The sequence below is a fragment of the Micromonospora sp. DT31 genome, from assembly GCF_049841795.1.
GTDB lineage: Bacteria > Actinomycetota > Actinomycetes > Mycobacteriales > Micromonosporaceae > Micromonospora.
In genome coordinates this window covers 347,227-402,232 of record NZ_JBNCKZ010000003.1, presented here as the reverse complement: position 1 = coordinate 402,232, position 55,006 = coordinate 347,227, and the positions used below count along the sequence as shown (strand labels likewise).

Annotated in this window: 56 protein-coding genes and 1 pseudogene (1 of these 57 cut by a window edge); 33 read left to right on the top strand and 24 right to left on the bottom strand. The window is 72.1% G+C overall.

Annotated elements, in window-relative coordinates:
* On the top strand, positions 1–163 hold the 3' portion of the coding sequence (locus ACLQ2X_RS08370) for a hypothetical protein (protein ID WP_425680384.1). It extends 392 nt beyond the left edge of the window; 163 of the gene's 555 nt are visible here — the last part of the coding sequence; its start codon lies off the left edge, out of view; its stop codon occupies positions 161–163.
* Between the two features lie 155 nt (positions 164–318).
* On the opposite strand, the gene ACLQ2X_RS08365 is transcribed toward ACLQ2X_RS08370, so the two are convergent.
* Positions 319–792, bottom strand: a complete 474-nt coding sequence (locus ACLQ2X_RS08365; protein WP_425680383.1) for a hypothetical protein — start codon at positions 790–792, stop codon at positions 319–321.
* A 111-nt stretch (positions 793–903) separates the two neighbouring features.
* Here ACLQ2X_RS08365 and ACLQ2X_RS08360 point away from each other — a divergent pair.
* A pseudogene (locus ACLQ2X_RS08360) lies at positions 904–1,355 on the top strand (NUDIX hydrolase).
* Between the two features lie 37 nt (positions 1,356–1,392).
* On the opposite strand, the gene ACLQ2X_RS08355 reads toward ACLQ2X_RS08360, so the two are convergent.
* A complete protein-coding gene (locus ACLQ2X_RS08355) occupies positions 1,393–2,088 on the bottom strand; it encodes a response regulator (RefSeq protein ID WP_425680382.1) in 696 nt (231 codons plus the stop codon).
* Positions 2,081–3,313: a sensor histidine kinase gene (locus ACLQ2X_RS08350; RefSeq protein WP_425680381.1), complete on the bottom strand. Its 1,233-nt coding sequence runs from the start codon at positions 3,311–3,313 to the stop codon at positions 2,081–2,083. Before ACLQ2X_RS08350 ends, ACLQ2X_RS08355 begins: the two co-directional genes overlap by 8 nt.
* A 131-nt stretch (positions 3,314–3,444) precedes the next feature.
* Here ACLQ2X_RS08350 and ACLQ2X_RS08345 point away from each other — a divergent pair, with 131 nt between their 5' ends.
* A complete protein-coding gene (locus ACLQ2X_RS08345) occupies positions 3,445–3,987 on the top strand; it encodes a hypothetical protein (RefSeq protein ID WP_425680380.1) in 543 nt (180 codons plus the stop codon).
* Between the two features lie 122 nt (positions 3,988–4,109).
* Here the strand turns inward: ACLQ2X_RS08345 and ACLQ2X_RS08340 are convergent, their stop codons facing one another.
* Positions 4,110–4,619, bottom strand: coding sequence for a DinB family protein (locus ACLQ2X_RS08340; protein WP_425680379.1), 510 nt, complete (start codon positions 4,617–4,619; stop codon positions 4,110–4,112).
* Positions 4,620–4,697: 78 nt separating this feature from the next.
* Entirely contained in the window at positions 4,698–5,621 is a 924-nt protein-coding gene (locus ACLQ2X_RS08335; RefSeq protein WP_425680378.1) for an AEC family transporter, read from the bottom strand.
* Positions 5,622–6,086: 465 nt separating this feature from the next.
* On the opposite strand from ACLQ2X_RS08335, the gene ACLQ2X_RS08330 reads away from it, so the two are divergent.
* The 3 genes from ACLQ2X_RS08330 (at position 6,087) to ACLQ2X_RS08320 (ending at position 8,366) form a co-directional block, all read left to right on the top strand.
* Positions 6,087–7,175 (top strand): right-handed parallel beta-helix repeat-containing protein, encoded by a 1,089-nt coding sequence (locus ACLQ2X_RS08330; RefSeq protein ID WP_425680377.1) that lies wholly within the window; start codon positions 6,087–6,089, stop codon positions 7,173–7,175.
* A 238-nt stretch (positions 7,176–7,413) separates the two neighbouring features.
* Positions 7,414–7,959 carry a PadR family transcriptional regulator gene (locus tag ACLQ2X_RS08325; RefSeq protein ID WP_425680376.1) on the top strand — a complete coding sequence of 182 codons (546 nt, stop codon included), beginning with the start codon at positions 7,414–7,416 and terminating at the stop codon, positions 7,957–7,959.
* Between the two features lie 14 nt (positions 7,960–7,973).
* Complete coding sequence (locus ACLQ2X_RS08320) at positions 7,974–8,366, top strand: hypothetical protein (RefSeq protein WP_425680375.1); 393 nt, start codon at positions 7,974–7,976, stop codon at positions 8,364–8,366.
* A 26-nt stretch (positions 8,367–8,392) separates the two neighbouring features.
* Here ACLQ2X_RS08320 and ACLQ2X_RS08315 read toward each other — a convergent pair whose 3' ends face one another.
* Positions 8,393–9,487, bottom strand: coding sequence for a GNAT family N-acetyltransferase (locus tag ACLQ2X_RS08315; RefSeq protein ID WP_425680374.1), 1,095 nt, complete (start codon positions 9,485–9,487; stop codon positions 8,393–8,395).
* Positions 9,488–9,543: 56 nt separating this feature from the next.
* Here ACLQ2X_RS08315 and ACLQ2X_RS08310 point away from each other — a divergent pair, with 56 nt between their 5' ends.
* The 3 genes from ACLQ2X_RS08310 (at position 9,544) to ACLQ2X_RS08300 (ending at position 13,053) form a co-directional block, all read left to right on the top strand.
* Entirely contained in the window at positions 9,544–9,993 is a 450-nt protein-coding gene (locus ACLQ2X_RS08310; RefSeq protein WP_425680373.1) for a MarR family winged helix-turn-helix transcriptional regulator, read from the top strand.
* 62 nt (positions 9,994–10,055) lie between these two features.
* The gene (locus ACLQ2X_RS08305; protein ID WP_425680372.1) at positions 10,056–10,805 is read left to right on the top strand and encodes a class I SAM-dependent methyltransferase; all 750 of its coding nucleotides are present in this window, start codon (positions 10,056–10,058) and stop codon (positions 10,803–10,805) included.
* Between the two features lie 139 nt (positions 10,806–10,944).
* Positions 10,945–13,053 (top strand): acyltransferase family protein, encoded by a 2,109-nt coding sequence (locus tag ACLQ2X_RS08300; RefSeq protein WP_425680371.1) that lies wholly within the window; start codon positions 10,945–10,947, stop codon positions 13,051–13,053.
* 24 nt (positions 13,054–13,077) lie between these two features.
* Here ACLQ2X_RS08300 and ACLQ2X_RS08295 read toward each other — a convergent pair whose 3' ends face one another.
* Complete coding sequence (locus tag ACLQ2X_RS08295; RefSeq protein ID WP_425680370.1) at positions 13,078–13,698, bottom strand: pyridoxamine 5'-phosphate oxidase family protein; 621 nt, start codon at positions 13,696–13,698, stop codon at positions 13,078–13,080.
* Between the two features lie 166 nt (positions 13,699–13,864).
* On the opposite strand from ACLQ2X_RS08295, the gene ACLQ2X_RS08290 reads away from it, so the two are divergent.
* From ACLQ2X_RS08290 to ACLQ2X_RS08280, 3 genes are read left to right on the top strand one after another with little or no spacing between them, the layout of a single operon-like run.
* Positions 13,865–14,371 carry a DUF2231 domain-containing protein gene (locus ACLQ2X_RS08290; protein WP_425680369.1) on the top strand — a complete coding sequence of 169 codons (507 nt, stop codon included), beginning with the start codon at positions 13,865–13,867 and terminating at the stop codon, positions 14,369–14,371.
* A complete protein-coding gene (locus tag ACLQ2X_RS08285; RefSeq protein WP_425680368.1) occupies positions 14,368–14,904 on the top strand; it encodes an Hsp20/alpha crystallin family protein in 537 nt (178 codons plus the stop codon). The genes ACLQ2X_RS08290 and ACLQ2X_RS08285 overlap by 4 nt, the downstream gene beginning before the upstream one ends.
* 7 nt (positions 14,905–14,911) lie before the next feature.
* Positions 14,912–16,033 (top strand): glycosyltransferase family 9 protein, encoded by a 1,122-nt coding sequence (locus tag ACLQ2X_RS08280; protein ID WP_425680367.1) that lies wholly within the window; start codon positions 14,912–14,914, stop codon positions 16,031–16,033.
* On the opposite strand, the gene ACLQ2X_RS08275 is transcribed toward ACLQ2X_RS08280, so the two are convergent.
* Both ACLQ2X_RS08275 and rfaE2 read right to left on the bottom strand, forming a co-directional pair.
* A complete protein-coding gene (locus tag ACLQ2X_RS08275; RefSeq protein ID WP_425680366.1) occupies positions 16,008–16,880 on the bottom strand; it encodes a glycosyltransferase in 873 nt (290 codons plus the stop codon). The two genes, ACLQ2X_RS08280 and ACLQ2X_RS08275, sit on opposite strands and share 26 nt — an antisense overlap.
* Positions 16,877–18,712, bottom strand: coding sequence for a D-glycero-beta-D-manno-heptose 1-phosphate adenylyltransferase (gene rfaE2 / locus ACLQ2X_RS08270; protein ID WP_425680365.1), 1,836 nt, complete (start codon positions 18,710–18,712; stop codon positions 16,877–16,879). The genes ACLQ2X_RS08275 and rfaE2 overlap by 4 nt, the downstream gene beginning before the upstream one ends.
* A 139-nt stretch (positions 18,713–18,851) precedes the next feature.
* On the opposite strand from rfaE2, the gene ACLQ2X_RS08265 reads away from it, so the two are divergent.
* Positions 18,852–19,409, top strand: a complete 558-nt coding sequence (locus ACLQ2X_RS08265) for a type 1 glutamine amidotransferase domain-containing protein (protein WP_425680364.1) — start codon at positions 18,852–18,854, stop codon at positions 19,407–19,409.
* 57 nt (positions 19,410–19,466) lie between these two features.
* Positions 19,467–21,134, top strand: coding sequence for an MDR family MFS transporter (locus ACLQ2X_RS08260; RefSeq protein ID WP_425680363.1), 1,668 nt, complete (start codon positions 19,467–19,469; stop codon positions 21,132–21,134).
* 38 nt (positions 21,135–21,172) lie between these two features.
* Here the strand turns inward: ACLQ2X_RS08260 and ACLQ2X_RS08255 are convergent, their stop codons facing one another.
* On the bottom strand, positions 21,173–21,664 hold the full coding sequence (locus tag ACLQ2X_RS08255; protein WP_425680362.1) for an NUDIX domain-containing protein: 492 nt from the start codon (positions 21,662–21,664) through the stop codon (positions 21,173–21,175).
* Positions 21,665–21,749: 85 nt separating this feature from the next.
* Here ACLQ2X_RS08255 and ACLQ2X_RS08250 point away from each other — a divergent pair, with 85 nt between their 5' ends.
* Positions 21,750–23,399, top strand: coding sequence for a fatty acid--CoA ligase (locus tag ACLQ2X_RS08250; protein ID WP_425680361.1), 1,650 nt, complete (start codon positions 21,750–21,752; stop codon positions 23,397–23,399).
* A gap of 183 nt (positions 23,400–23,582) precedes the next feature.
* Here the strand turns inward: ACLQ2X_RS08250 and ACLQ2X_RS08245 are convergent, their stop codons facing one another.
* From ACLQ2X_RS08245 to ACLQ2X_RS08225, 5 genes are all read right to left on the bottom strand, one after another.
* Positions 23,583–24,596, bottom strand: a complete 1,014-nt coding sequence (locus ACLQ2X_RS08245; protein ID WP_425680360.1) for an NADPH:quinone reductase — start codon at positions 24,594–24,596, stop codon at positions 23,583–23,585.
* A gap of 68 nt (positions 24,597–24,664) precedes the next feature.
* Positions 24,665–25,321, bottom strand: coding sequence for an HAD family hydrolase (locus tag ACLQ2X_RS08240; protein ID WP_425680359.1), 657 nt, complete (start codon positions 25,319–25,321; stop codon positions 24,665–24,667).
* A 31-nt stretch (positions 25,322–25,352) separates the two neighbouring features.
* Entirely contained in the window at positions 25,353–26,201 is an 849-nt protein-coding gene (locus ACLQ2X_RS08235; protein ID WP_425680408.1) for an SCO6745 family protein, read from the bottom strand.
* A 136-nt stretch (positions 26,202–26,337) separates the two neighbouring features.
* Entirely contained in the window at positions 26,338–27,054 is a 717-nt protein-coding gene (locus tag ACLQ2X_RS08230; protein ID WP_425680358.1) for an FKBP-type peptidyl-prolyl cis-trans isomerase, read from the bottom strand.
* 173 nt (positions 27,055–27,227) lie between these two features.
* Positions 27,228–28,250 carry a Ku protein gene (locus ACLQ2X_RS08225; RefSeq protein ID WP_425680357.1) on the bottom strand — a complete coding sequence of 341 codons (1,023 nt, stop codon included), beginning with the start codon at positions 28,248–28,250 and terminating at the stop codon, positions 27,228–27,230.
* A gap of 86 nt (positions 28,251–28,336) precedes the next feature.
* On the opposite strand from ACLQ2X_RS08225, the gene ligD (ACLQ2X_RS08220) reads away from it, so the two are divergent.
* Positions 28,337–29,275, top strand: coding sequence for a non-homologous end-joining DNA ligase (gene ligD / locus ACLQ2X_RS08220; protein WP_425680356.1), 939 nt, complete (start codon positions 28,337–28,339; stop codon positions 29,273–29,275).
* On the top strand, positions 29,265–30,179 hold the full coding sequence (ligD, locus tag ACLQ2X_RS08215; RefSeq protein ID WP_425680355.1) for a non-homologous end-joining DNA ligase: 915 nt from the start codon (positions 29,265–29,267) through the stop codon (positions 30,177–30,179). The genes ligD (ACLQ2X_RS08220) and ligD (ACLQ2X_RS08215) overlap by 11 nt, the downstream gene beginning before the upstream one ends.
* On the opposite strand, the gene ACLQ2X_RS08210 is transcribed toward ligD (ACLQ2X_RS08215), so the two are convergent.
* Positions 30,106–31,167 carry a hypothetical protein gene (locus tag ACLQ2X_RS08210; RefSeq protein ID WP_425680354.1) on the bottom strand — a complete coding sequence of 354 codons (1,062 nt, stop codon included), beginning with the start codon at positions 31,165–31,167 and terminating at the stop codon, positions 30,106–30,108. The genes ligD (ACLQ2X_RS08215) and ACLQ2X_RS08210 overlap by 74 nt on opposite strands.
* A gap of 114 nt (positions 31,168–31,281) precedes the next feature.
* Here ACLQ2X_RS08210 and ACLQ2X_RS08205 point away from each other — a divergent pair, with 114 nt between their 5' ends.
* From ACLQ2X_RS08205 to ACLQ2X_RS08185, 5 genes are all read left to right on the top strand, one after another.
* Positions 31,282–31,968 (top strand): TIGR03089 family protein, encoded by a 687-nt coding sequence (locus tag ACLQ2X_RS08205; RefSeq protein WP_425680353.1) that lies wholly within the window; start codon positions 31,282–31,284, stop codon positions 31,966–31,968.
* Between the two features lie 219 nt (positions 31,969–32,187).
* Positions 32,188–33,030, top strand: coding sequence for a GNAT family N-acetyltransferase (locus tag ACLQ2X_RS08200; protein ID WP_425680352.1), 843 nt, complete (start codon positions 32,188–32,190; stop codon positions 33,028–33,030).
* On the top strand, positions 33,023–33,322 hold the full coding sequence (locus ACLQ2X_RS08195; RefSeq protein WP_425680351.1) for a hypothetical protein: 300 nt from the start codon (positions 33,023–33,025) through the stop codon (positions 33,320–33,322). Before ACLQ2X_RS08200 ends, ACLQ2X_RS08195 begins: the two co-directional genes overlap by 8 nt.
* Positions 33,323–33,555: 233 nt before the next feature.
* A complete protein-coding gene (locus tag ACLQ2X_RS08190) occupies positions 33,556–34,506 on the top strand; it encodes a zinc metalloprotease (RefSeq protein WP_425680350.1) in 951 nt (316 codons plus the stop codon).
* 142 nt (positions 34,507–34,648) lie between these two features.
* Positions 34,649–35,716: a ricin-type beta-trefoil lectin domain protein gene (locus ACLQ2X_RS08185; protein ID WP_425680349.1), complete on the top strand. Its 1,068-nt coding sequence runs from the start codon at positions 34,649–34,651 to the stop codon at positions 35,714–35,716.
* A 63-nt stretch (positions 35,717–35,779) separates the two neighbouring features.
* Here the strand turns inward: ACLQ2X_RS08185 and ACLQ2X_RS08180 are convergent, their stop codons facing one another.
* A complete protein-coding gene (locus tag ACLQ2X_RS08180) occupies positions 35,780–37,459 on the bottom strand; it encodes a DNA repair helicase XPB (protein WP_425680348.1) in 1,680 nt (559 codons plus the stop codon).
* Positions 37,460–37,628: 169 nt separating this feature from the next.
* On the opposite strand from ACLQ2X_RS08180, the gene ACLQ2X_RS08175 reads away from it, so the two are divergent.
* Both ACLQ2X_RS08175 and ACLQ2X_RS08170 read left to right on the top strand, forming a co-directional pair.
* Complete coding sequence (locus tag ACLQ2X_RS08175) at positions 37,629–38,531, top strand: L,D-transpeptidase family protein (protein ID WP_425680347.1); 903 nt, start codon at positions 37,629–37,631, stop codon at positions 38,529–38,531.
* Between the two features lie 113 nt (positions 38,532–38,644).
* A complete protein-coding gene (locus ACLQ2X_RS08170) occupies positions 38,645–38,881 on the top strand; it encodes a hypothetical protein (protein WP_425680346.1) in 237 nt (78 codons plus the stop codon).
* A gap of 4 nt (positions 38,882–38,885) precedes the next feature.
* Here ACLQ2X_RS08170 and ACLQ2X_RS08165 read toward each other — a convergent pair whose 3' ends face one another.
* A complete protein-coding gene (locus ACLQ2X_RS08165; RefSeq protein ID WP_425680345.1) occupies positions 38,886–41,348 on the bottom strand; it encodes a helicase-associated domain-containing protein in 2,463 nt (820 codons plus the stop codon).
* A 37-nt stretch (positions 41,349–41,385) separates the two neighbouring features.
* Between ACLQ2X_RS08165 and ACLQ2X_RS08160 the strand changes: the two genes are divergently transcribed.
* Positions 41,386–42,009, top strand: a complete 624-nt coding sequence (locus ACLQ2X_RS08160) for an HAD family hydrolase (protein WP_425680344.1) — start codon at positions 41,386–41,388, stop codon at positions 42,007–42,009.
* Between the two features lie 28 nt (positions 42,010–42,037).
* The gene (locus tag ACLQ2X_RS08155; RefSeq protein ID WP_425680343.1) at positions 42,038–42,424 is read left to right on the top strand and encodes a cold-shock protein; all 387 of its coding nucleotides are present in this window, start codon (positions 42,038–42,040) and stop codon (positions 42,422–42,424) included.
* Here the strand turns inward: ACLQ2X_RS08155 and ACLQ2X_RS08150 are convergent.
* Positions 42,385–43,215, bottom strand: a complete 831-nt coding sequence (locus tag ACLQ2X_RS08150) for a 1,4-dihydroxy-6-naphthoate synthase (RefSeq protein WP_425680342.1) — start codon at positions 43,213–43,215, stop codon at positions 42,385–42,387. The two genes, ACLQ2X_RS08155 and ACLQ2X_RS08150, sit on opposite strands and share 40 nt — an antisense overlap.
* Positions 43,216–43,610: 395 nt before the next feature.
* Here ACLQ2X_RS08150 and ACLQ2X_RS08145 point away from each other — a divergent pair, with 395 nt between their 5' ends.
* On the top strand, positions 43,611–44,501 hold the full coding sequence (locus ACLQ2X_RS08145) for a GNAT family N-acetyltransferase (RefSeq protein WP_425680341.1): 891 nt from the start codon (positions 43,611–43,613) through the stop codon (positions 44,499–44,501).
* Here ACLQ2X_RS08145 and ACLQ2X_RS08140 read toward each other — a convergent pair.
* Together ACLQ2X_RS08140 and ACLQ2X_RS08135 are read right to left on the bottom strand one after the other, a co-directional pair.
* Positions 44,473–45,123, bottom strand: a complete 651-nt coding sequence (locus ACLQ2X_RS08140) for a futalosine hydrolase (protein WP_425680340.1) — start codon at positions 45,121–45,123, stop codon at positions 44,473–44,475. The genes ACLQ2X_RS08145 and ACLQ2X_RS08140 overlap by 29 nt on opposite strands.
* Positions 45,120–46,733 carry an MFS transporter gene (locus ACLQ2X_RS08135; RefSeq protein ID WP_425680407.1) on the bottom strand — a complete coding sequence of 538 codons (1,614 nt, stop codon included), beginning with the start codon at positions 46,731–46,733 and terminating at the stop codon, positions 45,120–45,122. The genes ACLQ2X_RS08140 and ACLQ2X_RS08135 overlap by 4 nt, the downstream gene beginning before the upstream one ends.
* Positions 46,734–46,820: 87 nt before the next feature.
* Here ACLQ2X_RS08135 and ACLQ2X_RS08130 point away from each other — a divergent pair, with 87 nt between their 5' ends.
* On the top strand, positions 46,821–47,660 hold the full coding sequence (locus tag ACLQ2X_RS08130) for a DUF3027 domain-containing protein (RefSeq protein WP_425680339.1): 840 nt from the start codon (positions 46,821–46,823) through the stop codon (positions 47,658–47,660).
* Positions 47,661–47,664: 4 nt separating this feature from the next.
* Here ACLQ2X_RS08130 and ACLQ2X_RS08125 read toward each other — a convergent pair whose 3' ends face one another.
* Positions 47,665–47,928 carry a DUF2530 domain-containing protein gene (locus tag ACLQ2X_RS08125; RefSeq protein ID WP_425680338.1) on the bottom strand — a complete coding sequence of 88 codons (264 nt, stop codon included), beginning with the start codon at positions 47,926–47,928 and terminating at the stop codon, positions 47,665–47,667.
* 91 nt (positions 47,929–48,019) lie between these two features.
* Here ACLQ2X_RS08125 and ACLQ2X_RS08120 point away from each other — a divergent pair, with 91 nt between their 5' ends.
* From ACLQ2X_RS08120 to thpR, 5 genes are all read left to right on the top strand, one after another.
* Positions 48,020–49,501 carry an NCS2 family permease gene (locus ACLQ2X_RS08120; RefSeq protein WP_425680337.1) on the top strand — a complete coding sequence of 494 codons (1,482 nt, stop codon included), beginning with the start codon at positions 48,020–48,022 and terminating at the stop codon, positions 49,499–49,501.
* A gap of 66 nt (positions 49,502–49,567) precedes the next feature.
* Positions 49,568–50,017, top strand: coding sequence for a MarR family winged helix-turn-helix transcriptional regulator (locus tag ACLQ2X_RS08115; protein ID WP_425680336.1), 450 nt, complete (start codon positions 49,568–49,570; stop codon positions 50,015–50,017).
* A 68-nt stretch (positions 50,018–50,085) separates the two neighbouring features.
* Complete coding sequence (locus ACLQ2X_RS08110; protein ID WP_425680335.1) at positions 50,086–51,372, top strand: MFS transporter; 1,287 nt, start codon at positions 50,086–50,088, stop codon at positions 51,370–51,372.
* A gap of 83 nt (positions 51,373–51,455) precedes the next feature.
* Positions 51,456–51,965, top strand: coding sequence for a hypothetical protein (locus tag ACLQ2X_RS08105; RefSeq protein WP_425680334.1), 510 nt, complete (start codon positions 51,456–51,458; stop codon positions 51,963–51,965).
* 4 nt (positions 51,966–51,969) lie between these two features.
* Complete coding sequence (gene thpR / locus ACLQ2X_RS08100) at positions 51,970–52,554, top strand: RNA 2',3'-cyclic phosphodiesterase (protein WP_425680333.1); 585 nt, start codon at positions 51,970–51,972, stop codon at positions 52,552–52,554.
* Positions 52,555–52,605: 51 nt separating this feature from the next.
* Here the strand turns inward: thpR and ACLQ2X_RS08095 are convergent, their stop codons facing one another.
* Both ACLQ2X_RS08095 and sepH read right to left on the bottom strand, forming a co-directional pair.
* Complete coding sequence (locus tag ACLQ2X_RS08095; RefSeq protein WP_425680332.1) at positions 52,606–53,592, bottom strand: aldo/keto reductase; 987 nt, start codon at positions 53,590–53,592, stop codon at positions 52,606–52,608.
* Positions 53,593–53,703: 111 nt separating this feature from the next.
* Positions 53,704–54,789 carry a septation protein SepH gene (sepH, locus tag ACLQ2X_RS08090; protein ID WP_425680331.1) on the bottom strand — a complete coding sequence of 362 codons (1,086 nt, stop codon included), beginning with the start codon at positions 54,787–54,789 and terminating at the stop codon, positions 53,704–53,706.
* Positions 54,790–55,006 lie beyond the last annotated feature (217 nt).

Here is a 55,006-nt window from a genome sequence, read left to right as displayed (position 1 = left end):
CCGTACGCAGCTGCGATTGATCGCTGGAGTTGCTTCCGACTCTGACGGCATCCCTCTGGAATCCCGGTACGGAGGGGAGAGGCGTGCAGCGATCGACGAGCGGACGAAGCGCAGAGACCTCTTCGTCGAAGCGGCTAAGGCTGCGCTGAACCCGACCGGATAGAGCGACGTCACCTGTGCGAGCAAGCCGGCGGCTGTCGGCGGATAGTCACGATGCGGCAATCAGCGCCGGAGGCGCGTCAGGCTGCGGATCAGCGCTCGGCCTCGCCGCCGTGTCCGTCGACACCCGCCGAGCGCCGCATTCCTCGGCAGCGGATGTCAGGGGGATGGGAGCGAACTGGCGGCCACCGCCTCGCGAACTGCGCGCTCGTACTGGTTCCGACGGAACACGAATGGACCGAAGGCTCCGTAGTCGCGCTGCGGACGGTAGGGCTGGGAGAAGCCGCGCCACATCACCGAGCCCTCGGTAGTGATCACCTGGGCTTCCAGAGGCCAGCAGCCGACCTCACCGCAGTCGCAACCGAGGAGGGCGATCACGCCGTTCTGGGACCGGTAGGCGGAGTCCGATCGTCCGGTGAGGTAGGCAGTCAGGTCACCGAAGTTGAAGTGATCGAGAACGATCCCAGCATACGCGCCGGGCACATCGTGGCCAGCGGCATGCTCGAAGCCCGAGACCAGGTCCACCAGGCTCACATTGTCGACGTACGGCAACAACTCGCGTGCCGGGTCGGGACCCTGGTCCCATGGACGGATCTCAAAGCGAACCTTGCGAATCAGCGGCTGAGTTGGCACAAGGCCAAGTCTGCCGCAGGCCGCCGTGTGGCCGTGCAGTCCGCACCTGGTCGAGCGCCCAACCGGCGTGGCCGCACAGCTCACCACTGACGAGCCTAGGGAGAGTCAAGCATGACCATCATCGGCAAGATCGCATGGATCCACCTTGAGAACGGTGCGATCCTCAGCTCCCGATCACGCGGCAAGGACGTCTACTGCATCTCGGGCGGCAAGCGAGAACCAGGCGAAGGCGACATCGACACCCTCGTACGCGAGATCCAGGAAGAACTCAGCGTGACCATCGCCCCCGACACCGCCTACCACGTCGGAACCTTTTATGCCCAAGCCCATGGTCACCCGACGGGACGATGGTCCGCATGACCTGCTACACCGCCGACTAGGAAGGCGTTCTGCAGCCCAACAGCGAGATCGAGGAGATGGTCTGGCTTACCCATGCCGACCGCCACCGGGTCTCCCCGGTCGACCAGATTATCTTCGATCACCTACACGAGACCGCGGCATGCGTTGAAAGACGAGGCCGTCGTGGCGTACCACGACGATCTATACGTCGCTTAGCGCGCTGACACTGCATCCTTCACCTCGCGGTCGAGACCAACAAGGTCACCTCCCGGGTATCACCAAACCGCACTCGTAGGCGCACACGACGAGTTGAGCTCGGTCACGGGCTGCCAGCTTGAACAGCAGCCGGCTCACGTGGGTCTTCACCGTGTTGAGGCTGACCGTAAAGTGATCGGCGATTTCCGCGTTCGACTGGCCCGCCGCGACCTGGACCAGCACCTCACGTTCGCGCTCGGTCAGTTCGTCGAGCCCGTCCGGCGCGGTCACCGACATGTTCCGGCCGGAGTTGCCTCGCACGAACTCCGCGACCAGCCGGGTGGTCACCCGTGGAGTCAGCAGCGCCTCTCCACCGGCGACGATCCGGATAGCGCTGAGCAGGTCCTCCGGCGGTGTGTCCTTGAGGACGAAACCGCTCGCTCCGGCGCGCAGCGCCGCGAAGACGTGCTCGTCCTCCCCGAACGTCGTGACCATCAGTACGCGGGCGTCGATGCTGTCGTCGTCGGCGATGTGCCGGGTGGCTTCGAGGCCGTCCATGACCGGCATGCGGATATCCATGAGCAGGACGTCTGGCCGCAGCGCGCGGCACTGCCGGACCGCCGTGGCACCGTCGGCGGCCTCGCCGACGACCGTGAGCCCCGGCACGGTTTCCAGAAGCACCCGGAATCCGGCTCGTACCAGCGCTTCGTCGTCCACCACCAGAACCCGGATCGGTGCAGGCCCGCCACCGGTCTCAGCCACGGCGCCGCACCCCGCTCCGGTCAGCGTGCTCCGTTGCGTCCTTGGGCGGCAGCGGGAAACAAACACAGACGGCATAGCCGCCGTCCGGACGCGGTCCCGCCGCCACGGTGCCCTCGTACAACGTGACGCGGTTCCGCATTCCGGCCAGGCCGTGCCCGGCACCCGGCCCGGCCCGGCGCGCACCGGCGATCGGAACGTCGTTGAGCACCGAGATGGTCAACCCCCGCGGCCCGCGTTCGACCTCGACGGATGTCGGCACCCGCCCTGCGTGGCGTACCACGTTCGTCAGCGCCTCCTGCACGACGCGATAGGCCGACTCTGCCACCGGTGGCGGTGCACCGGCGTCCGCGGCCAGCGCAAGCGAGATCGGATAGCCGGCGCCGCGCAGATCGTCGACCAACGACCGGATGTGGGCGAGCGTCGGTCGCTCGACGGCCGGGCCGGCTGTCAGCGGATGGCCCGCGCCCACCGGGTAGCCGGGACCATCCCGCAAGGAGTGCAGCACCGCGCGTAACTCGTCCAGAGCGCTCCGGCTGGCGGTCTCGATCGCCGACAGGGCGACCAGCGCCTCGTCCGGCCGCTGCTCGAGCACCATCCGGGCCACACCGGACCGCACCGCGATCATGCTCAGCGTGTGCGACACGATGTCGTGGACGTCGGCTGACACCCGCACTCGTTCCTCGGCGCGGACCCGACGCTCGGCCTCCCGAGCCCGCTCTTCGGCCTCGGTACGCAGCCGGCGTTCCGCCTGCCTGCGGGTACCGAATGCATATCCGATCAACCAGGCGGGAATCGCGAGAACCAGTTCGATCGCGTTCTGCCCGGTGGCCGGATGCAACTGCATCGCGATCACTTCCGCCACGGTGACCAGCCCGACCGCGGCCGCGGCGACTCGCAGCGACATGGCGCGCGGGAGCCGGTCGGCCACGGTCAGCACCGCAATGCCCAGCGCAGGGCCCGCGTTGCTCTGGAACACCGTGAAACCGACATCGGTCAGCGCCGCCACCACGAGGACCAGCGACACCGTGACGAGGACCGGCACCGGGGCCACCCGGCGCACTGACAACGGTACGGCCGCAGCGGCACCGAGCACCACGATCGCCGCCGTGGGGCCATGTCCGGACCCACGGATCAGCACCGGCAGCGTGAACAGCCCGAACGATCCGAGCGCGAGAGCGATGTCGAGCAGATCGGGCGATGGCAAATCGGTCCGGCGCAATCGCATGCGGACCACGTTAGCGAGGTGTATCGATCGCAGCGTCATGCTCCAGAATGACGATGCGACCTCCGAGTGACGTCCCGGATCATGCGGGAGCATGACGCCCGGGCCGGGAGGTCCGGCGGAGCGTAAGGGCCATGACAAACCACCGGCTGCAGTTGTCCCGTCCCGCTGTCATCACCGCGACCGTCTCCGCCATTGCCGGACTGGCCAGCGGCGTCGTGGTCTATCTCAACCGCTCCGAAAAACTTGAACAGCACGTGCCGGGTACCGAGGCGTGGCTTCCGCATCTGGCCGTCCTCGCCGTCGTGGCAATGTGGTTCGTGGTGGCATCCCGCCGGAGTCCGCTCGGCTGGAAAGTGATATTCGCGCCGCTCGGCCGCCCGATCGCGGCCCGGATCACGGCGACGTTCCGGTCCCGCCTCGGCGTGCTGAGTCTGTTGCGCTACCTGGCCGTCGCCTTCCTCGTCCTGCTCGAGGTGTACACGGCCTGGCGCATCGGCGAGCAGGTCTTCGCCGGGCTGGACCCGAACTTCACCAGCAACGCATGGGGCGGTCCGTCCTACCTCGGTGCGATGTTCTGCCACTACCTCGACGGGGCCCTGCTGTACCCGATCTGCCACGCCCTGCTCCGTTGGACCACCGTTGGCGTCACCCACGTACCCGCCGTCGGCTCGTGAGCTTTCAATGACCCAGGTCGCAATTGGTCGAGTGAACGCCTGCGCCAGCGTTCGGGTCGGTGAAACCCCCGCCGCCAGCGGATCCACGTTCGGGTGCCGTGGCATCCGGAAGGAGAGGGTCGCTAACTCACAGCCTCTCCGAGCTGCTCGCGGAGGATGTCGGCGTGACCGCAGTGGCGTGCCAGCTCTCGGATCATGTGCACGTGGATGTAGCGCAGCGACACCGTGCCCAGTCGGCGATGCGGCACGGTGTCGTCCAGCTCGAACTTCGCCGCCAGGCGTCTCGACTGCCGGCAGACGTCCTCGTACTCCGCCACGACGTCCGCGATCGTTTCGGTGGGGTCGACCTCCCAGCTGGCGTCGTCGCCGGTCGAGTTGCCGGCGATCCGTTCCCGCGGCAGCTGGTCCAGCGTGTGGAAGAACCAGTTCCGTTCCACTGCGGCGGCGTGTTTGACGAGGCCGATGAGCGTCGTCAGGGACGGCACGAGCCGTCGCCGGGCCTGCTCTTCCGACAATCCCCGAAGTGCGCCGGCAAGCTCCTCCCGATAGGCATCGAGGAAAGCCTCAAGAACGTCACGCTCCGACGCGGTGCTGACCCGTTCTTCGCTGTCGAGCGGTCGCTGCGCGGTCATAGTGGAACTTTAGGCAACCGCCACGCACGACATGGCCGGCGGGACTCGCCGTGATGCCGGACGAGTGAGCCGACGGGCCTATCCGAGCAGCGCCGCCGCCGCGGCCAGGGTGCCCAGCGACAGCGTCGTGGTCACCACCACCGCCCGGTTGGCCACGGCCTCGCCGACCCCGTACTCCTGGCCGAAGATGAACGTGTTCTGCGCTGTCGGCAGGCCCGCGTACACCACCACGGCGAGTAACTGCGGCGCGGACAGGTGCAGGGCCAGCCCGGCCGCGTACGCGATGACCGGCTGCGCGACGAGCTTCAGCGCGGAGAGCACGGCCAACTCGGCCGGCTCGACCGGCTCGGCCCGCGACGGCGTCGTGCGGTGCAGCGACGCGCCGAGCGCGAGCAGGGCGACCGGAACCGCGGCGCCCGACAGCAGGGTGAGCGACGCGCCGGCCGCCGACGGCAGGTGCAGGCCGGTGGCCGAGGACGCGACCCCGAGCAGCGACGCCAGGATCACCGGGTTGCGTACCGGCAGGGAGGCGATCCGGCGGACCCGTACCCGCCCGGCCGGGTCGCTGTGCCGATCCAGGGCGACCAGGATCACGGGCGTCACCACGAGCACCTGGAGCAGCACCACCTGCGCCAGGAACGACACGTTGCCGAGGACCTGCGTGGCGATCGGGATGCCGAGGTTCGCCGAGTTGACGTACCCGGCAGCCATGCCCCAGATCGGCCGTTCGCCGGGCTCGCGGCCGAACAGCCGGCTCGCGCCGACCCACCCGCACCCGACGACCGTGGCGGTGCTGACCCCGAAGGCGAGCAGCGAGCAGCCGGCGAAACCAGAGAGCGGCATCCGGGACAGGGTGAGGAACAGGGCGGACGGCATCGCGAGATGGAACACGAACCGGCCGAGCACCGACGCCGCCGCCTCGCCCAGCAGCCCCTTACGACAGGCCGCGTACCCGACAGCGGTAAGGATCCAGATCGGTACGAACGCCGACGCCAGGCTCATTCGGGCCTCACCGGCGGGCGGGCGTCGCGCCCGTCTCCACCTGGTCGAGGATGTCATCGACCTGCCGCGCGGTGAGCCCGGCTCCGGCACACTCCGCCGCGCTCGCGCCGGTCCTCAGACGCACCGACGCGTCCACGGTGTGGACCGAGGCGCCGGGCAACCGGGGGTTGTCCGTATGCACATCGATCGGGAAGCCACGCGCTCACCCTCGCATCCCGCCCTGGACCGGGGAAACACCCCGCCCATCCGCAGCCCTCTCGACCGCGGCCGCTCACCTGGCGCCGTGTCCCCGTCGTCACGAGGGCGGCGAGCAGCACCGGCCACACCCTGCCGAGGAGGTGGTCGGTCCCTGACGTACGTGCCTCGCCGGGACGCCACGGACAGGACGCAGAATCGTGCGGTTAGGGCACCCCCATATATCGGTGATGCTGAATAATCGTCCCCACCGATTCATGAGGAGGCGCTATGCGACATTACCCAGCAAGGCGTGGTTTCGCCGTCGTTGTCTGCCTGCTGGCCGGACTGCTGACCGCAGCACCGGCCGCTGCGGCCGACACCCCGTTCACCATCTACGTCGCCACCCATGGTGACGACGGCAACAACGGACTCACCCTCGCGGACGCGGTCGCCACCCTCGACGGCGCGGAGCAGGTGCTGGCGGCCGCCGCCCCGAGCACCGACGTGGAGATCCGGATCGCCCCCGGGGAGTACGTCGCCCCCACCACCTACTGGCATACCCTGGTCGCCGGCCACACGATCAGCTTCCTGCCGCTGGCCTACAACTACAGCGGCAGCCTCCCCCCCGACGGGCGCCCGGTGTTCCGATCCGATGGCACCCCCGGCTACTGGCTGCAGGCGGGCCTGCCCACCGGTCACCCCGGCGGCGACACGAAGCTGCGGTTCTACTACCTCGACATCACCGGTTACGGCGCGGGCGGCTTGGCGATCGTCGGCCCCACGGCCACCGTCGGTGGGCTGAAGCGTCCCGTCGGGAACGGGATGAACGCCAACACGATCTACGGTATGCGGTTTCACCACATGGGCAAGAAGTACTCCACCGACCCGGTCGGCTATGGCGGCCTCATCATGTGGAACTCCCGGAACAACACCATCCGGAACAACCACTTCGAGAATCTGGAGAACCCGGCACCTGACGCGAGGCTTATTCACGGGATCTACCTGTCCAACGGCGCCTCGGACAACCTGATCAGCAACAACGCCTTCCGGTGGATCAGTGGCGGCCCGATGCGGGTGCGCAACGACGCCAACGGCAACCTCGTCCGGGATAACCTCTTCACCCGTACCGGCGAACCCAATGTGGGGTTCTTCTCGGAATGGTCCTGCGACCGGGCCTGCGCGACCACGTACAACCAACCGCCCGAATGCGGCAGCCACGGCAACGTCTTCGAGTACAACACCCTCTACGCCGGCTACGACGGCAAGTGGCAGGCGAGCTGGTCCCGCACACCCGCCGGCGCCGACTACGTCGGGCCCGCCGGGTGCAGCAACGACGGCGAACCGTGGCTGGTGACCCGGGGCAACGTCAGGCCCTGACCGTCGGTTGCGTCCACGGAGGTGGTGTACGACTGGCTCATGAAGCTCAGGTCATCGACCTGGGCTTCGCCGGTTTTCCAAGGCCCAGCTCGTCACCGGGCGGGCCCCGTCACCTCTGGTGTCATCGACGCCGAGACGTTCCCGTCCGGCCGGTTCTGACAGCGGGTCTTGACGCCGCACCACATCACTAGTAGATATATCTACCAGATACGTCGGCGCGGATGGGAGGAGACCGACGATGGCGCGATCGAGTCAGACCGACATGGCCGTGCTCGGTGCGCTGAGCATCGAACCGATGACCGGATACGCGCTGCGGGAGGCGATCCGCGACGTGCTCGGGCACTTCTGGAACGAGAGCTTCGGGCAGATCTATCCGGCACTCGCCGCGTTGGAGCGGCTCGGGTTTGTCGAGCGGAGCGGATCGACCAAGGCCGGCTCGTCGACGTTTGCCATCACCGCATCGGGCACCCGCCATCTCCGTGAGCTGCTCGCCCAGCCGGTCCAGGCCGTGCCCGCCCGCAACGGCCTGCTGCTTCGCTTGTTCTTCGGCCGCACCCTGGGCGTCGAGGCGTGCCGCGCACTCGTCACCGCGGCCGAGGCCGACGCGCAACAGCGCCTGCTGCAGTTCGACGATCTGGCCGTCCAGATCGCCGGCGAGCCCCAGCACGCCGAGGACGCGCCCTTCTGGCAACTCACGATCTCGGCGGGCCGCCACAGCGCCCGGGCGACGATCGCCTGGGCGCAGGAATGCCTCACGGCCCTCGACAACATCGATCCCCCATGACAGGAGTGCGCCTGATGACCGCGACGACAGCGGACGGGGTCGCGGCGACCGCAGCCGCCGCCGGGATGGTCGGCATAGCGCTGTTCCAGCTAGCCATCGCGCTGGGAGCGCCACTGGGGCGAGCCTCCTGGGGCGGTACCCACGTGGGGCCGCTGCCGACAGGGTTGAGAGTCGCAAGCAGTGTGGCGGTCCTCGCCTGGACGTGCGCCGCGCTGATCGTGCTCCGTCGAGGAGGGCTGGGTCTGCTCGCGATACCCGAGACCGTAGCCCGCTGGGGCGTCTGGATCCTCTTTGGACTTCTGCTCCTCAGCGCGCTGGTCAATGTCGCTTCCTCAAGCGCCTGGGAGCGGTACTTCTGGGGGCCGTACGCGTTGATCGTCGGCGGCCTGTGCTTCCTGGCAGCCTGAAGCATCTGAGCCGCACGAGGCGCCTGTCATCCATGTGCCACGGTGCGACACGGTTGCCGGGGCTTGGTGAGGTGGACTGCCCCCTCGGGGATGTCGTCCGCGACGGTGAGGGCGTAGCCGGCGCGTTCGTACAGCTTGATGTTGCGGCTGCTGCGGTGGCCGGTGAACAGTGCGTGGTGCGTGGCGGACTCGGGGGCCTGCCGCTCGGCGTGTGCGAGCAGCCAGCTGCCGATGCCGTTGCCGGACTGGTCGGGGGCGACCATGAGCCGGCCGATCAGCCATCCGCCGTGGTGCGTCCGGGCGCGCACCGCGGCCACCAGGCGGCCGTGCCGGCGTACGCACCACACCTGCCACGTCGACAGTGATTCGCGCAGCTCGTCGAGGGTTTCCCGCAGGGGCGGCAGGTCGAGGGTCTCGTTGGCGAGCGCCTCCTGGACCCAGCAGCACCGCTGGAGCACGAGCAGTTCGGCGAGGTCGTCGGGCTGGGCGAGGGCCAGTCTGAGCCCGTCGACCGGCCCGGCCGTGTCGGTGACCCGGCCGGCGGGTTCGACGCGCAGGGGCCGCAGCGCCGAGGTCACCCGGGTCAGCTCGGCAAGCGTCCGGCGAGCGGCGTCGTCCAGCCCGGCGGACGGCGGAACCTGGCCGTCGCGGGTGCTGTCGGCGATGCGCAGGGCGACGGTGGCGCCGATCGGCACCATCTTCAAGGTGGTCACGACCTGCTTGGCCATCTGCACGGCGCGGGTGCCGGCCGAGGTGTTGCCGTAGCTGACGAACGCCACCGGCTTCCACGCCCACTCGTGGTAGAGGAAGTCGAAGGCGTTCTTCAGCGCCGCCGGCATGCCGTAGTTGTATTCGGGCGTCACCACGACGAACGCGTCGGCCGCGGCGACCCGACGACTCCAGGCCCGGGTGTGCTCGTGGGTGTAGGTGCCGCTGGCCGGGTGCTCGGGCTCGTCGAGCAGTGGCAGGCCGATGTCGGCCAGGTCGGCGGTGTCCACCGTGGCGCCGGCACGGGCCGGAAGGGTCGCCCGGACGAACCAGTCGGCGATCGCCGGGCCCAGCCGCCCGGGGCGGGTGCTCGCGATGATGACCAGGACGCGCGACGGATCATTCGATGACATGTCACAGACCTTAGGCGGCGTGTTGATGACGTGTCAACGAGGTGTAGGGTCGGCTGGTGGACGTCGCCTGGTTGAACGAGGACGAGGAACGGGCATGGCGCGCCTTCCGGCGCCTGCTGATCGCACTGCCGGCACGGCTCAACCGCGATCTCGCCCGCGACTCGGGGCTGTCGCCGGCCGACTACGAGGTGTTGAGCACACTGTCGGAAAAGCCGAACCGCCGCTGGGCGCTCAAGGACCTCGCCGCCAAGATGGAGTGGTCACGCAGCCGGCTGTCGCACCACGCCACGCGGATGCAGGTCCGGGGTCTCGTCGGCAAGGACCCCGACCCGCAGGACGCGCGCGGATGCATCCTGGTTCTGACCGACGAGGGCTTCCGGTTGCTGGAAGAAGCCGCGCCGCACCACCTCGCCTCCGTACGCGCGCGGTTCCTCGACCATCTGAGCCCGGACGAACGCGCGGTGCTGCTCGAGCTGTCGACCCGGATCGCCGACCTGCCGGATTGACGCCCTGGGGCCGACGGCTCCTGCCCCCCGCGGGGGTGCGCGAACGTCTAGGGTCAGCGACCGTGACCAATACGACAGGGCGTCTGGGGCTGGGGCACGGCAGCGCGTTCGGCGACCGGGGAGTGGCGAAACGCCTCGGTGCGCTCGGTCGGCATACGCCCCTGAGCGGCCGGCGGCTGCTGGAGATCGGCTGCGGGGACGGCACCTACACGATGCAACTGGTCGACGCCTTCACGCAGGTCGAGGCGGTCGACATCCAGCGCGAGCGTCTGGAGTTGTTCCGCGACCGGCTCGTCGCCGACCCGGTCGCGGCTCAGAAGATCAACGTGCGTGAGTTGTCGGTGACCGAGCTGGACTACCCGGACGAGAGCTTCGACCTGGTCACCGCGATCGAAGTGGTGGAGCACATCGACGACCTCGACACGGCGCTGCGGCAGGTGCATCGTGTGCTGATCCCGGGCGGCCGGTTCGCGCTCACCACACCCAACCGCTGGTTCCCGTTCGAGTCACACGGCTTCCTGATCCGCGGCAAGCGCTACCGGCCGGCGCGCGGGCCGTTCCTGCCGTGGATCGTGCCGCTGCACCGGCGGCTTGCCGACGCCCGCGCCTTCACCGTCCGTGACCTCAGTCGACGGCTGCGCCGGGCCGGGCTGGAGCCGTTGGCGGTGGAGCACCTCATGCCGCCGTTCGACCGCTCCCGCCTCGGTCAGCGGATCCGGCCGCTGACCGACGCGCTGGAGGGCACGCCGCTGAAGTTCTTCGGCATGGCCCTGGCCGTGGTCGCCGAGCGGCCCACGGCGCCACCCCGGTGAGCAGGAGCGGCGTGATTGTCCGCCCGCCGGCAGAGCCGCTATCGTTCCCTGGCCGCAGCCGTAGAGTTTGAGGACCGCCATGACCTTCCCGCCGTTGACGAAAGTCCCCGCTCGGGAAGGCGCTTCCGGTGAGGGGCCGGTGGCCGCGGTCCCCGGGCACGAACCGGCCCCGGAATCCACACCGAGCCGGTTCCGCGCGGACGTCGCCGGGCTCCGCGCCGTCGCCGTCGGGCTGGTGCTGCTCTACCACGCCGGCCTGCCGTTCGTCCCGGGTGGCTTCGTCGGCGTCGATGTCTTCTTCGTGATCTCCGGCTTCCTCATCACCGGTCAACTGCTCGGCGAGATCGGGCGCACCGGCCGGATCTCCCTGACCGGCTTCTACGCGCGGCGGGCCAAGCGGATCCTGCCCGCCGCGACCGTCGTGCTGGCGGCCACCGCCGTGGCCGTGCGGCTGTTCGTCCCCCGGGGCGAGTGGCAGGCCATCGGCGGTGACATCGCGGCTGCGGCGACATACGTGGTGAACTGGCGGTTCGCCGACCGCGCGGTCGACTACCTGGCGGAAGACGTCGCACCGTCCCCGGTCCAGCACTTCTGGTCGCTCGCCGTGGAGGAGCAGTTCTACCTGATCTGGCCGCTGCTGATCGTCCTGGCGCTGCTCGCGGCGCGGAAGCTGCGGCGGGCGAACGTGCGCCCGGTCCTCTGGGCCGGTCTCGCCGTCCTGGCGGTGCCGTCGTTCACCTGGTCGATCCTGGAGACGGCGAACTCGCCGGAGCGGGCGTTCTTCGTCTCCACCACCCGGTTGTGGGAGCTCGGGGTGGGCGCGGCCGTCGCCCTGCTGGCGACCGCCGCCGCGCGCATGCGCCGGTCGGTGGCGGTTGCGCTCGGGTGGCTCGGCCTCGTCGCGATCGTGGCGTCGGCGTTGTTGGTGAGCGCGAAGACCGCCTGGCCCGGCTACGCCGCCGCGTTGCCCACGCTCGGTGCCGCCGCGGTGATCGCGGCCGGCGCCGCCGCCGGCTCCCGGGGCCCGGTGCTGCTCCTCGGCACGCGGCCCTTCCGCTGGGTCGGTGACCTGTCGTACTCCCTGTACCTGTGGCACTGGCCGATGCTCGTGGTGGCCGCCGCGCACTGGGGTGACCTGTCGCTGACCGAGGGCGTGGTGGTGGCACTGGCCTCGGTGGTGCCCGCCTGGCTCACGTTCCGACTGGTGGAGAACCCGCTGCGGTACTCGCGGAAGATCTCCACCTCACCGCGGCTGGCGTTGAGCCTGGGCGGCAACTTCACCCTGGCCGGCATCTGCGCCGGCCTCGTCCTGGTGCTGATGGGCGCATGGGCGGCCGCCGCGACCACGACCAGGGCCCGGTACGCCCCCGGCGCGGCGCTGCTGTCGACCACGCCCGGCACCGCGCCGATCGGTCCGGTCCCGGAACGGTTCGACGTGATCACCCCGGACCCGTTGCAGATCCGGCAGGGGTTCATGGACGTGCCGGACACCAACCGGGACAAGTGTTTCCAGCAGGTCGCCGGGGCGGAGGTGCTGACCTGCACCTACGGCAACCCGAACGGGGCCACCACTGTCGCGCTGGTCGGCGACTCGAAGATGGACCAGTGGCTGCCGGCGTTCCAGGTGCTCGCCGCGCAGAACGACTGGAAGCTGGTGATCTCCGCCAAGGCGGCGTGCGCGTTCACCAGCGCCACCGTCGTGAAGGGCGACGGAACCCCCTACCCGGACTGCGTGGCGTGGAACAAGGCTCTGTTGAAAAGACTTGTCGAGGAGCGTCCCGACTACGTCGTCACCTCGCAGTCGGCGTCGACCGCCGTCGGCGGCGGTGACGGGCGAGCGTCGGTGGCCGCGATGGTCGCCGGGGTGCGTTCCTCGTGGAAGAAGCTCGACTCCGTGGGTGTGCAGGTTGTCGTCCTGGCCAACAACCCGCATCCGGGCGCGGCGGTGTCGTGCGCCGACAAGAACCGTAAACGCCTGTCCGCCTGCGCGTTCGACCGCGAGCGCCACGACCAGGACCCGGCCTACCGGATGCAGCGGCAGGCCGTGGCCGGCACACCCCGGGTAAAGATGATCGACCTGTTCGACGCCGTCTGCCCGACCGACAGGTGCCCGGTGGTGTTCGGCAACGTGCTCATCTACCGCGGCGGCTCGCACATCGGCGCGGCCTACGTCAAGACCACCGCCCCGCACCTCGCCCGGGCCCTGACGGACGTGGGCGTGCCGGTGCGCTTCGCACCGGCGAAGTAGCCGCTCCGGGGCGGAGCGTCGGGATCAGCGGTAGAGATTCTCCAGGTAGGCCGGGCCGTAGTGGCGTTCCAGGTCGGCCAGGCTGTCCGGCACGGACTCCACCTCTTTGATCAACCGCGGTCGGTTCGGCAGCACGTCCGGCTGCCAGGTCTCCGGCCGCCACAGTTCGGAGCGGAGGAACGCCTTCGCGCAGTGGTAGAAGATCTGCTCGATCGCGACCTCGACGGCCAGCACCGGCCGGTGACCCTTGACCTCCATGTCGGCGAACCACGGCGCGTCGGCGATCAGCCGGGCCCGGCCGTTGATCCGCAGCGTGTCGGTGCGCCCGGGGATCAGGAAGATCAACCCGACGTGCGGGTTGGCCAGGATGTTGCGGTAACCGTCGGCCCGCCGGTTGCCGGGCCGCTCCGGGATCGCGATGGTGGTGTCGTTGCGCACCAGCGCGAAGCCGGGCGGGTCGCCCTTCGGGGAGACGTCGCAGGTGCCGTCCGCGCCGGCGGTGGCGATCAGGCAGAACGGCGACGCCGCCAGCCACTCCCGGTCGCGTTGGTGCAGCGTACGCCGCTCCTTCGCCACGGCCCGCGACGTCGGTGCGCCGAGCAGGTCGCGCAGCTGCGCCGGATCGGTGATCTCCTGGGTCGTCACGTCTTCCTTCCCCGTCCGTTGACCTTGACGACGGTTCCGGCCCGCGAGCGGCCCGCATCCGCCAGAGTCAGTCTAGGAGCGCGTCAAGCGTCTTTGGTTTGCTCCCGGTGACGGTGGGTAGGGAACGAGACGTTTCGCGTCCGGTACGCGACGGTTGGAGGCCGAGATGGAGAGCCGACTGAAGGTGCTCGGCCATCCCCTGCATCCGATGCTGGTGATGTTCCCGGTGGCGCTCCTCGTGACCGCGGTGATCTTCGATGTGGTGGACACCGTGGGCGGGCCCGACTTCCTCGCCGAGGTCGCGTACTGGAACATCACGGTCGGCCTGGTCGGCGGCCTGCTGGCCGCGGTGGCCGGCGCGTTCGACCTGCTCGCCCTGCCGACCGGCACCCGTGCCAAGCGGGTCGGGCTCACCCACGCCGCCGCCAACGTCGCGGTGATCCTGCTCTTCGCCGCGGTCTGGGCGGTGCGGCTCAACGCCGACTCGCGGGCCGCCGGAGGCGCCCTCATCGCCATCGAGCTGGTCGCCGTGGCGATCCTCGGCATCGGCGCCTGGCTCGGCGGGGAACTGGTGGACCGGCTCGGCGTGGGCGTCGACCCGGAGCACGACCTCAACGCGTCCAGCTCACTGCGACCCTCGTCGGCCACCCAACGGATCGGAGACGTGCGATGACGGAACAGCCCGGCGGACGGGGCTGGCGGGGCCGCCAGCAGGGCTGGGACCCGATGGGCGAGCTGCAGTCCCTGCGCTCCGAGCTGAGCCGGCTCGTCGGCGGGCGCTCCGGCACGCCGGACGTGGACCTGGTCGAGGTGGCCGACGGCTGGGAGGTGGTGGTCCGGCTGCCCGGCGTGGCGCCGGAAGAGGTGGCCGTCGAGGTGGACGACCGGGAACTGTGCGTACGGGCCCGGTCGGAGGCCGAGGTCAACGCCGAGCAGGGCATCCCCGGCGGGTTCACCACACGTGGTTTCGAATACCGCGTCGACCTCCCGTCGCGGGTGGACCCGGACGGGATCGACGCGGTGATGGACCACGGCCTGCTGCGGGTACACCTGCCCCGCGCGCACCGGCCGGCACCGCGCACCATCACCGTCGGCCGCACCGGCCCGCGCACCGGCGCCGACCGTACGCCGATGCCGGCCGACCCGGCCACGGACCGGGAACTGCACCACCCGGACACCACGCCCGACCAGATCGACCGGCCGTAGGGGACGCGTGGCCACCCCGCCGGTGCTCGGCCCGGTCGGCGAACTCGTGCCGGACGTCGAACGGATCGCCGTGCTGCGCGCCAACGCGCTCGGCGACTTCATCTTCACGCTGCCGGCGCTGGACGCGCTGCGGTCGGCGTACCCGTCGGCGGAGATCGTGCTCCTCGGCGCGCCGTGGCACGCGCAGCTCTGGCGCGAGCGGCCCGGCCCGGTGGACCGGGTGCTTGTCGTGCCACCCGCGCCCGGCATCCGCGACCCCGGCCCGGACGGGTCGCCGGCCGACCCGGACGAGTTCCTGGCCACGGCCCGCGCCGAACGGTTCGACGTGGCGTTGCAGGTGCACGGCGGCGGCGCGAACTCGAACCCGTTCGTGGCTGGGCTCGGCGCCCGGGTCACCGCCGGGCTGCGGGCCGACGGCGCGCCCGCGCTGGACCGTTGGCTGCGCTACGTCTACTACCAGCACGAGGTGATCCGCTATCTGGAGGTGGCCGCGCTGGTCGGGGCACCGGCCACCACCATCACGCCCACGCTCGCGGTGACCGACGCCGACCGCGCCGAGGCCACCGCCGTGCTCGGGTCGCCCACCCGGCCCCGGGTGGCGCTGCACCCGGGCGCCACCGACACCCGGCGGCGCTGGCCGCCGCAACGCTTCGCCGAGGTCGCCCGCGAGCTGACCGCGGACGGGTACGAGGTGCTGGTCACCGGCACCCCCGCCGAGCAGGAGACGGTCGATGCGGTGGTCGCCGCCGCCGGGGTGCCGGTGCGCCCACAGGTCGGCACGCTGAGCCTCGGCGGACTCGCCGGGGCCTACGCGGACTGCGCGCTCGTAGTCTCCAACGACACCGGCCCGCTGCACCTGGCCGGCGCGGTCGGCGCACCCACGGTCGGCATCTTCTGGGTCGGCAACCTGATCAACGGGGCGTCGCCGTTGCGCGGCCGGCACCGGCCGATCGCCGCCTGGACCACCCACTGCCCGGTCTGCGGCGTCGACTGCACCCCCGGCATCTACCCGCACCGGCCGGGCGACGGGGAATGCTCGCACCGGGTGTCGTTCGTGGCCGACGTGCCGACCGCGGAGGTGGTCGAGGCGGCCCGCGAGGTGCTCACACCTCCGCCGTCGAGTCCCTGACCACGACCTCCCACGCCTCCACGTCCCGCTCGGTGACAGTGGTCGGCGACTCCAGGTGGTAGGCCCCGCTGGGCAGCACGCCCGCGCCGCCGTGGCGCTCCAGCACCGCGAGCTGCGCGGCGACGTCCTCGCCCTGGTGCCGCTCGGGCAGCCGCTCCCAGAAGTCGAACCCACCGGAGTCGACAAGCTTGGCCCGGTCGTAGAGCACGCACCCGCCGATCCAGGACACCTTGTACGCCCGCCAGGCCCCCGCCGGCAGGTCCAGCTTCCCGGTGATGTGCAGCAGGTTCGCCGCCGGGTGGATCGACGCCCGGTGCCACTGCGGCGTGCCGGGCAGGATCCGCTCCGGCACCGGCCGGCCCACCCACTCCTCGTAGTGCCGGTGGGTGTCCGGTCGTACGTCGTCGAGGTAGGAGAGCCCGTGCACCGCGTTGCCGACGAACCCGCAGCCCAACTCGTGCAGCGCGGTGAGCAGCCGGGACAGGGTGCCCGGCTCCAGCCACACGTCGTCGTCGAGGCAGAGCACGGCGTCGGCCGCCGAGCGGGACAGCAGGTACGCGCGATGCTCCGCCAGGCCGCGCCGGGGCAGCCGCCGGGTCAGCAGCACCGGATGCCCCCGGTGCCGCAGCGCCCGGACCATCGTGGCCGCCGCCGGATGCGCGTACCCGGGGTCGCCGTCGGACTGGTCGCTGACCACCACCCCGAAACCGGGTACGCCCTCCTGCGCGGCCAGCCCGGACAGCGTGACCGCGAGTTCGGCCGGCCGGTTGCGGGTGGGGATCAGCACGTCCAGTCGCCGGGGTCGGCGGAAACGCTCGGGCGTGCCCGGGTCGAGCGGTCGGGTCACGCGGGCCTGCCCTCGCCCACGGACGGGCCGACCGTCTGGGCGCGGATGCGGTCGATGATCGCCGAGGTGGAGCGGTCCGGCACGTACCCGAGGGTGTGCACCTGGCCGCCCAGCCGGCGCACCAGCGGGGCCTCCGGCACCATCTCCGGCGGGTAGTCGCCGCCCTTGACGTACACGTCCGGGCGGACCGCCTCGATCAGCCCGGTCGGCGAGTCCTCCTCGAACACCACCACGTGGTCCACGCAGGCCAGCGCCGCCAGCAGCGCGGTGCGGTCCTCGACCGGGTTCACCGGCCGGTCCGGGCCTTTGAGCCGGCGTACGCTGCCGTCGGAGTTCACCGCCACGATCAGCAGGTCGCCCAGCGCGCGGGCCTGGGTCAGGTAGCGGACGTGTCCCGGGTGCAGCACGTCGAAGCAGCCGTTGGTGAACACCACCGACCGTCCGGCCTGCCGGTGCTCGTCCACAAGCGCGGCCAGCTCCCCGGCACCGACCAGGGCCGGGTGCCCGCCCTCGTCGCCGCCGGTGCCCAGCGCGCCGAGCAGGTCCTCCCGGCGGCACACGCAGGTGCCGGTGTCGACCACCGTGATGGTGGCGGCGAGCTGGGCCAGCTGCGCCGCGGTGGCCAGGCCCGCGTCGGCCGCGAGCGCCAACGTCATGGCCGCCAGGTACGCGTCCCCGGCGCCGACCGCATGGCTGGCCGGGACCGGGGTGCTGTGGCTGCGCCGGGGTTCGCCGTCGGCGCCGCCGACCACCGCGCCCTCGGTGTCCAGGGTCACCGCGACCACGTCCGCGCCGGTGTGCGCGCGCAGCTCCGACAGGCGCGACCTGGCCAGCACCGCCCGGTCCACGCCCTCGCCGGCCGTCGCGCTCACGGTCACCCCGGTGCCGGTGACGCTGAGCCCGTCGCCGGTCAACGCCACCCGTTCCTCACCGGGCGTCGGCTCGCCGGTCGGGCCGGCGGGACCGCCGGTCGCCTCGGCGGTGGGCGCGCCGGAGGTGGGGTGCGGGCTGCCCGGGGCGCCTTCCCCGGTTCCGCCGGGCGCGGCGCCCACCATCAGCTCGGACGGGCCGTCCGCCTCGGCCGGATGGTCCAGGTGCACGTCGCCGCTGGGCACCGCGCTCCGTTCGGTGTGCGCGAAGCCGGCGGCGGCGCGGGCCAGCAGCCGGGTCGCCTCGGCGAAGCTCGGGGTGACCACCGTGGGGTTGAGCCCGCGCCAGTCGGCGAGGTCGTGGGCGTCCAACGCCACCGTGCCGAACCGGTCCCGGTTGTCCACCAGCCAGGCGCGCACCGCCGCGGGCAGCGCACCCAGGCCGTAGTCGCAGACCACAAGCGTCAACGGATGCCCGGCGGCGACCGCGCGCAGCTCCTCGGTGGCGCAGTGCAGCGCGGTCAGCATGTGGGCCACCCCGTCGCTGTCGAGCCCGTCCCCGGGGCCGCCGGAGTCCTCCCGGAGCAGGATCTGATTTCCGGCGAGCATCCGCCGCTTGACAGGTGTGGGCCGGCCCGGCTGGCTCACCGTACGGTCCCAGACCCCCGCCCGGTCCAGACAGTCGTGCAGTTCGTCGCCGGCCACGTCCGCACCGACCGGGGCCACCAGCACGGCCCGCCCGCCCAGCGCGGCGACGTTCACCGCCGTGTTGGCGGCGCCGCCAGCGGCGGAGATCCGCCGGCGGAGGGTGAGCACCGGGGCGGGTGCCTCCCGGCAGAGCCGCTCCGACTCGGCGAACCGCCACTCGTCGAGCATGGCGTCGCCGACGACCAGCACGGGACGCTCCTGCCAGGTGGCCACCACCGTGGCCAGCCGGCGATCTTCCGCTGCTGCTCCTGCCATGCCCCTCCGGGTCCCCCCGCCCCGCCCCGCCAAACCTGGGCGCCGACCCGCCGCGGGGTGCGACGGGCCACCGGGGCCTGCGGTTTCGCGGCATCGGCCGGGGGAACCGTGCAGACACACCCCGGAGAGGAGAAGCAGCATGGCAACGACACTTCAGGGCAAGCGCATCGCCTTCCTGGCCGCCGACGGCGTCGAGGAGGTCGAGTACACCAAGCCCCGGGAGGCGGTGGAGAACGCCGGCGCCCAGGTGGAGCTGGTCTCCATCGAACCCGGCTCGATCCAGGCGTTCAACCACCTCGACCAGGGCAAGCAGTACCAGGTCGACGTCACCACCAAGGAGGCCGACGCCGGGGCGTACGACGCTCTGGTGCTGCCCGGCGGGGTGGCGAACCCGGACTTCCTGCGGACCGACCCGGACGCGGTCCGGTTCGTGAAGGCGTTCTTCGACGCCGGCAAGCCGGTCGGGGTGATCTGCCACGGCCCGTGGACGCTCGTCGAGGCGGACGTGGTGCGGGGCCGGACCATCACCTCCTGGCCGAGCCTGCGCACCGACCTGACGAACGCCGGCGCCAACTGGGTCGACCAGGAGGTCGTCACCGACAACGGGCTGGTCAGCAGCCGTAATCCGGATGACCTGCCGGCGTTCTGCGCCAAGATCGTCGAGGAGTTCGCCGAGGGTCGCCACACCGCGGGCTGAGAGAAACCCAACCGCCCACCGGGGGCATGATCCGCCCCCGGTGGGATAGGTAGCGGGATGACCGCCCAGGCCGCCCGTTCCGCGTTGCCCGCCCGCCAGATCCGGCTGCTGATGGTCGGTCTGATGACCGGCATGCTGCTGGCCGCCCTCGACCAGACCATCGTCGGCACCGCGTTACCCACCATCGTGGGCGAGTTGGGCGGCATCAACCACTACTCGTGGGTCGTCACCGCGTACCTGCTGGCGTCGACCGCCTCGACGCCGCTCTACGGCAAGATGGCCGACCTGTACGGACGCCGGCCGGTCTTCCTGTTCTCGATCGGCATGTTCCTGCTCGGCTCCCTGCTGGCCGGGATGTCCCAGAACATGACCCAGCTCATCGCCACCCGGGGCGTGCAGGGCGTCGGCGCGGGTGGCCTGATGACGCTCGCGTTCATCATCATCTCGGACGTGGTGTCACCCCGGGACCGAGGGCGCTACCAGGGCCTGTTCGGCGCGGTGTTCGGGGTGTCGTCGGTGGCCGGACCGCTTGTCGGCGGCTACCTGGCGGAGACCAACTGGCGGTGGATCTTCTACGTCAACGTGCCGCTGGCGATCCTGGCCATCGTGGTCTGCTGGCACGTCATGCGCCTGGTGCCGTTCACACATCGGGAACACACAGTCGACTGGGTCGGCGCGGCGCTGCTGGTCGCCGGGGTGAGCTGCCTGCTGCTGGGGCTGAGCTGGGGCGGCGCCGAGTACGCCTGGAGTTCCGGCGTCATCGTCGGGCTGTTCGCCGCCGGTGCGGTGCTCAGCGTGCTGTTCCTGCTCCAGGAGAGGCGGGCGCGGGAGCCGATCCTGCCGCTGCGGCTGTTCCGCAACGCCACGTTCGCGCTGGCGAACGCCGCGGGCTTCGTGCTCGGCCTGGTGATGTTCGGCTCGATCATCTTCATTCCGTTGTACCTGCAGATCGTCAAGGGCGCGTCGCCGACCCGCAGTGGTCTGCTGATGCTGCCGATGATGGCCGGCGTCATCGTCACCTCGGTGCTGACCGGGCGGGCGATGAGCCGCATCGGCCGGTACAAGTGGTTCCCGGTGGCGGGAGCGGCCGTACTGGTGGTCGGCATGCTGCTGTTCCAGCAGCTCCGGGTGGCGACCTCGCTGTGGCTGGCGTTCGGCTACATGGTGGTGATCGGCGTCGGGCTGGGCCTGTGCATGCAGTCGCTGATCCTTGCCGTGCAGAACGCGGTGTCCGTACGCGACCTGGGCGCGGGCACCTCGTCGGCCACGTTCTTCCGGTCGCTGGGCGGCTCGTTCGGCGTGGCCATCCTCGGCGCGGTGCTGTCGACCCGGCTCACCGCCGAGATGGCCGACCGGCTGCCCGGTGCGCTCGCGCAGCTGCCGCCGCAGCAGCGGGCGGCGGTGGCGGCCGGCGGCAACTTTTCGATCAACGACCCGGCGGCCATTCTCGCCCTGCCCGCCCCGGTGCGCGCCGCCGTCCAGGCCGCGTTCGTCGAGTCGCTGCACCTGGTCTTCCTGACCACCGGGCTGATCGCCGTGGTGGCCGTGCTGGTCACCCTGGCCATGCCGAACCACCAGTTGCGCGGCACCGGCCCGCAGGGCGCCACCGGCGGCGCGGACCCGCTCGGCGGGAAGGCTGCCGCGCCCGGCGGCAAGCCGTTGGCCAGCGAGTCGAAGGAGGAGGCCGCTGCCGACATGGAGGCGAAGTCCCAGACGATGCTGTGAGCCGGCTACTTGAGGATCAGTCGGGAGCTGTGACCCGGCTACTTGAGGATCAGTCGGTTGGTCTGCTCGAAGACGTCCAGGTCGGCGAGTGTCTCCTGCACGCTCGACGAGAGCGGAGCCGGAAAGTCGGCCGGGTGGAAGAAGCGCGCGTCGGTGGTCTCGTCGGTGAACCGGGCCAGCTCGCCGTCCCACTCGTCGACCCGGAACGCCGTGGTGAAGACCTGGTAGGTGTGCCCGTACATGTTTGTGGACGTGCGGTCCGGGCCGGTGTAGAGCGCGAACGCGCTGACCCGCAGCGCGCGTAGGCCGGTCTCCTCCCGGACCTCCCGGACCGCGCAGTCGGCGATCGACTCGCCCAGTTCCATGGCGCCGGCCGGCAGCGCCCACTGGCCGTTGTCGGAGCGCTGGATCAGCAGCACCCGGGCGGCGTTGTCCCGCACCACGGCGCGGGCGCCCACGAACATCAGGGTGCGGTCACCGGCGAGGGCACGGAGCTGCCCGACGTACGAGTCGGCCCAGGAGATGCTCACCCGGACAATCTACGCACCGATCCCGGGTGGTTCCGGTGTTCCCGGGGGTTCCGCTGATGTGACCGGCGACACTACTTTGTCATCCATGCGTAGCACGATGATGGATGCCCCCCTCCAGATCGCCCGGATCCTCGAACACGGCTCCACCGTGCACGGCACGGCGCAGGTGGTCACCTGGACCGGCGCGGAACCCCGCCGGATGACGTACGCGCAGGTGGGCCGCACCGCCGCCCGGCTGGCCCACGCGCTGCGCGAGGAGTGCGGCGTGACCGGCGACGAGCGGGTCGCCACCTTCATGTGGAACAACAACGAGCACCTGGTGGCCTACTTCGCGGTGCCGAGCATGGGCGCGGTGCTGCACACGCTCAACATCCGGCTCTTCCCCGACCAGGTCGTCTACATCGCCAACCACGCCGAGGACCGGGTGGTGCTTGTCGACACCACGCTCATCCCGCTGCTGGCCCGGGTGATCGGCGAGATGACCACGGTGGCGCACGTGGTGGTGGTCGGCGGCGGCGACCCGGCACCGCTCGTGGCCGCGGCCGGCGACCGGATCACCGTGCACCACTGGGACGCGTTGCTGGCCGACCGCCCGGACCACTACGACTGGCCGGAGGTGGACGAGCGGGACGCCGCGGCGCTCTGCTACACCTCCGGGACCACCGGGCACCCCAAGGGCGTGGCCTACTCGCACCGCTCGATCTACCTGCACTCGTTGCAGGTGTGCATGCCGGAGGGCTTCGGCCTCGGCCCGGACGACCGCGAGCTGGCCATCGTGCCGATGTTCCACGCCATGTCCTGGGGCCTGCCCTACGCGGCGTTCCTCTCCGGCGCGTCACTGATCATGCCGGACCGGTTCCTCCAGGCCGAGCCGATCGCCACGATGATCGCCGCCGAGCGGCCCACCCTGGCCGGCGCGGTGCCGACCATCTGGACCGACCTGCTGGCCTACCTGGACGGTCACGAGGTGGACATGTCCTCCCTGCGGGAGGTGATCGTCGGTGGGTCGGCCTGCCCGCCGGCGCTGATGCACGCGTTCCACGACCGGTACGGCATCGACGTCATCCACGCCTGGGGCATGACCGAGATGTCGCCGCTGGGTTCGGTGTCCCGTGCGCCGGCCGGCGCGACGGGCGACGACGCCTGGCGCTACCGCTACACCCAGGGGCGCATCCCGGCGGGCGTGGACGCGCGGATCGTCGGCCCGCTGGGCGAGCCGCTGCCCGCCGACGGGACGTCCGTGGGCGAGTTGGAGGTACGCGGGCCGTGGGTGACCGCCCGGTACATCGGCGACGACGCCCCGGACGAGGAGAAGTTCCGCGACGGTTGGCTGCGCACCGGGGACGTCGGCACGCTTTTGCCGGACGGATACATCACGCTCACCGACCGCGCCAAGGACGTGATCAAGTCGGGCGGGGAGTGGATCTCCTCGGTCGAGTTGGAGAACGCGCTGATGGCCCACCCGGCGGTGCTGGAGGCCTGCGTGGTGGGCGTGCCCGACGAGCGGTGGGACGAGCGTCCGCTGGCCACGGTGGTGGTCCGGGAGGGCGCCTCGGTGACCGCCGAGGAACTGCGGGAATTCCTGGCCGGGTCGGTGGCCCGGTGGCAGTTGCCGGAGCGGTGGGCGTTCATCGATGCGGTGCCGAAGACGAGCGTCGGCAAGTTCGACAAGAAGGTGGTGCGCTCGCGGTACGCCGACGGCGGCCTCGACGTGCGGGAACTGGCCTCGTCGTAACGTTTCGCGGCGTACCGTCGCCTACACGGGCAGGAACATGTTCCAGCGACATTCCTCCCAGAGGGCGGCCCCGGCGTTCGCACCGCGCCGGGGCCGCCCGCCCGTTACGGGATGACCCGCACCGTCATTGTTGCGAGACTTGTTCGGATCTGTCCGGCTGTCCGGGAAATCCGAGTCGCATTTCTACTCGTCGGCGGTGGCGACGAGCACCCGACCCACCACGCCGTCCTGCACCGCCTGCTGCGCGGCGGCGGTCTCCGCAAGCGCCCGGCGGTGCAGCGGCAGGCCGGCCTCCGCGCCCACCCGGATCGCGCCCTGGGCCACGGCCGCGGCGATGTCCGTCACCGCCTGCGCCTTCGCCACCTTCGGCGCGGTGTAGATCAGCACGAACTGCCAGCGCGCGTTCGGTCCCATCAGCGGCCGGATCGGCAACGTCACCTCGTCCCCGCCGTCGTCGGCGTAGACGCAGACCGCCCCGCCGGTCCGCAGCAGTTGGACGTCCGCGGCGGCGTTACGGGCGGCCGAGACCTCGACGATCGTGTGCACCCCGTCGGGCGCGACCTTGCGGACCTCCTCGACCACGTCCTGCTCCCGATAGTTGATCACGAAGTCGGCGCCGGCCGCCGCGGCGAGCTGCGCCTTCTCCGGGCTACTCACCGTGGTGACCACGCACGCATCGGCCCAGCGCGCGAGCTGGATCGCCGCGTTGCCCACCGCGCCCGCCCCGCCCTGCACCAACACCACGTGGTCACTCAACGCGCCCGCGTGCAGCGTGTCCGGCATGTACTCACCGGCGGTCAGGCAGCGGTGCGCGGTCATGAACGGGATGCCCAACGCCGCACCCAGGTCGAACGAGGCCCCACCGAGCGGCACCGCGTGCCGGACCGGCACCACGCTGTACTCGGCGGCCGTACCCCAGGGACGCTGCCAGGCCGCCTCCCACACCCAGACCCGCTCGCCGATCAGCGTCTGGTCCACGCCCTCGCCGACGGCCTCCACCACGCCGGCGCCGTCCTGGTGCGGGATCTGCCAGCCCGCCGGTAGCGGCCACGCCTGGCGGGCCTTCCAGTCGGTCGGGTTCACCCCGGAAACCGCCATCCGCACCAACACCTCGCCCCGGCCGGGTTCCGGCACCGGCCGCTCCACCAACTGGAGCACCGAGGCGTCCCCGCTGTGCTCGTACACGATCGCTCTCATGGCCGCCCTCCCCTTCCCACCTGCGCTACCCCGCCACCTGCCGATCATTCGCGGGGAAGGGCCCCCGCTCAACGCCCGAGACCGTCGAGCAGCTCCGGGGTGAGCGCGTCGATCGAGGGAAGCAGCACCGCCGCGAGGGCCTCGGCGTCCGCATCAAGCGGATACGACAGGTGCGGCACGGCCACCACCAGGCAACCGGCGGCCGCCGCCGACCGCACGCCGTTGGACGAGTCCTCCACCGCCACGCACCGGGCCGGGTCGACGCCCAACCGGTCCGCCACCGCCAGCCAGACGTCCGGCGCCGGCTTGCCCCGGCCGGTCTGCTCGGTCGACAGCGTCACGCCGAACTCACCGGCCAGGCCCGCCGCCTCCAGCGCCGCCGCGATCAACCGGGTCGGCGAGGAACTGGCCAGCCCCAGCGGCCACCGTGCGGCGATGCGGCGCACCACCGCGTCGGCTTGGGGGACAAGGGGTACGTGCTGCGCGTACCGCCGGGCCATCTCGGTCACCACCTCGGTGGCGACCTGTTCGGCCGACCGGTCGACGCCCAGCTCACCGCTCAGGTAGGTGGCCCACTCGCCGGTGCTCATGCCCATCAGCCGGCGCTGCGCGTCGGGCTGCCAGGTGCCGCCGTGCTCGGCCACGTACGTCCGGCGGACCTCCTCCCAGACCGGCTCCGAGTCCACGATCACGCCGTCCAGGTCGAAGAGCACCGCGTCCACCATGCCGCTATCCTGCCCCAGTCGGCGGCCCGGCTCAGCCCGGCCGGGTCACCGTGGCGGAACGCTGCGCGGGGAGCCCGATCGGAGCCTGCGGTGGGATGATCGTGCGGCAGCGGGCCGCGATCGGTTCGAGCAGCTCCCGCAGCCGCGCGGTGCGCTCCGCGCCCAGCGCCAGCCACGGGCCCGCCGCCGCCCGGTCGGTGGCCTCCTCGACGGCGCGGAACGTCTCGGTGGCGTACGGGGTGGGTTTCCGGTCGGCGGTCAGCCAGCCCTTTTCCACCAGCCGCTCCTCGGCGGCGGCCCACTGCTCGTCGGTCCAGCCCCGGGCCGGCTGGTGGAACTGGCGTGACTGGTCGACCCGGCACCGCCAGGCCACCACCTCGACCGGCTCCAGTCCGGTGGTCACCAGCGCCGCGACGTGCCCGTCGCCCCGGTGCTCGCGCAGCGTGGCGGCGGCCTGCCAGAGCCGGGCCAGCGGGTACTCGCCCCGGGGCAGGGCGGCGTTCGCCGCGCCGAGCACCCGCCCGGCCGCCTCGGCCCGCCCGGCCGCCTCCTCCAACAGGTCGGCGGCCTCGGTCAGGTGCGTCTCGGGCAGCTCGTAGGTGAACTCCGCGAGCGCCTGCACCCCGCCGGTGAGCCGGGCCCGCAACGCCTCCTGCGGGGTGGCCAGACGCCACACCGAGGGCAGTGCACGGGCCACCATGGCCGGCGCGAAGCTGAAGAAGGCAGCCGTCACCACAGGCGCGTCCACCGGACCGAGTGGCGCGGCCCGGCCGGCGAAGTAGCCCCGCCAGTAGCCCCGCAGGCCGACCGCCTCGAACGCGGCCCGGGCTCTCGGGTGGAAGTAGGTCACCGCGTGGACCGGCTCGAAGAGCGTCCACATCAGCCGGGCAGGCCCGAGCTCGTCCAGCGTCGCCACGTGCACCTCCGCGTCGTGGGCAGGTCACCGCGGGCGAGGGGCGCCCACGGTGACCAAGAACCTACTGCGGGTAGGTGAGTCAGCGGAAGACCGCAGTGACCTACTGCGCAGCCAGCACGTCGACGACGAAGCGCAGCGGCCCGGCCGGGCGACCTTCTTGGCCGTTGTACGCCAGCTCGGTCGGAATGTCGAGCTGCACCCGGCTGCCCACCGGGACGCCGACCAGGCCCTGGTCCCAGCCCTTGAGGACCTGGCCCACGCCGATCGGGAAGGTGGGGAGGTCGCCGTTGTCCCAGGACGCGTCGAACTGCTTGCCGTCCTTGTAGAACACCCCGACGTAGTTGACGGTGATGTTCTGGCCGGACTTCACCGCCGGGCCGGTGCCCTTGACCAGCGTGGTGACGGTCAGCTTCTTCAGCTCGCCGGTGCCGGGCGCCACGGTCGGCTTGGTCTTCAGCGCCGGGTCGGTGCCCGCGGGCAGCTCCGGGGCGGGCATCGCGGTGGGCTCGACCGGGGCGCTCGGGCTGGACGAGGACGCCGCGGTGGGCGCCTTGTCGTCGTCGCCGCTGTTCAGCCAGACCAGGCCGCCGACCAGGGCTACCATGGCGAGCACACCGGCCGCCGCGCCGAGCATCGACTGCCTGCGGCGTCGCGCCTCGGCGGCCTTCTTCGCGGCCAACTGGGCGGCCAGCCGCCGCCCTGCCTTGGTGGCCGGGGCGGCTTGGCCCTCCGACCGGTTCTCCACACGCTCGCTCACGTCGACTCCCTGCAGGGTGGGTGGGTGCCCCGGCGGGCCGCCGCCGAGGCCAGCGCACACGGTACCCGCCCGGACCCCACAGTGCTTCCACGCCCGCCACGATCCGGACACGATGCGCGACACGGGGCCGAAGCGCGGTCGACAGCCCGCAATGCCGGTCCACGGGACAACTTCCCCGGCCCGATCGCCGCGGGCCCGACGCGATCGGGCGGGCCGGGGGCCTTCCTGACGACTCAGGCGGTCTTCTTGGCAGGTGCCTTCTTCGCCGTCTTCTTCGCGGCCGTCTTCTTGGCCGGCTCGGCCTTTTTCGCGGACGCCGTCTTCTTGGCGGTCTTCCGGGCCGGCGTCTTCTTCTCGGCCGGCGCCTTCTTCGCCGAGGCTGCCTTGGCCGCGGGCGCCTTCTTCGCGGCGGCCTTCTTCGCCGAGCGGGCCGCCGAGATCGGGGTCGGTTCGCTCCCGCCGCCGGACGGCGCCTCGCCCCGGGCCGCGCGGGCCCGCTCCACCGACGCCTTCAACGCGGCCATCAGGTCCACCGCGGCGGCCGGCGCGGCCTCTTCCTCCTCCGGCTGCACCACCTCGCGGCCCTCGACCTTCGCGTCGATGACCTCCTGCAACGCCGCCCGGTAGTCGTCGGTGAAGGCGTCCGGCTCGAACTCGCCGGCCATCGAGTCGATGAGCGAGCTGGCCATGGCCAGCTCCGGCGGGCGTACCTTCAGGTCCTCGTCCAGGAAACCGAAGTCGGGCCGGCGGATCTCGTCCGGCCACAACATGGTGTTGAGCAGCAGCACGCCCTCGCGTACGCGCAGCGTGGCCAACTGCTCCCGCTGGCGCAGCGCCACCTTCACGATCGCCACCCGCTCCGAGTCGGACAGTGCGTCGCGCAGGAGCACGTACGGCTTCGTCGCGGTGCCCTCCGGCTCCAGGAAGTAGGCCTTGTTGTAGAGGATCGGGTCGACCTGCTCGGCCGGGACGAACTCCAGCACGTCGATCGCGTGGGAGGTGCTCAACGGCAGGTCGGCGAAGTCCTCATCGGTGAGGATGACCATCTCGCCGCCGCCGAGGTCGTAGCCCTTGGCGATGTCGTCGTAGGTGACCTCTTCGCCGCACACCGAACAGGTGCGCTTGTAGCGGATGCGGCCGCCGTCCTCACGGTGCACCTGGTGGAACCGGATGTCCTTCTCCTCGGTGGCCGAATAGACCTTCACCCCGATCGACACCAGCCCGAACGACACCGCTCCTTTCCAGATCGCCCGCATCCCGCGCTCCTCTCCCCGGTTGAAGACCAGGATCGCAAACGATCGAACGGGGCGCACGCGCTTCCGCGCCCAACTACAGTCAGGACGTGCCCGGCGCGCCGCTGAAGCCGATGCTCGCGATGACCGGGCCACTCCCGGCCGGTGCCGCATGGGCGTACGAGTTCAAGTGGGACGGGGTCCGCGCGCTCGCCGACATCTCCCGCGGCGACCGGCACTTCTACGCCCGCTCCGGGGTCGAGATCACCACCGCGTACCCGGAACTGCTCAACCTGGCCGAGCAGGTCGGTGACGTGCTGCTCGACGGCGAGGTGGTGCTCTTCACCGACGGGCAGCCGTCCTTCACCGCGCTCGCCGAGCGGATGCACGTGCGCAACCCGACCAGGGCGGCGCGTCTGGCGGCGACCGTGCCCGTCACGTACATGATCTTCGACCTGCTGCGGCTGGACGGCGAGGACCTGACCGCCCGGCCCTGGCGGGAGCGGCGGGCGGCGCTGGAGTCGCTCGGGCTCGGTGCCGCCCGGTGGGCCGTGCCGCCGGTCTTCGACGACGGGCCGGCCACCTACGCGGCGGCCGGCGAACACGGGCTGGAGGGGGTGGTGGCCAAGCGCGTCGAGTCGGTCTACCGGCCCGGGGTGCGCTCGCCGGACTGGGTGAAGGTCAAGCTGGAGGTCACCGCCGACTTCGTGGTGGGCGGCTGGCGGCCCGGCGCGCGTCGGGTCGGCGGCCTGCTGGTCGGCGTGCCCGGCCCGGACGGGCGGCTCACCTACCGAGGGCGGGTCGGTGGCGGGATCGGCGCGGCGATCGAACGGGAACTGCTGCGCGAGCTGGAACCGCTGCGTGCCGCTGCGTCGCCGTTCGCCGGGGACGTGCCCCGCGAGGATGCCCGAGGTGCGATCTGGGTAACTCCCCAGGTCGTGGTGGAGGTCAAGTACGGCCAGCGCACGCCGGACGGCCGGCTGCGCTTCCCGCGCATCCTGCGCCTGCGACCGGACAAGCCGCCCGAGGAGGTCGACGATGCCGGCTGACCGCTTCAAGGTCGAGGTCGAGGGCCGCCCGGTGGAGCTGTCCAACCTGGACAAGGTGTTGTTCCCGCAGGCCGGCTTCACCAAGGGCGAGGTGATCGACTACTACACCCGGATCGCTCCGGTGCTGCTGCCGCACCTGCGCGACCGCGCGCTCACCCGGATCCGGTTCCCCAACGGCGTCGACGGCGGCTCGTTCTTCGAGAAGAACGCACCCGCCGCGACCCCCGGTTGGGTACGCACCGAGAACCTGCCCGTGCCCGGGTCGAGCAAGGGACGGGAGACCATCGACTACGTGGTCTGCGACGACCTGCCCACACTGGTGTGGCTGGCGAACCTGGCCGCGCTGGAACTGCACACCCCGCAGTGGAAGATCGGCGCGCACCCGGACCTGATGGTGGTCGACCTGGACCCGGGCGCGCCGGCCGCGCTCAAGCAGTGCTGCCAGGTGGCGGTGCTGATGCGCGACCGGCTGGCGTCCGACGGCGTCGAGGCGTACCCGAAGACGTCGGGGAAGAAGGGCATGCAGCTCTGCTGCCCGATCGCCGGTACGCAGGACGCCGAGGTCGTCTCCGACTACGCCAAGCGGATCGCGCAGGAGCTGGAGAAGGCACACCCGAAGCTGATCGTGTCGAAGATGGCGAAGAACCTGCGCCCCGGCAAGGTCTTCATCGACTGGAGCCAGAACAGCGCGGCGAAGACGACAGTGGCGCCGTACTCGCTGCGGGCCCGGGAGGTGCCCTCGGTATCCACGCCGCTGACCTGGGACGAGGTGGAGGCCGGGGCGGCCGGGAAGCGGCCGGCGACGCGGCCCTACACCGCGGGTGAGGTGCTCAGGCGGGTGGAGAAGCAGGGCGACCTGCTGGCCCCGCTGCTCGACGGCGGTCCCGAGCTGCCGGCCCGCTGACCCGCCACCACGCGCCGCCGACCAGAAGCAGGACGATCACGCTGATCGCCACGTCACCCACCAGGGCCTCCGCCGGGCTCGCCGGGGCGTAGGTCGGCACGTCGTACGCGAAGGCGGCCGCGACGAGAGGGCTCGCCGAAGCGGCGGCGAGTATGTGCCGCTGCCCCCATCCGGCCCGCCGCGACCAGCGCGTCAGTGCAACGGCGGTGGCTGAGGCGAGCGCGAGGGCGAGCACCACCCCCGGCCACCCGGGGGCGATCGTGGAGCCCACGTACGCGACCGCCACCACCAGTGCCGGCCACACCGGGTGTGGCGCCGTGCCGGGGTCGACGCCCAGGCCCGGCACGTGGTCCGGCTCAGGACGCCCGGTACGGAGCAGCGCGGCGACGACCAGGACCATGGCCACCCCGGCGGCGAACGTCAACTGCGCCGGCGGGGCCAGGAAACCCGTGCGGCCCCCGTCGTCGGCGAAGACCAGCAGGCTGCCGCAGAGCCAGAGCAGCGCCGCCACCACCAGCCCTGGGCGGCCCAGCCACGGCCGCGTCCGGCGAGGCGCATTCAGGTACGACTCGACGAGCGCGATCGACGCGCAGACGGTCAGCGCGACGTGGTTGCCGACATAGTCGAACGCCTGCCGGGCGCTGAACCCGAGGCCGGGGACGAGAGTGGCCTCGGCGGCGGTGCGGGTGTCGGCGAACTGGGTGTCGTCGAGGAAGTCGGGGTTGAACAGTGACTGGTCGACCAGGCCGGCCTGCACCACGCCGAACGCGGCGGCGAGCAGGACGATCCCGGGCCAGCCCAGCCCGAGCCGCCGGGCCGTCTCCCGGATCAGCAGCGCGGCTCCGCCGTACATCGGGGCCAGCAGCAGCACCAAGAACGGCATGCCGGTGAGAGTGAAGCCGCCCCAGACGCACTCGGCGGTCCAGGGGGCGAGCAGCAGCAGCGCGATCGCCGGCACGAGTCGCCGACGCAGGGTGTCGATCGCCATGCCCACACCGTTCCGTAGCCGTCCAACTCGCCGATACCGCCATCGGTCGACGGGCCCGCGACCTAGGTCGACGGCACGTTAGGGTGAGCCGACCGGCAGGGAGGAACGCAGCCCATGGCACTCCAGGCATCCATCGCCGTCGTGGCCGACGGGCCACTGATCAGCTATCACGACGACGCGACCGGCGAGCGCACCGACCTGACGGCCGTCCAGCTCGGCGAGTGGACGGCCCGCAGTGCGGCACTGCTGCGTGACGGGTGTGGACTGCGTTCCGGCGCCCGGGTGGCGGTGCTGCTGCCGCCGCACTGGCGTACCGCGGCGGTGCTGCTCGGGGCCTGGTCGGTCGGGCTGTCCGTCTCGTTCCGGCCCCGCGCGCTCGCCGGGCTGCCGGTGCTGGAACCGGGTGCCGACCGGCCCTACGACGCGGTGTTCGTGACGCCGGAACGCCTCGACGACTGGCTGGAGGACGTACCCGAGGGGACGCACCGCTATCTGGTGGGCGCCGGCCCGGGGCTGCTCGGCGAGGTGCCGCCGGGCTGGCTGGACTGGTCGGCCGAGGTGCTGCGGCACCCCACCGACGCACCGGACTACACAGCCGTCGACCCGGCCGGCCCGGCGACGGCGGACGGCACCAGCTTCGGCGCGTGGCGGCGGCTGGCCGCCGAGATCGCCACCCGGATGAACCTGAACCCGGGTGACCGCCTCGTGGTGGACCCGGCCGAGGACGAGCAGCCCTTGACGTGGCTGCTGGCCCCGCTGTCCGCCGGCGCCACAGTCCTCATCCACGCCACCCCCCACTAGCCCGCCTCTCTCTCCCTCCCGTCCTTCCCCGCCTCGCCAGGCCGGGTCAGGACCGGGTCGGGGCGAGGGCGGGCGAGGGCGATGGCCGTGCCGGGACCCAGGTCAAGGGTGGGGTGGGGTGGGGTGGGGTGGGGAATGTGGTTGACGGTGGGGTGGGGGCGGGGCCTACTTGGCGGGCCGGACCTTCGAGGGCGGCCGTGGCGTGACGGGGGTGGGACCGTGGGTGGGCCGGTCTGGCGGGAGTTCGGTGCGGACGATCTGCCCGCCCTGACCGGACTGGCACGGGCGTGCCTCGCCGTCGACGGCGGGTTGCCGCTGTTCGGGCGTACCCCGTTGGTGCGGGCGCGGCTGCTTCAGGGGCGTACCCGCGGTGCCTGGGCGGACGGCGGCCTGGTCGCGGCCGTCGGGGTCGGCACCGGGCGGGCGCCGGCCACCGCCACCGGCCTGGTGCACCCGGCGTGGCGCGGACGCGGGCTCGGCGGCGCCCTGCTGGACTGGGCCGGTGAGCAGGCGGGCCACGCGGGCCTGCTGCTCACCACCGAGACGTGGAACGCCGGTGCGGAGGAGTTGTTCGCGGCGCGCGGCTACCGGCGGACATTCCTGGAGTGGGTGCTGCGGCACGACCTCGACGCGCTGCCCCAGGTCGCCGTCCCGCAGGGGGTGACGGTGGAGCCGGCAACGTTGGGGCCGGAGCTGTTCGCCACCTACCGCGCCTCGTTCGCCGACCGGCCGGGCTTCGTCGAGCCGGCGGCCGAGGAGTGGCTGGGCGACCTGCGGGAAGAGTTCCGGCCCGAGCTGACGCTTGTCGCGCGCGGCCCGGACGGCGCGGCGGTCGGCTTCGTCACCGTGCTCGACGACTGGATCGACCAGGTCGGTGTGGTGCCGGGCTGGCGAGGGCGGCGGGTCGGGGCGTACCTGGTGGGACGCGTGCTGCGCGGCCTCGCCGACGCGCGCGTCGACGCCGCGTGGCTCTGCGTCAACGACGACAACCCGGCGGCCGGGCTCTACCGGCGGCTCGGTTTCCGCGACGTCGGCCGCCGCGCCCGCTACCGGCATGACTGAACAGGCGCGTGCGGCGGTCATGCGGGCGCTCGCCGACCTGTGGGCGGACGGCTGCCCGGTGCCCGCGCCCGAGTGGCAGGAACGGCTCGCCGACGTCGGTCTGCGCCGCTGGCGCAGCGTCGCCCGACGGCACGGTCAGCGGCGGCTCAGCCCGGACGACCGCATCCAGGATCTGGTACGCGGCCTGGTCGCCGCGTTCGAGCCGGACCGTGCCCGGGTCGGACCGCTGGTGCGCGACTACGAGTGCGTGGCCCGGGCCGTCGCCGAGGTGATGACGTCGACCGAGCGCTGAGCGGGGAACCGGTCGACTGGTGTGTCGGGTGGCCGGGCCCGTGGCGGAGCCGCTGAGTCGCCACTGATATCAGCTCGAAAGGCGGCGCGAACAGGAGCAGCCTGCCGCCCCGGGGGACTGTTGTGGACGCCGCCGACGTGGTGTTATGGCGGAACGACGACGTCATCGACCCGCAGCTTTGACAACCCCGCGTCGGTTCCACACTCCTTTCATGCCTCTCGAAAGGCGCAACAATGTACCGGAAACCGACAGTCCACCTGGCGGTGCTCGTCGCTGCCGCCGCCGCCTTCCTCACCGGCGGGGGAGCCTCCGCCGCGTCCGCGACCGCCTCTCCCGCCGTCGCCGAGTGCGAGCCGGGCGCCGACGCGCACAGCGCCGCCCGGGTACGCGAGGGCACCACCGTCAAGGAGCCGGCGCTCTACTCGACGAACGAGGCCAAGGCGTACGGCGTGATCAAGGACTCGCCGCGCCTGGCCAACGGCAGCGTCACCGTGCCGACGGTCTTCCACATGATCTCCGACCATCCGTTGACCGCGGCCGAGACGGCCCGCTGGAACACGCTCATCGCGGCGCAGATGACCGTGCTCAACGACTCGTTCGCGGGCCGCACCGCGACCGACGCCTCGAACACGCCGTTCCGTTTCTCGCTCGTCGACACCACCTGGACCGTGAACAGCACCTGGTACACGGTGGTGCCGGGCAAGAACGAGCGCGACATGAAGAAGGCGCTCTACACCGGTGACGCCCGCACCCTCAACGTGTACGCGGCGAACATCGGTGACGGGCTGCTCGGCTGGGCGTACTTCCCGAAGGGCTACAACAACGGGCGCGACTACATCGACGGTGTGGTGATGCTCGACGAGTCGATGCCTGGCGGCACGGCCGGCAAGTACGCGCTCGGCGACACGCTCACCCACGAGGTCGGGCACTGGCTGATGTTGGAGCACACGTTCGCGCACGGCTGCTCCGCCTCCGGCGACTTCGTGGCGGACACGCCGCGTGAGGCGGCACCGCAGTTCAACTGCCCGATCGGGGCGGACACCTGCACCGCGCCGGGGCTCGACCCGATCCACAACTTCATGGACTACACCCAGGACTCCTGCATGAACATGTTCACCCCGGGTCAGGCCGACCGGATGAGCGACGCGTGGGTCGCCTTCCGCGCCGGTGGCGGAAAACAGTAGCAGCGCGCACCAGGCGGGGGTGATCGGTCCGCAACCGATCACCCCCGCGCTTTTCACAATCTGTCCACAAGGGACAGCGAGGGTTCATCCGCGTCGCTAGTCTTCTCCCGCCTCACAAACCTTCACACGGGGAGAGAAAGACTTGACGACATCGATAGTCAAACGCACCCTGGCGGCGGTGGCCGCGGCGGTCCTGGCGAGCACGCTCGGGGTGCTGGCGGCACCGCAGGCGGCGATGGCGGACAGCGGGCCGCTGGTCAGCTCCGTCGAGGAGCACATCGCCGGGCTGCCGCTGACCCTGAACTTCGCCCCCGGCCCGGACAGCCCGCAGGTGGTGGAATACCGGCACTGGTTCGGTAGCCGCAGCCAGTACGCCGAGACGGTTCCCGCCGCCGCCGACGGAACCGCCTCGACCGTGATCATTGTTCGTGGCGACTACGGCGTCTACACCCTGAACGTGGTGGCGGTCGGCGCCGACGGAGTGGTCAGCGCCCCGACTCCGTTCCCGGTGACCTCAGCCCCCGCGGTCACCATCACGTCGACCGTGTATCCCGTGGTGAAGGGGCCGAAGGGGGCCCGCGCGCCGTCCGGGGGGATCGGCGTCACCGGGGACTTCATCATCACCCGGCTGACCGACCGGCTCACCGAGGTCAGCTATTCGGTCGACGGGACCGTCGGCACGGTCCCGTTCGGTCCGGACGGCACGGCTACCGTCATGTACACGCCCACGAAGGCGGAGTTCACCCAGTTGTGGGTGATGCGGACAGACAGCCAGAGCATCTACGACAACCTGCGCAGTTTCTCTTTCTGGCCGGCGAAGGCGACCGGGCCGCTCACCTCCGACATCATCCCCCAGTGCATGCATGTCAGTGACCGGGCCGTGCCCAACCGCGCCAAGGTGCAGAGTATGACCTGCCAGAACATCGACCTGCAGACCTGGAGCCGGCCGGGCGACGGCACGATCCGGGCGTTCGGCAAGTGCGTCGACGTCACCTCCAGCGGCACCGCCGACGGCACCAAGGTGCAGATGTACACCTGCAACGGCACCGGCGCCCAGCAGTGGACCTACCAGGCGGCGACGCGCACGATCGTCAACCCGCAGTCGGGCAAGTGCCTGGAGGTCCCCAACTCATCCCTCACCAACGGCATCCAGTTGCAGATCTGGACGTGTAACGGCACCGCCGCGCAGCGGTGGATGCTGCCGGGCTGACCCGGGGCGTCGTCCGCCGGGGTGCCGGGTCACCCACACGGGTGGCCCGGCACCCCGGTCGCCTCAGTCCACCGTGGGGAGTTTCGGCCCGAGCACGTCGTCGGCGTCCACGATCGTGTACGCGTACCCCTGCTCGGCGAGGAAGCGTTGCCGGTGCGCCGCGTACTCGGTGTCGATGGTGTCCCGGGAGACCACCGTGTAGAAGTGCGCCTGCCGGCCGTCGGCCTTCGGCCGCAGCACCCGACCCAGCCGCTGCGCCTCCTCCTGCCGCGACCCGAACGTGCCGGACACCTGGATCGCCACCGCCGCCTCCGGCAGGTCGATCGAGAAGTTCCCCACCTTCGAGATGACAAGCGTGCGGACCTCACCGGAACGGAACGCGTCGAACAGCCGCTCACGCTCCTTGTTCGTGGTGGACCCCTGCACGATCGGCGCGTCCAGATATTCCCCGAGCTGGTGCAACTGGTCGAGGAAACCGCCGATCACCAGCACCTGCTCCGCCGGGTGCCGCTGCACCAGCGCGCGGACCACAGGCAGTTTCGTGCGCGCGGTCGCCGCCATCCGGTAGCGCTCCTCCGCCTCCGCCGTCGCGTACGCCATCCGCTCCGCGTCGGTGAGCGTCACCCGCACCTCGGTGCACTCCGCCGGGGCGATCCAGCCCTGCTGCTCGATGTCCTTCCACGGCGCGTCGTACCGCTTCGGGCCGATCAGGCTGAACACGTCGCCCTCCCGGCCGTCCTCGCGTACCAGGGTCGCGGTGAGGCCCAGCCGGCGGCGGGCCTGCAGGTCCGCCGTGAAGCGGAAGATCGGCGCGGGCAGCAGGTGCACCTCGTCGTAGACGACCAGACCCCAGTCGCGGGCGCCGAACAGGTCCAGGTGGGTGAACGCGCCGCCGCGCCGCGACGTGAGCACCTGGTACGTGGCGATGGTGACCGGGCGGATCTCCTTGCGCTCACCCGAGTACTCGCCGATCTCCTCCTCGGTCAGCGAGGTGCGGGCGATCAGCTCCCGCTTCCACTGCCGGCCCGCCACGGTGTTCGTCACCAGGATCAACGTGGTCGCCTTCGCCTCGGCCATCGCCGCCGCCCCGACAAGCGTCTTGCCGGCGCCGCAGGGCAACACCACCACGCCCGAACCGCCGGCCCAGAACGCCTCCACCGCCTCCCGCTGGTACGACCGCAGCGTCCACGGCCGGCCGCCGTCCTTGCCGGCCTCGGCCAGCTCGATCGGATGCGCCTCGCCGTCCACGTAGCCGGCCAGGTCCTCCGCCGGCCAGCCCAGCTTGAGCAGGGCCTGCTTGAGCCGGCCCCGCTCGGACGGGTGCACCGCGATGGTGTCGTCGTCGAGTTTCGCGCCGAGCATCCCGGCGAGCTTCTTGCTCTTGGCGACCTCGATCAGCACCATCCGGTCGAGCCCGCGCAGCACCAGCCCGTGCACCGGGTCGTTGGCGAGCTGGAGCCGGCCGTACCGGTCCATCGTCTCGGCCACGTCGACGAGCAGCGCGTGCTGCACCGGATAGCGGGAGTACTTGATCAGCGTGTCGACCACGCCCTCGGCGTCGTGACCGGCGGCCCGCGCGTTCCACAGGCCCAGCGGGGTGAGCCGGTAGGTGTGCACGTGCTCGGGGGACCGTTCCAGCTCGGCGAAGGGCGCGATGGCCATCCGGCACGCCTGCGCGTCCGGGTGGTCGATCTCCAGCAGCAACGTCTTGTCCGACTGCACGATCAGTGGTCCACCGCTCACGCCAGCGTCCTCTCGCGTCGCCCGAAACCCGCCCGCACCACGCCTGACCTGCCGACGGCGGACCATCCAGTGTTGCACGCCGGGGCGTCGGCAAAAAAGTCCGCTGGACATGCAACCGCATACTCGACCCACACGTCTAGCAACCGGGACAACTGCCTAGGGAGGGCCCATGAAGCGTGTCCGGTTTATCACCCGGGTCACCGCCCTGGCGGTTGCCGTGCTGGTCGGGGTCGGCGCCTGCGCGCACGATCCGCAGCCGCCAGGCGGCAGGGGGAACACCCCCACGCCGGTAGGGCTGACGGAGGGGCCATCGGGGGCGAGCGCGTCGCCCGGGTCCGAGCAGCCGGTCACGTCCCCGTCGGCGGCGCCGAGCCGGACGGCCGCGCCGAAACCCCCACGGACGCCGGACACGCCGGCGACCCCGCGCAAGCCGAAGCCGAAGCCGAAGCCGAAGGCGAAGGCGAAGGCGAACCAGCCCGTCGGCTGCCCGACGGGGGAGCACCAGCGGGCCGTGGAGAGCTACCTGAGCCGGCTGGGCGGCTTCGGGACGCTGACCGTGGACGGTGCGCAGTCCGCCGCCGACTGCGCCGCGATCAAGAAGTTCCAGCTCCGGTACGGCGTCAGCCCGGCCTCCGGCCGCGCCGGCCCCACCACGTACGACGTGGCGAAACGGCTGGTCGGCACGGACACCGCACGCTGCCGGGCCGGCTCCCGGCTCACCTTCTGCATCGACCTGACCCGGCAGACGGTGTGGGCGATGCGCGGCGGCAAGGTGGTGATGGGTCCCACGGTCACCCGCACCGGCATGTCCGGCTACGCCACCCCGACCGGCACGTACTCCGTCGGCCGCCGGAACCCGCGCGAGTGGTCCAACCCGTACGAGGTGTGGCTGCCGTACTGGCAGCAGTTCAACGGGGGGATCGGGTTCCACGAGACCACCACCTACCTGCACAACGGCGCGATCGGGTCGCACGGCTGCGTCAACCTGCTGCACCGCGACGCGGTGCGTCTCTGGGAGTTGGGCGCGATCGGCACCCGCGTGGTGGTGGTCGGCCGCCGTCCCGGCACCTGAACCGACCCGGACCCGTGACCGGGCCGCCCGGATCAGGGTTTTAACCCCTGTCCGCGCGGCCCGGTTGATGTCAACCTGGAAGCCGGGTCCAGCACGGGGCGGGAGGGGCTGCCATGACGGTCGACCAGGACATGCTCACCGAGGAGGAGCGGCCGGGGCAGCAGGAGGTCCCCACCGCGGTCCTGTTCGGGTACGCGACCGCCGCGGCGGCCGTCTTCGGCTGGTTCCTGTTCGGGTGGCTGGTGCAGCAGCAGGGTTTCGTCGACTCGGTCGGTGAGTCGGCCGGTGCGGCGTTCGCGCTGCTGCTGGCCGTGTCGGTGATCGGCGCGTTGCGCCGTAACGGGCGGTGAGACCTCACTCCTCCAGCACCGCGGCGGTGATCCGGTGCAGCGCGAACGTGTGCAGCATCTCCGTGCGATCGTCCTCGGCCCGCAGGTAGCCGGCGCCTATCGACACCGGCCGGACCAGCCGGGACACGGTGGCCCCGTGCGCGTCGACGTAGCCCACCCAGACCAGCGCCCGGTCCCGTACCGCCTGCTGGAGCACCGCCAGCGCATCGCCGTGTCCGGGCGCCGGCGTGGGACCGGTGACCGCCGCGCCGCCCCGGACCACCGCCGGGGCCCGGCGCGCCGCCCGGGCCGCCGCGTCGCCGCGGCGGATCTGTTCCACCACGCCGAGCAGGCGGGGCATCGGCAGCCTCGGCGTGGCCAGCGGGTCCACCGTCCGCCCGACCACCGCGCGGGCCGGCGCCCATCGGGTCTTCGGCCGGGCCAGCACCATCGCGCCGCTGGTGTCCTCGGGCACCGGGGCGTACCCGGCGTCACGCAACGCGGTCAGCATCCGGTTGACCTGGTACGTGGTCACCAGCACGGTGGGGGCCAGCCGGCGGAACGCCAGCGGCTCCAGCCGGCGGTCCGCCTGCACCTCGCTGAGCAGCGCCTCGTCGTCGCTGCGCACATATCCGCCGGCCGAGCCGACGCGCAGCCCGCCGTGCTTGCGCGCCACGTCGTCCACCAGGTAGGTCAGTCCCTGCGGCACCGGGGTACGGGAGCGGCGGCGGAACAGCGCGTGCAGGTCCTCGGCGGTGTAGCCGACGTCCAACGCCCGCCGGATGCTGGCGGTGGTGACCCGGTGCACGCTCGCCCCGCCCGCCGACTCGTGCTCGGCGACCGCGTCCAGTTCGGCGGCGAGCGCCGGGTCGGGCGGGCCCGGCACCACCACGGTCAGGTCGGCCTGCACGAGCACGTGGTCGACCGGGGCGGGCAGCAGCCCGTCCAGTGCGCGTACCGCCGTCGACGGGTCACCCGACTCGGCGTCGGAGCGCAGCCCGAGCGGGTCGGCCCCCCGCTCGTCGGCGTCGGTCAGCTCGGCGAGCAGCAGCCGCCCGTACGTGGTGAGCGCACCCAGCCCGGTCACGCCCAGCCGGGCCGCCTCGGTCAGCACCTCCCGGTGCGCCGCCTCCCGCCCCCGGGCCCGCCGGGGCGCCCGCCAGTCCAGCAGCTCCAACACCTCGTCGGGGGTGGGCGCGGTGCCCGGCGGCAGGTCGGCCAGCTCGGCGAGGACCGCGTGCCGGGCGGCCGGCGCGCCGGCCCGTTCCGCCTCGGCGGAGAGCACCGAGATGGGCCGGTCCCGGTCGTCGCGCTGCCCGATGAGGCCGGTCTGCCGGGTCATCGCCAGCCAGGCGCGGGCGAGTTGCTCCCAGCGTAGGGCGAGGGACGCCGCACGCCACACCTCGTACCCGCCGGTGGGCAGGATCTGCTGATCGCCGCCGTACCGGGTGGTGACCGTCCCGGCCAGCTCCCGCTCCCCGGTCAGCCCTGCCGCGTACGCCACCTCGAACAGCAGTGCGGTGGTGGACTCGTCCAGCCCGATGCCACGGGCGAGCCGGCGCAGGTCCCGTACCCCGACGCCGCCGGAGCGCAGCACCGGCGCCGGTTCGGCGACGAGCGCATCGAGCAGCGACTCGGTGTGCCGGACCACCTCCATGGTCTGCCCGGCGCCGGCCGAGTCGACGGCCTTGACCTCCCGGGGCGGGGCGGACACCAGCGGCGGGCTGGTGCGCAGCGGGCCGAGCGGGCCCGTGTCGCGGCGCAGCACCAGCCCCACCTCACGGGGCAGTTCGACGGTGCCGTTGCGGCCACCTGACATCCGCACCAGCAGCCGGTGCTCCACCAGCCAGCGGATCGGTGAGCCGGTCGGCGCCCCGCCGTTGACCAGGTCGGGCGGGAGCACGTCGTCGTCGCCGATCGCGGGCGCGTCCAGCGCGCCGGGGGCCACGGTGCCGACCGGCGGCCCGGCGGCGAGCCGGTCCAGCACCGCCCGGGCCGACGGCGGCGCGGACAGCAGGGACCGCCGCAGTTTCGCCGGGTCCGCGCAGAGGGCCGCCACGCGGGGGTCCAGCTCCGCCGCCGGCCGGCCCAGCCCTGCCGGGTACGGGGAGACCTCGTCGATGCCGCCGGCCACGTGCAGGTCGTGTTCGGGGCCGTACAGCAGGAACCGGGCCCGGAGCCGGTCGACGGCGGCGCGGACCGTGGTCGGGGCGGGGGGCTGCGGTCCGGCGGTGGCCAGGGCCAGGATCTGGTCGGTGCAGGTGACGCCGTCGGGGTCACGGGTGAGCCGGGCGGCGTCCAGGATCTGCAGGGTGAACTGGTCCAGCCCGTCGAGCGCCCGGGCCACGGAGACCCGCGACTGGGCGCGCAGGGCGAGGGCGGGCACGTCGGCCGGCACCGGCACGACGAGGTCGGGTCGCAGCTGGAGCAGGGCGGCGAGCGACTCGTCGGGGAGGGCCCGCAGGTGGTCGGCGAGTGAGGTGGTCATCGTCGTACCACGCTAGCCCGCTGGGTAGGTTCTCGGCATGCCTCCGCTGATGGTCGGCTTCGACCTCGACATGACTCTGGTCGACTCGCGCCCCGGCATCGCCGCCGCCTACCGGGCGTTGACCGAGCGCACGGGCGTACCGGTGGACGCGGAACTTGCCGTGTCCCGGCTGGGCCCGCCGCTGCGTACCGAGCTGGCGCACTGGTTCCCGCCGGAGCGCGTCGAGGAGGCGGTGACGCTCTACCGGGAGCTGTACCCGGCGTACGCGATCACTCCGACCGTGCCGATGCCGGGTGCGGAGGCCGCGCTGCGCGCGGTGCGGGAGCGCGGTGGCCGGGTGATGCTGGTGACCTCCAAGATCGGGCGGCTGGCGAAGCTGCACCTGGATCACCTCGGGCTGCCCGTGGACGAACTGGCCGGGAATGTGTTCGCCGAGCAGAAGGCGGTGGCGTTGCGGGAGCACGGCGCGACGCTGTACGTGGGCGATCACGTGGCGGACATGGCCGCCGCGCGGGCCGCCGGCATCCCCGGGGTGGCGGTGGCGACCGGCCCGTGCTCGGCGGACGAACTGACCGAGGCCGGGGCGTACGTGGTGCTGGATGATCTCGTCGAATTCCCGAGGGCGCTCGACCGGATCATCGGGCTAGCCTTGGAGGGGTAGACGGTTCGAGTGGAGCGGGGTTCAACAGGTGCCGACGGGTCGAGTGAAGTGGTACGACGCGGCCAAGGGATACGGGTTCGTCACCAGTGACGAGGGTGGCGACGTGTTCCTGCCGAAGGGCGCGCTACCGGCGGGTGTCGCCGACCTGAAAGGTGGGCAGCGGGTCGACTTCAGCGTGGTGGACAGCCGTCGGGGCGCCCAGGCCATGGGGGTCAAGCTGCTGGAGGCGCCGCCGTCCGTGGCGGAGTTGCGCCGCCGGCCTGCCGAGGAGCTGCACGGCCTGGTCGAAGACATGATCAAGGTGTTGGAGGTGAAGGTGCAGCCGGACCTGCGCCGCGGTCGCTTCCCGGACCGCAAGGCCGCCCAGAAGATCGCTCAGCTGGTCCACGCGGTGGCGCGCGAGCTGGAGGTCTGAGGGACGAGCCCGGCGTCGGCAGCCCGGCCTAGCAGCGCTTCCACGGCGGCGAAGCCGGCCGCGCCCAGGTCGGCGGTGAACTCGTTGACGTAGAGGCCGATGTGCCGGTCCACCACGTCGGGCTCCATCTCCTGGGCGTGCGCGAGGACGTACTCCCGGCTGGCCTCCGGGTCGGCCCAGGCCTGTCGGACGGACTCGCGGATCCAGTCGGCGGCATCGGCGGGGTCGACCGAGCCGCGCCGCGCCAGGATCGCACCGAGCGGGATCGGCAGCCCGGTGTCACCCTCCCACCACTCGCCCAGGTCGACCAGCGCGGTCAGCCCGTGCCGCGGGTAGGTGAAGCGCGCCTCGTGGATCACCAGCCCGGCGTCGTACCGTCCGGCGGCCACGCCGGGCATGATCTCGTGGAACGGCACCACCTCGATCCGCGCCGGTGCCTGGTCGGCCGCCCAGAGCCGGAACAGCAGGTACGCCGTGGTCCGCTCGCCGGGCACCGCCACGGTCGCGCCGGACAGGTCGGCCCGGTCGCCGCGGGTCAGCACCAGCGGGCCGCAGCCCCGGCCCAGCGCGCCGCCGCAGGGCAGCAGGTGATAGTCGTCGAGCAGCCACGGCAGGGCCGCGTAACTGACCTTGACCAGATCGAACGCTCCCCGCTCGGCGGCCGTGTTGGTGACGTCCACGTCGGCGTAGGTCACCTCGACCGGCGGCGCGCCGGGCACCCGACCGTGCACCAGGGCGTCGAAGACGAACGTGTCGTTCGGGCAGGGGGAGATCGCCAGGAAGAGCGCCACGCCTCCACCGTAACCCCGGCCGCCGCGCCGCCCCGCACCCCCGGCAGCCCGGTGGGGGAGGTCACCGCCTCGCGGCCCCTGCCCTGGGCGCACCCCGGGTACCTTCCTCGCGGTTCGCTGTCGAGCTGACATCAGTAACGACTCACAGCCGCCCGGCCTTCGTCCGCCCGGCTTTCGTCCGCCCGGCTTTCGTCCGCCCGGCTTTCGTCCGCCCCGGCTTTCGTCCGCCCCGGCCCGGCCCGTTGGAGACGCTGTACGCGATATCACCGCCGACTCAGCTCGAAAGGCACTCGTTATCCACATGCCGCGCCGGCTGTCGGCCAGTTTCCACAGAGTTATCCACAGGCGGGGGACGTGCTGTTGAGGAAGCGGTCGCGGCCCGGCACGCTGCTGGTGTGGCCGAGCCGATCCCCTCGATCTCCCCCGGCGCCGACCTGGCGGACCCGGCCCACCTGGCCGACCTGCTTCGCCGGCTGCGGCGGCGGGCCGATCTGAGCCAGCGGGAACTGGCCGTTCGGGCGGGAGTCCCGCAGTCGGCGGTCGCCCGCGTCGAGTCCGGTCGGGTCGCCGACCCCCGGTATCGGACGGTGGAGCGTCTGATCCGCGCTGCCGGTGGCCGGCTGGACGTCACCGTCGACCCCGGGCCGGGCGGGAAGGCGGACACGCCGAGCGGGGAGGCAGCGCCGGTGCCCCACGACGACCTACGCGACCAGGCGGGCCGCCGCTACCCCGCGCACCTCGACGTCTGGGAGGTGCGCGAGCCGCGGGACTGGCCCGGCGCCTGGTGGGCCGAGTGGTACACGTTGCCGCCGCGACTGTGGCCGTTGCCCCTGCCGCCGGCCACCTACCGGCTGAACCGGGACTACCGGGACGAGCGCCGGGAGCGGGAGGAGGTTCGACGGTCGGTGCGGGTGCGCCGAGTCACCGGCCCCACCGTGCCGGCCACCGCGTGGCGCTTCGTGGCCGAGATGCCGGACGGCGGGCTCGTCGGCGAACTGCGGGCGCACGACGAGAGCCCACACCTTCGGTGGGGCGACCGCGGGGGCCCGCAGGACCGGGAGGTGGTGATTGACGGCGTACTCGTCGCCGTCGCGTACCGGCGGTTGGGCATCGGCCGGCGCCTCGTCGAGGCGCTGCTCGGGGCGATCGGCCCGGTCTGCGCCCGTGCGCTGACCGGGCATCCGGGAATCATCTTCCTCCACGCGTGCGGCTTCGGCGTCGAGTCCGGCCGGCCTGCGGCGATGCGGCACGTGCCGGTCAGCGGAGGACAGCCGCCGCGGTGGTGAGCGCGTCGAACGCCTCCCGCATCCGCCACAAGCCCCGGTCGCGCGGGCCGATGGGGTTGGAGACCGTACGCAATTCGGCGAAGGGCACACCGGCGTGCACGGCGGCCACGGCCACGCCGTACCCCTCCATGGCCTCGGCCACGGCGTCCGGGTGCCGTTCGGCGAGGGCCGCGGTGCTGGCCGCGGTGCCGGTCACCGTGCTGACCGTGAGCACCGTGCCGACGGTGGCCGTGGGCAGGGCGGCGCGCAGCGCGCCCAGCAGGCCCGGGTCGGCGGGCATGATCCGGCCGCCGCCGAGCAGTTCGGCGGGCATGCCCAGTTCCTCGACCGGGATGAAGCCGGCCGGCGACTCGGCGCCCAGGTCGGCGGCGACACTGTGGTCGGCCAGCACCGTGCCGCCCACGGCCACCCGCCCGACGAAACCTCCGGCGATGCCGGCGCTGACCACGCCCCGGTACGGCCGGCCGGCCGCCTCGGCCAGCGCCAGCAGCCGGGCGGTGGCAGCGCCCGCCACGGCCGGGCCGACACCGACCGGTCGCACCGTCACATCCGGCCGGGTCAGGCCGGCGTGGACCGCCTCGGCCTCGGCGGGCACCGCCGTGACCACGAGCAAGCCGGTCATGCCACCGGCCCTCGCGGGTCACGCCGCTCGTTGTCGTCCGCCGTGCCGGGGCCACCGACCGACGACGAGGGGCGATAGATGTGGAAGCCGGGCGGCGCCAGGCCGTCGTCGTCGACTGGTTCGGATCGGCGCGGAGCCGGTGAGGTGGGCGTCGGGTCGTCCGATGCGCCGGCCGGCGGCTCCTCGACCCGGGTGGCCTCTTCCGCCACCAGTTCCTCGTCGCCGAGCGGCCGGCCGGCCAGGTGCTCGCCGCGCAGCCGGCTGGCGACCAGCACCCCGCGTACGGCCACCAGGGCGGCCACGGCGGCGACGACGGTCACGCCGATCAGACCGGTGAACGGGACCAGCCCGAGCCCGCCGCCGGCCACGAACGCGAGCATCAGCGCCGTCTCGGAATGCGCGAAGGAACTGGCCCGCAGCCGCTCCGGGATCCGTTCCTGGATCGAGGCATCCACCGCCAACTTGGCGATCCCGCTCATCAGCGCGGCCACCAGGCAGAGCAGCGCCACCATGGGCAGCGAGAACTTGAGCGCGGCGAGCACCGCCACGCCGGCCACGATGATCGTGCCGCTGGACTGGATCGCGGTCGGCCGGTGGATACGCAACCGGGTGCCGAGGGCGGTGGCCAGGAAGGTGCCCACCGCAAGCGCGCCGCCGACCAGGCCCAGCGCGCCCTGGGCGCCGAGGTCCCGGCCGAAGAAGTCGGTGGTCAGGTCGCCGCCCTTGATCGCGAACGCGAGGAAGAGCAACAGGAAGCCGTAGAGCCCGCGTAGCGCCGCCGCACCGATCAACGTGGCGATCACCAGGCGGCCGGCGGGTCGGCCCCGGCCCAGCGGGCGCTCCCCGTCGCCGCGGCGCATCGCCCGCAGCGGGTTCGGCAGTCGCTCCGGCGGCTCGGAGTCGGCCTTCGGCGGCAACCGCAGCGAGATCACCATGCCGGTCAGGAAGATCACTGAGGCGACCCGCAGCGGCCACTGCGGCCCGAACCAGAACGCGGCCAGGCCGATCGGCGCGACGAGCGCGCCGGCCACCGTGCCGTAGACGCTGGCGCGTGCCCCGACCTGGGACAGCCCCAACCCCTCGGGCAGCAGGCGGGGGACCGCCGCCGAGCGGGCGACCCCGTACGCCCGGGAGAGGGCGAGGACCCCGAACGCGGCCGGGTAGAGCCCGAAGCCGCCCATGTAGTCGGAGATCATCCAGGCCAGGAACGCCCGCCCCAGCATGGTGGCGGCCAACGCGTACCGCCGGCCGTGGCGGAAGTGGTCGAGCAGCGGGCCGACCACCGGGGCGAGCATGGCGAACGGGACCATGGTCACCAGCAGGTAGAGGGCGACCTTGTTGCGTGCCTCGCCCAACGGCACGTCGAAGAAGATCGTGCCGGCCAGCCCGATGGCGATCAACGTGTCACCGGCGCAGGAGAGCGCGTGCAGGTCGAACAGGCGGACCATGCCCACCTCGTTGCCGGCGCTGCGGGCCCGGGCGGTGCCGGCGCGGCGGGTCATCCACCGGCCGCCGTGCAGCGAACCCCGCAGCAGCACCCGGGTGGCGCGGATGCCGGTGCCCACGGACCGCCCGAGAAAGGAGCGGCCGGAGCGGGAGGACAGCGCCATGTGTCCATCCTCGCCCATCGGCTCCACCTGCGCCGCATCACCCGCGGAGAAACGACTCCGGGGAGTGCCTGTCGCCCGTCGACGGGCATGGGGAACAATGGTCGGGTGACCAGGCCCGCCTCCGCCCGCGCTCCCCGGCTCGACCAGGTCTGCGCCGCCGCCGTCGAGGTGGCCCGCGACGCGATCACCGAGGTGGAGCCCACCGACGTCGGTGACCATCTCCAGGCCGTCGCCGAGGGCGACCGCGTCGTCACCCACTACTTCGAATGCCGGATGGCCGGCTACCGCGGCTGGCGTTGGGCCGTCACGGTGACCCGGGTGCCGCGCAGTCGGCAGGTGACCATCTGCGAGACGGTGCTGCTGCCCGGCCCGGACGCGTTGCTGGCCCCGGGCTGGCTGCCCTGGCAGGAACGCCTCAAGCCGGGTGACCTCGGTCCGGGTGATCTGCTGCCCACCCCCACCGACGACGAGCGGCTCGCCCCCGGCTATCTGCTCTCCGACGACCCGGCCGTGGAGGAGACCGCCTGGGAGTTGGGCCTCGGCCGGCCACGGGTGCTGTCCCGGGAGGGACGCGCGGACGCCGCCCAGCGCTGGTACGACGGCGATCACGGCCCGGACGCCGCCATCTCGGCCGCCGCGCCGGCTGCCGCGCGCTGCGGCACCTGCGGGTTCTACCTCCCGTTGGCCGGCGCGCTGCGCCAGGCGTTCGGCGCCTGCGGCAACTTCTACGCCCCGGACGACGGCCGGGTGGTGAGCGCCGACCACGGGTGCGGGGCGCACTCGGAGACGCTTGTCGAGACGGCCGAGACGCCTGTCGTCGAGCTGCCCACCATCTACGACGACAGCGCGGTCGAGGCCCTGACGGTCAGCCGGGCGCCGGGTTCGGTGGAGGCGACCGAGCCGGCGGAGCCGTACGGCCACTCCTGACCGGTCAGCGGGAGCGGTCCGCCGTGGCCGCCCGACGCCGGCGGCGGTTGGCGTCGTGGCGCATCATCGTGGCCAGACCGGGGAAGCCCCACAGAAAACCGGCGAGGCAGGTCCAGAGCCAGTTCTGACGGCCGTGTTCGGTGAGCCAGTCGCGGAAGAAGAGCAGCAGCACCAGACCGGCCACCGCCCAGGCGATCAGCCCGGCGACGGCGAACGGCACCATCGGCGGGTCGAGCGGCTCCGGCCGCGGTGGTTGCTCCTGGGGCACCGGCCCAGCGTACGTGATCGTTCTTCCCTGTCGGCCGGGTGATCTGGGACGATGCGCGCGGCAAACCGGCCATGACCAAGATGAGGAACCGATGTCCATTGCTCCGCCGCCGGATCACGGCACGCCGCCGGATCCCGCGCACCCACGTAACGCCTTCGACCGCTTCTTCGAGATCTCCGCCCGCCGGTCGACGCTGAGCCGGGAGATCCGCGGCGGCTTCGCCACGTTCTTCACGATGGCGTACATCGTGGTCTTGAACCCGCTGATCCTCGGCAGCGCGGAGGACAAGTTCGGGAACACCCTGGCGATCCCGGCGCTGGCCGCGGCGACCGCGCTGGTGGCGGGCCTGATGACCATCCTGATGGGGGTGGTGGCCCGGTTCCCGATCGCGCTCGCGGCCGGCCTGGGCGTGAACGTGCTCGTCGCCAAGGAGATCGCGCCGCTGATGACCTGGGCGGACGCGATGGGCCTGGTGGTCATCGAGGGTGTCCTGATCGGCCTGCTGGTGCTCACCGGCCTGCGTACCGCGGTGTTCCGTTCGGTGCCGACGCAGCTCAAGACCGCGATCGGCGTCGGCATCGGCCTGTTCCTGACCATCATCGGCCTGGTGGACGCCGGTTTTGTCCGCCGCATCCCGGACGTGGCGAACACCACGGTGCCGGTCGGGCTGGGCATCGGCGGCAAGATCGTCGGCTGGCCGCTGTTGGTTTTCGTGGTCGGCCTGCTGGTCACCCTGGTGCTGGTGGCCCGTCGGGTGCGCGGCGCCATCCTGATCGGCATCCTCGCCTCGACCGTGCTGGCCATCGTGGTGGAGGCGATCGGCAACATCGGCCCGTCCGTCGCCGACGGCAAGGTGAACCCCAAGGGCTGGGCGCTGAACGTGCCCGAACTGCCCAAGCAGATCGTGGATCTGCCGGACCTGTCGTTGTTGGGGCAGTTCAACGTGCTGAACTCGTGGGGTCGGGCCGGCTGGCTGGTCGCGCTGATGTTCGTCTTCACGCTGCTGATCACGGACTTCTTCGACACGATGGGCACGATGGTCGCGGTCGGCCAGGAAGGGGACATGCTCGACGAGACGGGGACCCCGCCGCGTGCCAAGGAGATCCTGCTCGTCGACTCCGTCGCCGCCGCGGCGGGTGGCGCGGCCTCGGTGTCGAGCAACACCTCGTACATCGAGAGCGCGGCGGGTGTCGCGGAGGGGGCCCGGACCGGGGTGGCCAACCTGGTCACCGGTGGTCTGTTCCTGCTGGCGATGTTCCTGGCGCCGCTGGCGACGATCGTGCCGTTCGAGGCCGCGTCCACGGCGTTGGTGGTGGTCGGCTTCCTGATGATGACCGCGGTCCGCACGATCGACTGGACCGACTACGAGATCGCCATCCCGGCGTTCCTCACCATCGCGCTGATGCCGTTCACCTACTCGATCTCGAACGGCATCGGGGCCGGCGTGATCAGCTACGTGCTGCTCAAGGTGGCCAAGGGCAAGGCCCGTGAGGTCCACCCCCTGCTGTACGGCGTGGCGGTGCTGTTCATCATCTACTTCCTGCGTGGGCCGGTCGAGTCCCTCGTGCAGTGAGCGACGAACTGGTGAGCCTGGTCATAACGCGCGTCGTTAGCCAGGCTCATTAGTTAGGCTAACAACGTGACGGAGCGGACGGTGACGGCGAAACGCGTGCCACCGGCGCAGCTGGCCCCCCAGCTGCAAGATGCGATCACCCGACTCAACCGGCGGGTCCGACAGGCCCGGCCGGTCGGCGACCTCACGGTCACCCAGCTGTCGGCGCTCACCAGCCTCAAGCTGGCAGGCGCCCTCACGCCACGGGAACTGGCCGACGTCGAACGGGTGCAGCCACCGACGATGACCAAGATCGTCGCGAAGTTGGAGGAGCGCGGCCTCGTGCAGCGCACCCCCCACCCGACCGACGGACGACAGGTCATCCTGGCGGCGACCGAAGGGGGACGGGCCGTGCTCGAACAGTTCGAGCGGGCCCGCAACGAATGGCTGGCCACCCGGCTGGCCGCGCTCACCGAGGACGAACGGGACACGCTACGGCGGGCCGCGGACATCCTCCAGGGAATCGCACGCGCCTGACATCGCGTCGCGCGGTTCGCTTCGTCCGCCGTGGATGAAGCGTACCGTCGCAAGGAGGCGCACCTAGAGTGCAGGCCAAGCTGAGCACGATGTTCCAGTCCCTACGAGTCCGTAACTACCGACTCTTCGCCACCGGACAGCTGATCAAACTGATCGGCGTCTGGATGATGTTCATCGCCCAGGACTGGCTCGTCCTCGAGCTCAGCGACAACTCCGCGACCGCACTCGGCGTGGTCACCGCGTTGCAGTTCACCCCCGTACTCCTGCTCACGCTGATCTCCGGGCGGCTCGCCGACCGCTACGACAAGCGGATGCTGCTCTTCGTCGCCAACGCGTTCTGGACCGTGCTGGCCCTCGGCATGAGCCTGCTGGTCCTCACCGACCTGGTGCAGCTCTGGCACGTCTTCACGTTCGCCGCCCTGCTCGGCACCGCCAACGCGGTGGAAACCCCGGTCCGGCAGGCGTTCGTCTCCGAACTGGTCGGCATGCCGCTGCTGCCCAACGCGCTCTCGCTCAACGCCGCCGTGTTCAACTCCGCCCGGATCGTCGGCCCGGCCGTCGCCGGCCTCGCCATCGCCGCCTTCGACGTCGGCCCGGTCTTCCTGTTCACCGCGCTCAGCTCCATCGCCCCACTCGTCAACGTGGTCCGGATGCGGGCCGGCGAACTGCACCGCAAGGACCTGCCACCGTCCGGAGAACGGGACCAGGCGCGGGTGGTCGACGGCCTCCGGTACGTCGCACGCCGCCCCGACATCCTGCTGCCGATGGTCCTGATGTCGGTGATCGGGATGACCCTGTTCAACTTCCAGCTCACCCTCGCGGCGCTCGCCAAGACCGTGTTCCACACGGGCGCCGCCTCGTTCGGCCTGTTCAGCACCGCACTGGCAGTCGGCGCGCTGGTCGGCGCGCTGTCCGGCACCGGCCGGCGCAGCCGGCCCTCGGTGTGGCTCGTCATCGGCGCGGCGATCGGCTGCGCCAGCTTCGGCACCCTGGTCGGGCTCGCCCCGGCGTACTGGCTCGTGGTGACGCTGCTGCTGCCCGCCGGGTTCTTCATGGTCTACTTCGCCCAGGCCGCCAACCAGCGGGTGCAGCTCGGTGTCGACGAGTCCTTCCGGGGACGGGTGATGGCGCTGTGGGTGCTGGTGTTCCTGGGCACCAACCCGATCGGGGCGCCGATCATCGGCTGGGTCGCGGAGCGGTTCGGCGCGGGCGCGAGCATCTGGATCGGTGGTCTGATCTCGCTGACCGCCGCGCTGCTGGCGCTCGCCTGGCAGCTGCGCCGTTCGGGCGGGCGGCTGCGCATGCGGGTGCTGCCCATGCCCCGCTTCTACGTGGTGTCCGCCGGGGCCGAGTAGAAGGAGAGCCCTCTTCACCCCACATACCGACCCGATTCGCGAAACCGGTGGCAGGTGGGTGCGGCAGGGCTTAGCTTCGATGTGTGGAGGTGGGGCAGGGTCTGCTGCTGGCGTTGGCGATCCTCGCTGTCTGCTGCCTGCCCGCCCTGCTCGCCCTGGCCTTCTGCCTCGACGAGATCCTCGACCGGGTCGTCTGCGGGTGGGCCGAGTGGCGGGAGCAACGCCGAGAGCACCGCACCATCGCCCGGCTCGACCGGGCCATCGAGGCCGAGGCGCTGACCCGCGACATCGACCTCACCGAACTCGACCGGGCGGACCGCCGCCCGCTGGAACAGCTCGCCACCGACCTGCGCCGGCTCGGCGGGCACCGGCGCGCCGCCGCCGACCGCAGCGTGGTGTGGCACGGTGCGGTCATCGGGGCGTACGACGACCGGCTGCACGCGGCCTGCCAGGCCCTCGGCATCGCCGAGCACCTGGTCGAGCTGGACGGCGTCGACCGGGAGATCGAACGGGTACGCGTCGAAGGCCTCCTGCACGCCGCCGGGCTCACCCTGCCCGCTGCCCGCGCCGCTCACCACCAGCGGCACCGCTGACCGGGTGCGACTCTTCGCGGCGGTCTACCCGCCGGTGGCGGCGGTCGACGACCTGACCGGGCGGATCGCCGGCTTACGGGTCGCGGCGGCCTCCGACGCCGGCGTGCGGCTCGCCGACCCGGCCGACCTCCACCTCACGCTGGCCTTTCTCGGCGAGGTGCCGGACGGCCGGCTGGCCGACGCGCAGGACGCGCTCGGGCGCGCCGCGCAGGAGTTCCGGAACGGTCGGGCCGAGCCGCCCCGGCTGCGGCTGGGCGGCGGGGGCAGCTTCGGGCAGGGCCGTTCCGCCGTGCTCTGGGTGGACGTACGCGGCGACGCGGACGCGTTGGACATGCTCGCCCGGCTGGTGCGGGGTGGACTGCGCGCCGCCGGGCTGCCGTACGACGAGAAGCCGTTCCGCGCGCACCTGACCATCGCCCGCCCTGGCGACCGGGTGGCGCCGGCGGACGTCCGGGCCGACCGGGAGGCCCTGCACGGGTACGCCGGACCGGAGTGGCCGGTCGGTGAGCTGGTGCTGGTGCGCAGCCACCCCGGCAGCCGCGCCCGTTACGAGCGCTTGGCGGCCTGGCCGCTGGCGGCTGGGCGTTAAGAAGGGGCCCCTCCTGTACCGGAGGCGTTAAGAAGGGGCCCTTCCTTACACCTACCAGGCCCAGGCCTCGGGGCCGGGGCCGCCGTTGCCCACCGGGGGGAACAGCTCGTCGAGCCGGGTCAGGGTCGACTCGTCGAGGTGGACGTCCAGCGCGCCGAGGTTGCGGTCGAGCTGGTCCAGGGTGCGCGGGCCGACGATCGGGGCCGTCACGCCCGGCCGGGAGAGCAGCCAGGCCAACGCCACATCGGCGGGGTCGTGGCCGAGATCGGCGCAGAGCTTCTCGTACGCCTCGATGGTGGGCCGGTGCTCGGCCAGCGCGTCCGCCGAGCGGCCGCTGGTGCCACGCGCCGCGCTGCCGTCGGCCATCTTGCGGATGATTCCGGAGAGCAGCCCGCCGTGCAGCGGCGACCAGGGGATGACACCCAGGCCGTAGTGCTGGGCGGCCGGGACGACCTCCAACTCGACGTGGCGGGTCAGCAGGTTGTAGATGCACTGCTCGGAGACGAGGCCGAGGAAGTTGCGCCGGCCGGCGGCGGCCTGCGCCTGGGCGATGTGCCAGCCGGCGAAGTTGGACGACCCGACGTAGAGCACCTTGCCCTGGGCGACGAGCGTCTCCATCGCCTGCCAGATCTCCTCCCACGGCGTGGTCCGGGAGATGTGGTGCATCTGGTAGAGGTCGATGGTGTCGGTCTGCATACGGCGCAGCGAGTCCTCGCAGGCCCGGATGATGTGCCTGGCGCTCAGACCCTGCTCGTTGGGCCATTCGCCCATCTTGCCGTACACCTTGGTGGCCAGGACGACCTTGTCGCGGCGTCCGCCGCCCTGGGCGAACCAGCGGCCGACGATCTGCTCGGTGACGCCCTCACCGGGCTTCCAGCCGTACACGTTCGCGGTGTCGAAGAAGTTGATCCCGTGTTCCAGCGCCCGGTCCATGATGGTGAAGCTGTCCGGCTCGTCTGTCTGCGGACCGAAGTTCATCGTGCCGAGGCAGAGGCGGCTCACGGACAGGCCGGTGCGTCCGAGGTTCGTGTACTCCATGTGTCCACCCTGGCACGCCGGCACTTCGAGTGCCTCATGACGACTCCGATCGCGGCGCGTCCGAACGTCGCGCGCGACCGGAGACGTCGCGTACCAGGGTGGACCGCAGGGTCAGGAGGACTCGCGGGCCGCCGGCCCGCTGCCGAAGAGCACGTCGTCCCAGCTCGGCAGCCGCTTACGCGGCTTGCCGTTGGCGTCGGTGGACTCGGTGCCCGAACCGGATGGTGCGACCGGGCCGGTGCGCCGCGGTCGCAGCACGGCCAGCGAGGGCACGGCCGGGACCTCCTTCGGGGCGTCCGAGTCGTCGTCGAACGCCGAACCCTGCCCGCCGCCGAGCAGCGCGGCGGCACCGCCGGCGACCGCCCGCTGGCGGGGCGCCTCGGGGCCGGCCATCGCGGCCGGGGAACGGGTGTCGAGACCCCGACCGGACGTGCCGCCGAGCGGCCGGTCCAGCGAGGCGAGCAGCGCGTCCCGGCCGGCGCGGATCGGGTCCCGGGCCGGTCGGGCGTGCTCCGACCCGGACGGCAGGCCGTGCCCGCCCCGGCTCGGCTCACCGCGCGACGGACCGGGCAGCGCGTGGCCGCCCCGCTCGGGCGCCGGCTCCTGACCGAGGATCGGCGTGGGCCGCTCGGCGCACAGGTATTGCGCCATGTCGTCGTGCGGGATGACGTTCTGCCGGGTCTTGTCCAGGTCCCAGACGGCCTGCGCGGTGGCCTTGCCGGACGGCCAGGTCGCGATGATCCGCCAGGTGCCGTCGTCACGGCGGTAGGCGTCCCACGAGATCTTCTCGGTGTCGATGCCGTGTTGGGCCAGCCGGCCGTTCACCACCTCGGCCAGCGGGGTCGGCTTCTCCGCGCCCTTGAGCCGGGTGCGGCGGGCGTGCTGGGCCAGCATGGCCCGCTCCTGGAGCACCGGGCCGGCGTAGCGCAGCACCCGGTCGACCGGCACACCGGCGATGCGGGCGACATCCTCCGCGGACTCGCCGGAGCGGATCCGGGCCTGGATGTCGCGCGGGGACAGCGACGGCGTCGGGTCGGTGCTGGCGGGCACCACCGCGAGCGAGGCCGAACCCGGCTCGGCGTGCAGCACGGTGGCGATGCGCTCGTCGATCGGCAGGGCGAGCAGTCGCCCCACCTCGTCGGCGAGCACCAGGGCCTGGCCGTCCTCGGAGAGGGCGACGAAGCGTACTGGGCGCATGGGCTTGCCTCCGTCCCGCTTCGCTGGCCGTCACGCCACGAGCCGGCCACCCGGGCGTCTCGAACCACCGTACGCTCATCTACCCGGCGATGGGGACACCGACACCCCGGCATGTCGTGACTGAGCTGCGGTAATGATCACGGTGGGTGGTGGGGCGGGGGGCGCCGCCCCCCCCCCCCGCCCCCACCGCGGAGCTATGGCAGAAACAGACCGACCG

Bases quoted from the DNA above. Each gene is read 5' to 3' on its own strand.
- ACLQ2X_RS08350 (WP_425680381.1), bottom strand. From the start codon at position 3,313: ATGCGATTGCGCCGGACCGATTTGCCATCGCCCGATCTGCTCGACATC.
- ACLQ2X_RS08345 (WP_425680380.1), top strand. From the start codon at position 3,445: ATGACAAACCACCGGCTGCAGTTGTCCCGTCCCGCTGTCATCACCGCG.
- ACLQ2X_RS08340 (WP_425680379.1), bottom strand. From the start codon at position 4,619: ATGACCGCGCAGCGACCGCTCGACAGCGAAGAACGGGTCAGCACCGCG.
- ACLQ2X_RS08335 (WP_425680378.1), bottom strand. From the start codon at position 5,621: ATGAGCCTGGCGTCGGCGTTCGTACCGATCTGGATCCTTACCGCTGTC.
- ACLQ2X_RS08330 (WP_425680377.1), top strand. From the start codon at position 6,087: ATGCGACATTACCCAGCAAGGCGTGGTTTCGCCGTCGTTGTCTGCCTG.
- ACLQ2X_RS08325 (WP_425680376.1), top strand. From the start codon at position 7,414: ATGGCGCGATCGAGTCAGACCGACATGGCCGTGCTCGGTGCGCTGAGC.
- ACLQ2X_RS08320 (WP_425680375.1), top strand. From the start codon at position 7,974: ATGACCGCGACGACAGCGGACGGGGTCGCGGCGACCGCAGCCGCCGCC.
- ACLQ2X_RS08315 (WP_425680374.1), bottom strand. From the start codon at position 9,487: ATGTCATCGAATGATCCGTCGCGCGTCCTGGTCATCATCGCGAGCACC.
- ACLQ2X_RS08290 (WP_425680369.1), top strand. From the start codon at position 13,865: ATGGAGAGCCGACTGAAGGTGCTCGGCCATCCCCTGCATCCGATGCTG.
- ACLQ2X_RS08285 (WP_425680368.1), top strand. From the start codon at position 14,368: ATGACGGAACAGCCCGGCGGACGGGGCTGGCGGGGCCGCCAGCAGGGC.
- rfaE2 (WP_425680365.1), bottom strand. From the start codon at position 18,712: ATGGCAGGAGCAGCAGCGGAAGATCGCCGGCTGGCCACGGTGGTGGCC.
- ACLQ2X_RS08265 (WP_425680364.1), top strand. From the start codon at position 18,852: ATGGCAACGACACTTCAGGGCAAGCGCATCGCCTTCCTGGCCGCCGAC.
- ACLQ2X_RS08260 (WP_425680363.1), top strand. From the start codon at position 19,467: ATGACCGCCCAGGCCGCCCGTTCCGCGTTGCCCGCCCGCCAGATCCGG.
- ACLQ2X_RS08250 (WP_425680361.1), top strand. From the start codon at position 21,750: ATGCGTAGCACGATGATGGATGCCCCCCTCCAGATCGCCCGGATCCTC.
- ACLQ2X_RS08245 (WP_425680360.1), bottom strand. From the start codon at position 24,596: ATGAGAGCGATCGTGTACGAGCACAGCGGGGACGCCTCGGTGCTCCAG.
- ACLQ2X_RS08240 (WP_425680359.1), bottom strand. From the start codon at position 25,321: ATGGTGGACGCGGTGCTCTTCGACCTGGACGGCGTGATCGTGGACTCG.
- ACLQ2X_RS08235 (WP_425680408.1), bottom strand. From the start codon at position 26,201: ATGTGGACGCTCTTCGAGCCGGTCCACGCGGTGACCTACTTCCACCCG.
- ACLQ2X_RS08225 (WP_425680357.1), bottom strand. From the start codon at position 28,250: ATGCGGGCGATCTGGAAAGGAGCGGTGTCGTTCGGGCTGGTGTCGATC.
- ligD (WP_425680355.1), top strand. From the start codon at position 29,265: ATGCCGGCTGACCGCTTCAAGGTCGAGGTCGAGGGCCGCCCGGTGGAG.
- ACLQ2X_RS08210 (WP_425680354.1), bottom strand. From the start codon at position 31,167: ATGGCGATCGACACCCTGCGTCGGCGACTCGTGCCGGCGATCGCGCTG.
- ACLQ2X_RS08205 (WP_425680353.1), top strand. From the start codon at position 31,282: ATGGCACTCCAGGCATCCATCGCCGTCGTGGCCGACGGGCCACTGATC.
- ACLQ2X_RS08195 (WP_425680351.1), top strand. From the start codon at position 33,023: ATGACTGAACAGGCGCGTGCGGCGGTCATGCGGGCGCTCGCCGACCTG.
- ACLQ2X_RS08190 (WP_425680350.1), top strand. From the start codon at position 33,556: ATGTACCGGAAACCGACAGTCCACCTGGCGGTGCTCGTCGCTGCCGCC.
- ACLQ2X_RS08175 (WP_425680347.1), top strand. From the start codon at position 37,629: ATGAAGCGTGTCCGGTTTATCACCCGGGTCACCGCCCTGGCGGTTGCC.
- ACLQ2X_RS08170 (WP_425680346.1), top strand. From the start codon at position 38,645: ATGACGGTCGACCAGGACATGCTCACCGAGGAGGAGCGGCCGGGGCAG.
- ACLQ2X_RS08165 (WP_425680345.1), bottom strand. From the start codon at position 41,348: ATGACCACCTCACTCGCCGACCACCTGCGGGCCCTCCCCGACGAGTCG.
- ACLQ2X_RS08160 (WP_425680344.1), top strand. From the start codon at position 41,386: ATGCCTCCGCTGATGGTCGGCTTCGACCTCGACATGACTCTGGTCGAC.
- ACLQ2X_RS08140 (WP_425680340.1), bottom strand. From the start codon at position 45,123: ATGACCGGCTTGCTCGTGGTCACGGCGGTGCCCGCCGAGGCCGAGGCG.
- ACLQ2X_RS08135 (WP_425680407.1), bottom strand. From the start codon at position 46,733: ATGGCGCTGTCCTCCCGCTCCGGCCGCTCCTTTCTCGGGCGGTCCGTG.
- ACLQ2X_RS08130 (WP_425680339.1), top strand. From the start codon at position 46,821: ATGGGGAACAATGGTCGGGTGACCAGGCCCGCCTCCGCCCGCGCTCCC.
- ACLQ2X_RS08120 (WP_425680337.1), top strand. From the start codon at position 48,020: ATGTCCATTGCTCCGCCGCCGGATCACGGCACGCCGCCGGATCCCGCG.
- ACLQ2X_RS08095 (WP_425680332.1), bottom strand. From the start codon at position 53,592: ATGGAGTACACGAACCTCGGACGCACCGGCCTGTCCGTGAGCCGCCTC.
- sepH (WP_425680331.1), bottom strand. From the start codon at position 54,789: ATGCGCCCAGTACGCTTCGTCGCCCTCTCCGAGGACGGCCAGGCCCTG.